Below are 55633 nucleotides of genomic sequence, written 5' to 3'. Positions count from 1 at the left end.
CCTCAGCGCCCTGCCACAGTTTGTGGCAGATAACGGCTGGTCCTCTTTTGCCGCCGGTAAGCAGCAGATCATTCTGGGCGGCGGCATTGCTAAATCGCTGAACGTGAAGCAGGGCGACTGGATCACCATCATGATCCCCAACAACGATGGTGATAACAAACTGCTTCAGCCTAAACGTATCCGGCTTCAGGTCAGCGGTATTCTGCAACTGAGCGGCATGCTCGATCACAGCCTGGCGCTGGTGCCACTCGCCGATGCACAGCACTATCTGGAGATGGGTGACAGCGTGTCCGGCATCGCCCTGAAGATGACCGACCCGTTCCAGGCGGTCAAACTGGTGCGGGATGCCGGTGAAGCGACCCGTTCCTACGTCTACATCAAGAGCTGGATTGGCACCTACGGCTATATGTACCGCGATATTCAGATGATCCGCGCCATCATGTATCTGGCGATGGTGCTGGTGATTGGCGTCGCCTGCTTTAACATTGTCTCAACGCTGGTGATGGCGGTGAAGGATAAGAGCAGTGACATTGCGGTGCTTCGTACCCTCGGTGCCAAAGACCGGCTGATCCGCGCCATCTTCATCTGGTACGGTTTGCTGGCAGGCCTGCTGGGCAGCGTCAGCGGCGTGATCGCGGGCGTGCTGGTGGCGCTGAATCTGACCTCACTGGTGCGCGGGCTGGAGTCGGTTACCGGTCATCATCTGCTGGCGGGTGATATCTACTTCATTGACTTCCTGCCGTCGGAACTGCACTGGATTGATGTGTTCTCAGTATTGATTACCGCGATTCTGCTGAGCCTGCTGGCGAGCTGGTATCCCGCCAGACGCGCCAGCCGCATTGACCCGGCTCGGGTATTAAGCGGTCAGTGAAAAAATGCGGCGCGAATCCTTTCGCGCCGCATCTGTTTAAGACCTTTGCTGTTGGGCGCTGCCCTCAGCAACCGTTACTATCGGGTGATGTTAACCCGGAATCTGTTTAGAGCGGCTCGCCGCAGCTGCTACGCCAGGAGATTTTATGCGTACACCACGTCGCCGCATACGACTTGCCCGCCTGAAGAAAACCCGGAGAAAAGTGCATCAGCGCTTTCGCCAGCGCATATTTGAGCGCGATCGTCAGGCCGAACTGGCCGCCCATCCTCAGCCGCATGTTGTTGTGCTGACCGGCGCAGGCATCTCAGCGGAGTCCGGCATCCGGACCTTCCGCGCCGCTGACGGCCTGTGGGAAGAGCACCACGTTGAAGATGTTGCGACGCCCGAAGGATTTCAGCGCGATCCCGCACTAGTGCAGCGCTTTTACAATGCGCGCCGCCAGCAATTGCAGGAGGCAGAGATTCAGCCTAATGCGGCCCATCTGGCACTGGCGGAGCTGGAACAGGTATTAGGCGATAACTTTTTGCTGGTCACGCAAAACATCGACAATCTGCATGAGCGTGCCGGAAACAGCCGGGTGCTGCATATGCACGGTGAGCTGCTAAAAGTGCGCTGTGTCACCAGCGGTCAGGTCATTGAGTGGACCGGTGATATCACGCCGGACGATCGCTGCACCTGCTGCCAGTTCCCCTCTGCGCTGCGGCCGCACGTAGTGTGGTTCGGTGAGATGCCGCTGGGCATGGAGCAGATTTATCAGGCGCTTGAACAGGCCGATTACTTTATCGCTATCGGCACCTCAGGCCATGTCTATCCGGCCGCGGGTTTTGTCCATGAAGCCAAACTGCAGGGCGCGCATACTGTTGAGCTGAACCTGGAGCCAAGCCAGGTGGGCAACGAATTTGCCGAGCGGCATTACGGCCTGGCGAGCGAAGTGGTGCCGGAGTTTGTGCATAAGCTGCTGCGCGCGCTTTATAAGTAAGCAGGGGCGGCTATGGCCGCCTCGCCGTTTTTTGCCCGTCATGCTGATTCCAGCCGCCCGGTGTTTATCAACATTGCGAGGTTTGCCGCAACAATCTCGTAATCAGCCGTTTTTTTCGGGCTTATTGCTTTCCCAAAGGTTATCGACAGCGCTAACCTGTCTGCGAATGATTTTACGCAACGTTGTAACCGGCTGGTCTGTTAATAATACCGGATGGCACTTTTAAAGGATGGGATATGGAACAGTTACTTGAGCGCTTTTTAAGTTATGTGGCCGTTGAGACACAGGCTAAGCCGCAGGCGCGCCAGGTGCCCAGCAGTGAAGGGCAGTGGACGCTGGCGCGTCAGCTGCAGGAGGAGTTGCTGGCACTGGGTTTTGTCGATGTCTCCTTAAGCGATCACTGTTGCGTCATGGGCACACTGCCTGCCAATGTTGACTGGCCGACGCCAGTCATCGGTTTCATCTCTCACATGGATACCTCGCCAGACTTTACGGCGAAACATGTGAATCCGCAGATCATTGAAAATTATCGCGGCGGAGACATTGCGCTGGGTAATGGCAACGAAATTCTCTCGCCGGTGATGTTCCCGGTGCTGCACAAGCTGATTGGGCATACGCTGATTACCACCGATGGCAAAACCCTGCTGGGCGCGGATGATAAAGCAGGTATCGCCGAGATTATGACGGCAATGGCGCAACTGGCTGCGAGCGATACGCCGCACGGTGCGATCCGTGTTGCCTTTACGCCCGATGAAGAGATTGGTCGCGGCACTTCTCACTTTGATGTGGAAGGCTTTGCCGCTGACTGGGCCTACACCATTGATGGCAGTGATCTGGGTGAGTTCGAATATGAGAACTTCAACGCTGCTTCGGCCACCGTAAAAATCGTCGGTAACAACGTGCACCCTGGCTCCGCCAAAGGGGTGATGGTCAATGCGCTGGATCTGGCAAACCAGTTTCATGCCGCGGTCCCGGCCAGCGAAAAACCGCAATATACTGACGGCTATCAGGGCTTCTATCATCTGCATCAGATCAAAGGCAGCGTTGAACACGCCGAGATGCTCTATATCATTCGTGACTTCGAAACGGAGAGTTTTGAACAGCGTAAACAGACGCTGCTGCAGATTGCCGCAGAGATCAATAAAACCCTGCACCCGGACTGTTCGGTCACCGTCGAGATCACCAACAGCTATCGCAACATGCGTGAAAAAGTGGAGCCGTTCCCGCACATCATCGAACTGGCTTTACAGGCGATGCGTGACTGCGGCATTGAGCCGGTAGTGAAACCGATTCGCGGCGGTACGGATGGATCGGCGCTGTCGTGGAAAGGGCTGCCTTGCCCGAATATCTTCACCGGTGGCTATAACTATCACGGCAAGCATGAGTTTGCTTCGCTGAATATCATGGCGAAATCGGTGGAAGTGATTGTGCGGCTGTCAGAACTGGCGGCGCAGAAGAAGAATTAACCTGCAGGCACAAAAAAGGCTCTCTGCCACAGCGGCAAGAGAGCCTGATTCAGTATCAGCTCAGATTATTCGTCGCCGAAGTACCAGTATCCGGCATTGACCAGGTCGGCGATCTGCGCCAGTACCGACGGGTCATCCAGCGCATCGCCCAGATCGTCCAGTGTGATGAGATAGTGGCGCGCCAGTACCGCCATCACATCGGGATGTGAACACTCAACCCGCTCACCGTTGACATAGACCGCATCGCCAATCGTCAGGACACGCAGGCCACCTAACCGGCTCAGGGTATCGCCCTGTTGCAGCGCATCATAAATTTCATCAGGCTGGTAAGGCGGTTCCGGTGGCGCGACATCGAGTTCGTGACGTGACTGGGAAATGAATTCGCCAAACCACTGAGCGAACTGCTCCGGCTGATTGACCACATCCAGCATCAACTGACGTACGCCTTCAATCTCCTGCGGCAGAATCTGCGACGGGCAATCACGTGCAGGCACATCCGGATCGCTGAAGCGCAGGCTGCCCAGCTCATTAGCCAGCGCGTAATCCGCAAAGCCGCTGATTAACTCGCGTCCGCTGGGGGCACGGAAACCCACGGAGTAGTTCAGGGCGTTTTCCAGCGAGTAGCCTTCATGCGGGAACCCCGGCGGAATATAGAGAATATCACCCGGCTCCATCTCTTCATCGATGATGGCGTCGAATGGCTCAACCTGCAGCAGATCCGGGTGCGGGCAGTGCTGCTTCAGCGGCACCTTTTCACCGACGCGCCAGCGACGGCGACCGGCACCCTGAATAATAAAGACATCATACTGATCAAAATGGGGACCGACGCCGCCGCCAGGGACGGCAAACGACACCATCAGGTCATCAACACGCCAGTCAGGCAGGAAACGGAAAGGGCGCATCAGTGCGGCAGAGGCTTCATGCCAGTGATTGACCGCCTGTACCAGCAGCGACCAGTTGTTTTCACCCAGATGATCATAGCTCTCGAACGGGCCGTGGCTGACCTGCCATTTGCCATCCTGATGGCTGACCAGGCGGCTATCCACCTCGTTTTCCATCGCCAGACCGGCCAGTTCATCCGGTGAAAGAGGATCGACAAAGTTTTTAAAACCACGCTTCAGCACTACCGGGCGTTTCTGCCAGTAACGCTGAATAAAATCGGGCCAGTTAATATCGAGCTGATAGTCCATAAAAGGGTTCCGCTTAGGGCTGTAAATGCCAGCAAGTATAACAGCCCTGAGGGTTTTCTACTCGCGGCGATGTTCGACTTCCTGGCGCTGAAAGACCACTTCCATGCGTGTTCCGCCGAGTGCACTGCTGGAGGCGATGACGTTGCCCTCATATTGCTCAAGAATATCGCGCACCACCGCCAGACCCAGTCCCTGACCGGGACGCAGGGTATCGGCGCGCTGACCCCGGACAAACACTAAATCGCGCTTGCTCTCGGGAATGCCCGGACCATCATCGTCAATATAGAGATGGAGTGCATTTTCGCTCTGAAATGCGCTGATTTCGATAAATTCCAGGCAATACTTGCAGGCGTTATCGAGCACGTTGCCGAGTACTTCCATAAAGTCATTCTGGTCGCCAACAAAGGTCAGCTCCGGTGAGATATCCAGCGAAATCGCCACGCCTTTACGCTGATAGACTTTATTCAGGGCTGAGCAGAGCTTGTCGAGCAGACCGGAAACGGAATGCAGATCGCGCTGCAGCGGATTGTGATCGGCCTGCATACTGGCGCGATGCAGATAATAACCGACCTGCTGCGAGATTCGACTAATCTGCTCCAGCATCACCGGCTCAGCCTGTTCCACCGTCAGTTCCTTGCCGTTGCGCAGCGAGCGCAGGGTGCTCTGCAACACGGCCAGCGGCGTTTTCAGACTGTGGGTCAGGTCTGAAAGCGTGGTGCGATAGCGGGTATAGCGTTGTCGCTCATTGGTCAGCAACAGATTGAGGTTACGCACCAGACTGCGCAGTTCCTGCGGCGGATTATCCGCCAGATTTTCGCGCTGACTGGTCTCCAGTTCGCGCACCTGCTGTGTCAGCGCGCCAATCGGCCGCAGACTCCAGTGCGCCGCCAGCCACAGCAACGGAATGATCAGTATCAGGTTGGCCGCCAGCACATAGCTGAACCACGACCAGACCACATCAGAATGCTGCAACTCCTGCGGGATAGAGTCGACCACCACAATGGTGAGTGCGGGCAGATTCGTGGTGGCATCGTAACGGTTAACGGCGACCGAATGGGTAAAGGTATCGTTGCTGTCATTGTCCCAGTCGTTGAGTCGTTGCTGAGCATTCAGGTTATTGCCCATCGCCACCATGCTGGTACGGTTACTGGTATCAATCTCGTAGAAGTCAGGCTTCAGCAGCCATTCACGGCGGATCTTCTTGCGGATCTCTGGTACGTCGCGTTGCTGCCACAACAGCTTGCCGTGCTCATCGTAAATAAACACCAGCGTCGGGAAGTTGAGCGTCATCCGTTCCGGCTGGGCGATGGTGAGTTTGTTGTCATGCCATTGCGCCAGCGTAAAGAACAGATTGCTCTCGCCGCGCATCACGCGATAGGTATTTTTATCGAAACTGACCACATAGCCAATCACCGCCACCATGCCGTAGGAGAGTGAGAGGAAGAGGACTATCGCTGCGGAGGCCAGCAGAAAGCGGGCGCGCAGCGAAATAGGGCGATAACGATTAAACCAGGACATGGTCAGAGATCAAAGCGGTAGCCCTGGCCACGCACGGTGGCGATCACGTCAGTAGGATGCAACGCCAGAATTTTTTTGCGCAGACGGCCCATAAGAACGTCGATGGTGTGGCTTTCACGCAGTTCAGCGTCAGGATAGAGCTGCAGCATCAGCGAGTCTTTGCTCACCACTTTGCCCGCGTTACGGATCAGCGTTTCGACAATGGTGTACTCAAAGGCCGTGAGCTTCACCGGCTGTTCATTGACCGTCAGTTCACGGCGGGAGAGATCAACCTGAAACGGGGCCATATCGATGATTTGCGAGGCATGTCCGCTGTTACGCCGCATCAGCGCCTGCAGGCGTGCCGCGACTTCTTCAATGTGAAACGGTTTGGTGACGTAGTCATCCGCACCGGCTTCCAGCGCCTCAACTTTGGCCTGCCAGCCTTCACGGGCGGTCAGCACCAGAATCGGCTGGCGCACGGCATCGCTGCGCCAGCGGCGAATCAGAGACATACCATCTTCATCCGGCAGGCCGAGATCCACCAGCGCGATATCGGGCAGATGTTCCCGAAGAAAATAGTCAGCTTCTTTGGCGTCTTCGGCGGCATCGACCTGATGGCCCATGTCACGTAACTGGACGGCGAGATGATGGCGCAGCAGGGCATTGTCTTCAACAACCAGAACACGCATAGAAATTCCTTACACTCTGTTTGAGTCAACCTGCAGAAAGTATACGCGAAATGTATTAAACAAGATGTTAACGCAGACCGGACTGGGCCGGTCTGCGGCGGGCATTATTTCAGATCGTCAACCATCTGGATAGCGCGACCAATATAGTTTGCAGGCGTCATCTGCTTCAGACGGACTTTTTCCTCTTCCGGCAGCGCCAGGCTGTCGATAAAGGCCTGCATGCCGGCGGCATCGACGCGTTTACCGCGCGTCAGCTCCTTCAGCTTTTCATAAGGCTTCTCAATGCCGTAACGGCGCATTACCGTCTGGATCGGTTCTGCCAGCACTTCCCAGTTGTGATCCAGTTCGTCCAGCAGACGATCGCGGTTCACTTCCAGTTTCGAGATGCCTTTCAGCGTCGCCTGATAGGCGATCAGCGCATAACCGACGCCCACGCCGAGGTTACGCAGCACGGTGGAGTCGGTCAGATCGCGCTGCCAGCGTGAGACCGGCAGCTTGCTGGCCAGATGCTGCATTACCGCGTTCGCCAGGCCCAGATTGCCTTCGGAGTTTTCGAAGTCGATCGGGTTCACTTTGTGCGGCATGGTCGACGAGCCAATCTCGCCCGCAATGGTCTTCTGTTTGAAATGGTTCAGCGCTACATAACCCCAGATATCGCGATCGAAATCGATCAGGATGGTGTTAAAGCGGGCGATGCAGTCGAACATTTCGGCAATATAGTCGTGCGGCTCAATCTGCGTGGTGTAAGGGTTCCAGGTGATCCCCAGCGAGGTGACGAAGTTCTCGCTCAGCGCATGCCAGTCCACTTCGGGATAGGCGGCAATGTGGGCGTTGTAATTCCCTACAGCGCCGTTGATTTTGCCCAGCACCTCAATCTGTTTCAGCTGACGTAACTGACGCTCCAGACGGTAAGCGACGTTCGCCATCTCTTTACCCATCGTCGACGGTGTAGCCGGCTGGCCGTGGGTGCGGGAGAGCAGCGGAATGTCACGATATTCGCTGGCAAGATCCTTCACAGCGGTAATCAGCTGCTGCCAGTAAGGCAGGATCACGTCACGACGGGCTGTTTCCAGCATCAGGGCGTGCGACAGGTTGTTGATATCTTCAGAAGTACAGGCGAAGTGGATAAATTCAGAAACAGCATGCAGGGCGGGGACGTCGGCAACTTTCTCTTTCAGGAAATACTCAACCGCTTTGACGTCGTGGTTGGTGGTGCGCTCAATGGTTTTGATGCGCGCGGCATCTTCTTCGGAAAAACCGGCGACAATCGCATCAAGGAAAGCGTTTGCGTCGGCATCAAATGCAGGAACTTCCTTGATCTCTGCGGTCGCGGCCAGTTTTTGTAACCAGCGAACTTCAACCTCAACGCGGAATTTCAGCAAACCGAATTCGCTGAAAATCGCACGCAGCGGGCTGACTTTATCGCCGTAACGACCATCGACAGGTGAGACGGCGGTCAGAGAGGATAATTCCATCAGTGCAACTCCTGAATCATTTAGCAGTGTTTTGCCGCACCGACTTAGTAAGTCAGTGGCAGCCGGGATAAGAGGGTTTTCGCTTCACGCAGCAAACGCTGACGCGAGAACATCAGTTGCAGTCGGCCACCACCGACCTGCTGCCACAATACGGCAGCACGGATACCGGCTAACAGGGTAGCGCGCACTTTACTCTGTACCTGCGTATTCTGCAGTACCGCAGGCGAACCGGTGACCTGAATACGCGGGCCAAGCGGGCTGATCACATCCACATAGATGGCAGCCATCGCGCTGAGAATGGTGTCTGATTCCAGTTCATAATGCGCCAGCTGGCGATCCAGCTGAGTGATGCGCTGGGCCAGCGTCGCCATGGCCGTTTTACTGGCGCTGAGCTTGCGCTCCAGCACCATCATGCTCAGGGTGTAACGCGTCAGCTCTGCACCTGCACCCTGACGACTGCTGCTGTTCAGCACCGCCATCAGCGTTTCAAGTCCGAGGCGCAGGTTGGCTTCATTGTTGCCAAACACCGCCAGCGTTGAGCCAGGATTAAGGTCCAGCACGCTGCGCAGCGATACGGTCAGCGCCTCCGGCTGGCAGTGACCCTGCTGAGCCAGCTGCTGCACCAGATGGGCCGACTGACAGATGCCCGCCAGCGCCAGCGTAATTTCCTGATAATTTTTCGCCACGGTTACTCCTGTTTACGCGTCATCAATGCGGGCTGAGCCCGCTTACTCCGCCACTAACGGCAGACGCTGTTCGATAATACCGCCACCGAGGCAGACCTCACCAAGGTAAAACACCGCAGACTGACCCGGCGTCACTGCTGCAACCGGCTCGTCGAAACGCACCTCAATCCGATCGTCGCCGTGTGGGATAATCTCACAGGGAATATCGGTCTGACGATAGCGGGTTTTCACGGTGCAGCGAAGCGGGGCGGTAATCGGCTGGCGATCAACCCAGTGCAGCTGCTGCGCAATCAGGCCGACGGACATCAGACGCGGATGATCGCCGCCCTGGGCAACAATCAGGCGGTTACGCGCCACATCTTTGTCGACCACATACCAGGGATCATCTTTGCTCTCTTTCAGGCCGCCAATACCCAGGCCTTTACGCTGTCCCAGAGTATGGTACATCAGCCCCTGATGTTCACCGACGATCTGGCCTTCGGTGGTTTCTATTTCGCCAGGCTGAGCCGGGAGATAGCGCGCCAGGAAGTCGCGGAATTTGCGCTCACCGATAAAGCAGATGCCGGTCGAGTCTTTCTTCTTCGCGGTGATAAGGTCGAGCTGTTCGGCAATGCGGCGCACTTCCGGTTTTTCCAGCTCGCCAACCGGGAACAGACTTTGGGCGATCTGCTGGTGGCTCAGGGTATAGAGGAAGTAGCTCTGATCTTTGTTGCCATCCAGACCGCGTAGCAGCTGGCTCTGGCCAGCCACGTCCTGACGACGCACGTAGTGACCGGTGGCGATAAAATCTGCGCCGAGATCCTCAGCCGCGAACTCCAGGAACGCTTTGAATTTGATCTCTTTGTTGCAGAGGATATCGGGGTTGGGCGTTCGGCCCGCTTTGTACTCTTCGAGGAAATGCTCAAAGACGTTATCCCAGTATTCAGCGGCAAAGTTAACTTTGTGCAGCTTCATACCCAGCTTGTCGCACACCGCTTGCGCATCCGCCAGATCGTCCGCGGCGGTACAATACTCCTCGCCATCGTCCTCCTCCCAGTTCTTCATGAACAGGCCTTCAACCTGGTAACCCTGCTGTTGCAGTAACCAGGCGGAAACGGAAGAATCGACGCCGCCGGACATACCGACGATCACTTTTTTCTGGCTGTTGTCAGACATGACACGCTCGCATTACGATAAAAAAACAGGCGGCGCATTCTATCATGCAGAAGGCAGGCGCGCACCCTCGTGAAACGGCCACCGGAACGGGCTGACCAGATGTAGCGGGTAGCGCGTGCCCTGTTGCCACAGGCGTACGCTTTCCGCGACCAGCGGCGAACGCAGGTTAGAGGCAGTGAGAATCTGCGCTGGCGGCAACCACCAGCAGCAATCGATGTCGCTGTCCTGCGGCTGGGTTGGCGCTTTTTCCGCCAGATCCACGCCAAACAGAAAACGCACAAAAGGCGTACTGTCGGGTGCGATCCACTGGTTTATCGCGATGAAATAGTGCATCGGCGTGGCGATGCCGGTCTCTTCATAGAGTTCGCGCTCTGCGGCTTCCAGCAGAGTTTCATCCGCTTCAAGATGCCCGGCGGGCTGGTTCCAGGTGGGGCGACCGTTAATCGTCTCTTCCACCACCAGTAATTCACCTTCGGCCTGAACCAGACAGGCGACAGTAACATGAGGTTTAAACATCACTTCTCCGCAATTGTTAACCTGAGGTTATAAAAAACCGGTTTTCAGAGCGCACTTTCGCTGAGTTCACGCCACGCGCCCGGAGCCAGATCGTCGAGCGAATAACTCCCCATCGCGTACCGGATCAGTCGCAAAGTGGGAAAGCCAATGTGGGCGGTCATCCGGCGAACCTGACGATTACGACCTTCATACAGCGTGATTTTCAGCCACTGCGTCGGGATGTTTTTACGTTCGCGTATAGGTGGCTGACGTGGCCAGAGCCACTCAGGCTCAGCCACTTTTTCTACGCCCGCGGGCAGCGTCAACCCATCTTTCAGATTAACCCCATCCCGTAAAGGCTGCAGATCCGTCTCCTGTGGCTCGCCTTCCACCTGCACATAATAGATCTTACCTGTGCGTTTGCCGGGCTGAGTCAGCGCAGCCTGCAGCGCGCCGTCGTTGGTCAGCACCATCAATCCTTCGCTGTCGCGATCGAGGCGACCTGCGGCATAAACCTCTGCGACGCTGACAAAATCCTTCAGGGTACGTCGGCCCGCTTCATCGGTGAACTGCGGTAACACGTCGAACGGTTTGTTAAACAGAATCACGCGGCGCGGAGCCGCAGGGCGGGCAGGGGAACGCCGCGCATCACGCGTCGGGCGGCTGAATCGTTTATCCTGGTGAATTCGTTGAGAAGTTTTTCGCATGGGCTTTGCAGTCAGAAACATTCGGCGCATTATAACGTGAAATTGCGGTGATTGGCGTGGCGGAAATATTCAAGTAGTATTGACGCGCATCTTACAAATCATTAACAAACGCCCAGGAGAGGTTAATGGAAAGCAAAGTAGTTGTTCCGGCGGAAGGTCAGAAAATCACCCTGAATCAGGGCAAGCTCACAGTGCCAAACAATCCGGTCATTCCTTACATTGAGGGTGACGGTATCGGTGTTGATGTTTCCCCGGTAATGCTGAAAGTCGTCGATGCGGCGGTGAAGAAAGCCTACAACGGCGAGCGTAAGATCTCCTGGATGGAGATTTACACCGGTGAGAAGTCAGTTGAACTCTACGGCCAGGATGTCTGGCTGCCACAGGAAACTCTCGACTTAATCAAAGAATATCGCGTAGCCATTAAAGGCCCACTGACCACCCCGGTCGGCGGCGGTATTCGTTCACTGAACGTGGCCCTGCGTCAGGAGCTTGACCTCTACGTCTGCCTGCGTCCGGTACGTTACTACAAAGGCACGCCAAGCCCGGTTAAACGTCCTGAAGAGACCGACATGGTGATCTTCCGTGAAAACTCCGAAGATATCTATGCCGGTATCGAGTGGAAAGCGGGCTCTGCCGAAGCGGACAAAGTGATCAAGTTCCTGCGCGAAGAGATGGGCGTGAAGAAAATTCGCTTCCCTGAGCAGTGCGGTATCGGCGTTAAGCCGTGTTCAGAAGCGGGCACCAAACGTCTGGTGCGCGCGGCAGTGGAATACACCATCACTAACGATCGTGATTCACTGACCTTGGTTCACAAAGGCAACATCATGAAGTTCACCGAAGGCTCTTTCAAAGACTGGGGATACCAGTTAGTGAAAGAAGAGTTCGGCGGCGAACTGATCGACGGCGGCCCGTGGATGAAATTCAAAAACCCGAACACCGGCAAAGAGATCATCGTTAAAGATGTGATTGCTGATGCGTTCCTGCAACAGATCCTGCTGCGTCCGGCTGAGTATGACGTTATCGCCTGTATGAACCTGAACGGTGACTACATCTCTGACGCTCTGGCAGCGCAGGTTGGCGGTATTGGTATCGCACCAGGCGCCAACATCGGTGACGAGTGTGCGCTGTTCGAAGCGACCCACGGTACAGCACCTAAGTATGCAGGTCAGGATAAAGTGAACCCAGGTTCAATTATTCTGTCCGCAGAAATGATGCTGCGTCACATGGAGTGGTTCGAAGCGGCTGACCTGATTGTTAAAGGTGTTGAAGGCGCTATCGCTAACAAGACCGTGACTTACGATTTCGAACGCCTGATGGATGGCGCTAAACTGCTGAAATGTTCAGAGTTTGGTGACGCGATCATCGAAAATATGTAATCGGCTTTCCGTAACATATAGCCAACACGGATGTAAAAATCGTGTTGGCTTTTTATTTCACGCTTTCTTTCCCCAAAACTCTTCATAAAATCACCTTCACGCAGCAACCAAAATCCAGGCTTTGCCGCGATCATCGTTATAGCGATTACTCATCTAAGCGCTTATTACTTTCGCACCGTGCTGTTTAAGACATTTACTCCGTGAGAGTGCTGCTAAATCATTTCCCGCTGACTGGCATTTTACTCTCTCTGCAAATTGAATTGTCTGATGCCACGGTAAAAGAGTGAGTGAACGCATATCTGTCATCCACTCTGTCACGCCTGATTTGTTAAACGACCCTCTGTTAATCTCTTTCAGTACCAGTTAAGCGCCCGGCATTAAATGTGTCGGGCCACGTTATTTGATCCTTACAGCTGATTCATTTTTGTAACCTGTACCACAAAAAATAGAGTTACGCATGATCCGGTTGCCGCAGACGTGTACGCTTCTGCCGATACAGAGGGAGAGCATTATGGATGATGAAGCGGTAAGTGATGCTATTGCGGCATGTCGCCTGCTATTTGGACAGGCGGTGATGGAAATCGTGGCTGAAAATAAGCCTGTGACTGGTGAAGCCATTTCTGAAAAAATTCATCAAATGTTTACCGGAATCAACCCGGAACCCGTGATGACGCTGGCTATCAGCCTGCTGACAACCCGCGCCGGCTGACCGATCCCGGTCATCAAGCCAGAGACCTCAGGCCGCCATGGGCGTAATGCCAGTCAGTTAAGCGACAGGTGATAACGCAGTCTGGTGCCGCTCAGGGGCTGGCGGTCCTCGCGCCGCTGCGCGGTTCCTTCACTTCATTCGCCTGCCTGACGGACCGCCGGGGATGGCACATCCTGTGCCGCCCCGCCTTTCGCCCGCGTCCTGCGGGCTCTCCTGGCAGACTCATTCTGTTCAGCGCTGCGGATTGCCTGCCCCTGAGCGACCCCGGCCTGCGCTGGCCCGCACTGCGGCTCGCTCGCCCGGAAAAAAGCTGGCACGTTTGACCGTGACAGCTTTTACAAATCTAATCTTAACTGACCAGTATTACGCCATGGGCGGCCTTTTCCTTTTCTGCATGCTGACCCGGCGGGGCCGACGCCGTAAAATAATAATCCGGTTAATAATTCAGGCCTGTCTCTGGCCTGTCGTGCTGGCCTCATATTTTAACAATATCGCAACTATGGAACCAATCTGACACTGCGCTGACTAATTTGCTGACTATACCGTTACGTTACCGTTTTCAGAACGTTAACCGGGCGAGTCTTACTTTTATTCAGCCAGAACGGCGTAGCCTTTGCGCAGAGGATGTCAGACATGCGGGTTTTAATTATTTGTCGGGATAATATTGGCGACACCTTACTGACCACGCCGCTGATCAGTGCGCTGGCGCAGTCGGGGCAGCATCAGGTCGACGTGCTGACTAACAATTACGCTGCGCCAGTGTTGCAGCATAATCCCGATATCCGGCAGCTCTTCTATTACACTAAACTGCATCACCGTGAGGCAGGGCAGGGACGACTGGCCTGTCTCTTACAGCGACTGAAGCTGATGCTGACCCTGAAAAAACAGCGTTACGATGTGGTGATTCTGGCAAAAAGCCGCTGGGATCAGCATGGCCTGAAGTGGGTTAAAACAGTGCGTCCCGCCAGAGTGATTGCCCTGGGCCATCCCCATCCGCTGATTACCGATCTGCTGCCGCCACCCAGCCAGTCGCCGTGTCATATCAGTGAAACCCTGTTTAGCCTGGGGCGGCCTTTCAATCTCAGCGCCACAGCGCCAGGCAAACTGACGCTGCTGCCGGATGCGGCAATCGCGGCCAGCCTGCGTGACAGCTGTGCGATTGATCCCGCTGTTCCGGTCTATGCATTGCAAATCAGCGCCCGCAAGCCGAGCCAGCAGTGGGAAGCCGCGCGGTTTGCCGGGCTGGCTGAAAAAATCGCGGCGCGTCATTCCTGCCAGATAATGCTGCTCTGGTCACCCGGCAGCCGTGATAATCCGCGTCATCCGGGAGATGATGAAAAAGCGCGTGAAATTATGGCGCTCTGCCCGCATCTGCCAATCAAAGCGGTGGCAACCACCAGCCTGCCGCAGTTGATTGCAGCAATGTCGTTGTGTCAGGGGCTGGTGAGCAGTGATGGCGGGGCAATGCACATTGGTGCGGCGCTGGGATTGCCGGTCGTCGCGCTGTTTGGCGACAGCGATCCGGCATGCTGGCACCCGTGGCAGGTTAACTATCAGGTGCTGCAACCGGCGTCACGTGAGGTCAATGCGCTGAGCAGCAGCGAGGTCTATGACGCGTTCGCCCATACCATTACTCAGTAAGCCTCTTCAGGCCAGCGTCCCAGTCTGGCCGCTTCATACAGCATGGCGACCGTCAGTGGACGATAAGGCTGTGCTGTGCCCGCAGTAAACCAGTTTGCCACTGCAAAACGCCGTCGGCGCGGCTCCGGAAAATAGCGGGCGTCATCATACTGTTCTGAACAGACGCCGAAAGTGATAAAAAAATCACTCATCAGAATGGCGAAATCCACCTCACTCAGCGGTAACTGCTGCAGATGAAATCCCGCCCGATCCACTTTACGGAACCAGCCCAGTGCGGTTGGCTGATTGTGGTGCTCAATCAGCGCAATGATGGATTGAGAAAGGTCGTTCATTACCCCACCAGTTTCGCCACGGCCTGCCCGACCTCATCGGCCTTGATCGTTGCCATCGGATGCTGTGAGGCGGTTTTATCCGGGCGGTGAATAATGATGTGCCGATCGCTGTCCTGGCAGGGACCGGTATAACGCGGATTGGCGGTCGAGAACAGGCTGACCGTCGGCGTTTGCGCGGCCACGGCGATGTGCAGTGGACCGGTGTCCCCGGTAACCAGCACATCCAGCGTGCGAATCAGGCTAATCAGGCCGCTGAGATTCGTTTTACCCGCCATCGGGGTCACACACTTACGGTAGTGCAGGGGCAGGCTTTCAATAAATTCCTGCTCAAGAGGCTGCTCAGCGGCGGTGCCGGTAACGATAATTTCCGTGTCAGGCCAGCGTTCAAGCAAGGCTGTCGCCAGCTGGCTGAAGGAGGCCAGCGGCCAGCGGCGAATATCTTTTGATGCCCCTAACTGAAAACCGATACGGCGATGGTCAGCCTTTGCAGTCGGACTGTTGTTCAGTGCCGGAAGGTGCATCCGGGTTTGCTCTGTCTCTGCGCCCAGGACTTCAATCAGTTTCAGCTTACGCTTGATGGTATGGTCGTCAAAATAGCCTGAATAGTGATCGAGATATTTATTTAGCAGAGGCGACTCGCGGCCGTAATGATCGCGCACAATTACCTTACTGCCGGTCAGTACCGAGCTCATAATATCGTAGGGGAAATGGGCGTGTAATATTACTGACAGGTCAGGTTTCTGACGGCGCAGTTTGAAAAAAAGCGGCAGGAAATTCGCCAGTTTGTTATCCCAGATATAGATCTTATCAAACCAGTTATAACGGCTGACGAGATCCTTATTTTTCTTGCTGGAAACCAGAATAAACTTGCTGGCGGGAAAGCGATTTTTCAGGCTCCAGATAGCCGGCGTATTCATCAGAAAGTCGCCCAGTGCCGTGGTGGAGTAAATCACCACTGTTTGTGGGGCCAGGTCGTGCAAGGCCTGTGGTTTTGTTCTGCTGGAAAATCGAGAATAGAGCGTTAAAAGTCGCTCTATCAGATAAATCTTTTTTTTCTTCACGTCTGAATTCTCTTAAACGTATCAATAATATTTAACAAAAGGTGTTGTGAGTTATTAGAGAATATTTCTGCGACTAAAGTTCATTATTAAGGTTTATTTTTTCGCTGCCGTAGAAATTTCGTTTAAATTGTTTCCACAATTTTAATGTTGTTTATTCTGGGTATATATACAGAATTGTGTAAAAGAAGTAAGAGATTATTAAAAAGAGATGGGATGATTCTTATAAAAAGGAAAGTATGGAAAATATTCTGATTCCGGCCATAACTAATAGCAGGTTAATTATTAGCGGAATTATTCTATGGTTTCTATCTATTAAAAAACATGCGATAAAACAAACCCCGGCACGTGTGCCGGGGCAGGGTATTACGACTGTGGCTGGCCCACCGGGCCTGAACCCAGCGTACCGCCCGGTGACGACTGACCGCTTGGTGCATGAGGGCGGCCATCATCTTTAATTGCGTCGCTCTTCTGCGAGCAGCCCGCCAGAGAGGTTAAGGTCGCTGCAACCAGCAGCAGGGCAGGAATTGTTTTCATAAGGTCACCTTGATGTTGTCAGAAAGAGACGAAACCAGACTAAGCATAGATACTTACCGCACTCTGGCCTGAAAAGGCTTATCTTTCAGATGTTTCTCAGCCGGCGGAAGGCGGCCTGGCAAAAAAAAACGGAAGCCAGTGGCTCCCGTTCTGTTGACGTTCAGCGCGATTACTTGCGGCCCAGCAGGAAGCCGATAAATACGCCAACGCCTGCAGCAACGGCCAGACCTGCAACAGGATTGGATTGAACCTGATCCTTGATACAGTCAGCAGCATCGCGGGCAGCATAGCTTGCCTGATTGGTGTAACGGCGTGCTGCGCCTTTAGCCTGATGCTCAGATGAACCGGTTGCTGCACCCCATTGTTCCTGAACTGCGCCAGCGGCTTCTTTTACTTTATCTTCGATTTTTCCTGACATTTATTGCTCCTTGGTTTTGAGTGAGACCCTCAAAGCGTAGCAAAGATAGTGAATTCTGCTCCTCCAGCGGAGGAAAATGGGCTAAAAAATCATTTCTGGCTGTTAATGGCGCTGCGTTTGCGGGTAAGGGATTTACTGTCTAGCCTTTGGAAAGAGAGGCGCACTCAGGCGCTGCCACAGCCATAGCCAAAGCTACAGCCGGAGGATAAGCAATGAAACGTGATGCACTGAATGATGACGACTATGACGAAGTCTGCCGGGTCATTGGCGATGCGGTCATTGTGCTTTCGGAGCGCGGCCATGACACCCGCCGTGGCGAAATCTACGACCTGCTTAAACGTATACGTCAGCAGCGGGCCCACAGTGAACGGGATGAGCAGCGGATGCTGGATCATGCTATCCGGCTGATTAAGCCTGAGGTATAGCATAGTGCGGAAAGGCTGCGCTACTGCAGCAGCACGCCCTGAATCAGACTGGCCTCAACAATCGTAACCTCATTAATTTTCAGCGCCTGCATATAACCTTCAACCAGTAAGAGATTGCTGACATCAGTGGCCCGGTAGTCGCCCGGGAGTTCACTGTCGCCTTTCCAGACCTGCTGCTGCGACAGCTGACTTAATGTCGTCAGGCTGTAGCGATGGGGTTTGCCCGGTAACTGATTGCGGATTGAAAAACCATGGACGCCGCCGATGCCAATGACCCGACGGCTCGCCAGATCCTGTTTAATCTGCGGGCTGACCTCATTAGCGGCATAAAATTGCACAAAGCGCAGTACCGACTGCCGCCAGGAGCCAATCGGATTAGGGGATTTGGCCTCCGGGCTGTTCTTCAGCACCGTCAGAATAAAGTTTTTCAGCGTCACCGAGGCCAGTTTGCCCTGATAGATATCTGCAACCGGCTGACCCGCCTGCTGTCGCCAGGCAGTCATCTGCATCGATCCCCCACCAATATCCCAGACCAGCAGTTGCTCATCACGGATCGCCGGATCGTTAAGCGCGGCTTTAGCAGAGAGGAAACCGAGTTTCGCTTCCTGCTGCTGCGAGATGATGCTGATTTGCGCACCGGTCTGGCGCTGCAACTGATCGATGACCGCCTGTCCGTTGCTGGCGTTGCGGAACACCGCGGTGGCAACGCCGCTGATCCGCTGTGGATGAAAGCGCCGTGCCTGCGTTAAAAGCTGCTGCAGGGCGGCGGCACCTTCATGAGTCATTGCCGGGCTGAGCTGATTATCTGTTGAATGCGCTAAGGCCTCGTTCCATGCCACGGCGCGCTGATCCTGATACAGCATCTTTTCGATGCGCAGCTGGCAGACATTGACACGGGCTACCGCAATTTTGGTGGTGCCGGAACCGATATCCAGACCGGCGCGAATTTGCTGGCAACGATCGGCCTGGACAGCAGCGGCAAAAAACAGTGAGCAGAACAGCGTGACAGCAGACAGCGCAGCAGAACGCATAGCGACTCCGGGTGCAATGAGGATCAGAGTGAACGGGCGGCGACGCAGGCCGGATAGACGCTCACCAGGAAGTGACGCAGATGATCAAAACACCATTCGGCGTCATCCGCCTGCGGGCAATAGAACTGAATAGTGATCTTTTCATAATCGCGCTGACGCTGGCGCAGCGGCGACCAGCTCCAGTCGAGTACCGAGCGGGCATAATTGACCAGCGTCTCCGCGGGCATCTGATGTTGCTGCTCCTGCCCGGTCAGGTAGCGATAAAAGCTCGCTTCCAGCTGCAGCGCCTCCTCAAAGCCGTGTTGCGGCAGGTCGGGACGAAAAGCCACATCGATAAAGCCACAGACCGCATCTGCCTGCTGCTGCCAGTCGCAGGCCAGGGTCATAAACAGCCCCTCCTGCAGATTGATCTCCTCGACCAGCCGCCGCAGATTCACTGAATGGTTCAGCACCGCGATCTCCTCAAGGCGACCGGTTTCCAGCGTCAGATCAAAGCCACAGGGATTCACGGAGCCATCCGCATTGCGGGTGGCGGGGAAGGGGAAGTCGATATAACCGTTGTTATCCAGACGCTTTTCCATCGGGGAGACCTGCTGCTTGACGTTTCCTGACAATAAACCATCTGGCAGCAGGATTCATCCCTTATGGACAGGTCCAGGTGATTTGGGTGTCCTGGTAAGGGTTGATCAGGCGGAACTGCTTATCTGACAGGCGCTGCGCGTAATAGCCCTCAGGCGTGACGGCGGAGGGAACATATTTAAAGCGATCCAGCGACTGCAGCGGGCCACTCTTAACGCTGACCTTATCCCGGGTCACGGTGAAGCTATTAACCAGATCAAAAATCACGCCCTGGGTATGCCCCATCGACTGACCATAAATTGTCGAGACCTCACCCGGACATTCCACCCCTTTCGGGCCAGATGAACATCCAGTCACCATCGCGATGAGGATAAAAATGCTGAGACGCATCATGATTTTCTACCTGCTTCAATCCCTGGGAGTTTCGTGGCGCAGAGTCTATCCTGCTGCGTCACTGATTACTTAATCATAGCAGTTTACGCTGCGCTTCCTGTTTGTGATTTGTTTAATCGTTAAGCAACAGGAATGTAAAAGGGTGACTTTGCTTATCAATAAACGTTATTCTTGGCTCCTTTGCGCACCACTTAGGCAAATTCAGGGATAAATGATGAACGAAGAAGAAGCAAGTCTAATGATTATTCGCCATGCGATTGACCAGTTAGAAGCCGATAAGAAGCAACAGGTGATCGCTTGTTCAGCGGATATACGTGCAGCAATGCAGGCTTATGATAGCGAGAATGCCGGGCTGGCACTGATGTTAGTGGCCGCCGAGGTAGCAGCCGAATAATCATATCCGGTCAGTGTGGCAGCCTGTTACGCTGGCCGGATTACTTTATTTTTTCTCAACTTTCAGATTTCTTCGCACGCCGATTCTATCTTTCAATGGTCTTGCTGCGGGTTGCCCCGCGTCCCTTCTCCGTCCTGTGATGTGTTAAGCTAAAAAACCTCAATAAAATCAGCGGAGATACAGCATGAAGGCAGCGTTAATTGCCCTGGGCCTGCTGGCCTGTCACATCGCACCCGCCTGGAGCGAGACGGAATTTCAGCTTAACTGTCCCGGCCGGACAACCATGACCGTTTCGCGTGCCGAATATGGGTTAACCACGTTAATGTGGCCGCCGGGGCATTTCCAGATTGCCGCCGGTCAGCAGCGTACCCGTTTAGAGGCGGGTGATAAGGTGGCGATTACCCGCTTTCGCAATGGCGATCAGCTGATTGTGAACCAGCGCAGCCAGGCGACCTTTTTTGTCTACCGCGACAGCGATAAACTGCTGCCCTGCAGCCGCAGCGAAAAACGCGATGTTGATGCGTTGAGCCTGGAGCGCTACGACGATCGTCAGCACTCCGACACTTAACCCAGGGAGCCACTATGCAACCCGAGATTACCGATAAGGTCACAACGCAGGATCTGGATGAAGTCAGGCTGGGTCTGACTGCGTTCAACAGCAAATATATTAATATTGATGAGATCAGATCGATCGGCGTGTTTATTCGTGATGACCAGGGCAGAAAGCTGGCCGGACTGACCGGATCAACCGCCGGAAACTGGCTGCGGATCGATATGCTGTGGGTGAGTGAGGCGCTACGCGGGCAGGGGGCGGGCAGTAAGATGATGCAGGCGGCAGAGCAGGAGGCGCGGGATCGCGGCTGCCGCTTTGCCCAGGTGGATACCGCCAGTTTTCAGGCGCGACCGTTTTATGAAAAGCTCGGCTATACGCTGCGCTTCAGCCTGGATAACTATCCACGGCATCATCAGCGCCACTATCTGACGAAAGCCCTGTAATCAGAATAATGGTTGCTGACGCAAATCCAGCGGATGCTGTTCTGCTTCATCAATCGCGGCCAGCCAGCTCTGCAGCGTAACTTTTTTCCAGGAGAGATGCCCGCGCGTGGTACTCATCAGCACCACGTCGGGACGCAGGGAGCGGTAAAATTCCAGCGTCTGGCTCAGCTCAGCCGGATTACTGTCCGGCACCAGCACCGTGATCCAGCGGTCATGCGAACGCGTCACGGTATCGCCAACAAACAGATAGGTCAGCCCCAGCGGCGAGGTGTAGAGATAGCTGCAACTGCCCGGTGTGTGTCCTGGCGTTGGCAGCAGATGGAAATCCCCGAAGTGCGTCTCCTGCTGCGAAAAGGTGTCATCAGGCTCAGCAAAACGGCTGATGGGGCCCAGCGATCGGCTATGGCAGTAAAGTGCGCTGCTGAAGCGCTGCTGGATCAGCGCCGCACCGGGCGCGGATTCATGCCAGTGGGTGAGGTAGTGGCGGATCACGCCGCCGGTATCGGCCATGACTTCATGATCGAGCGGATTTTCTACGCGGCCAATCAACAGATTGCCGCGAGGGTGACGCAGCATAAAGCCATGCATCATCAGGTCATTAACGGCATCTTCCACCGGAAATTCCGGGGTTGAGATCCACAAATCGTCATACAACGGCTTCAATGTCGATCTCCTGAAACAAACGCTATTCCCGCAGGACGGGATGCCCGGTCGCCTGCAAACGGGCGTGGCCCTGGCTGACCGCTAATCGTGCGCTGGCACCCAAAGGCAGTGTTACGGTGTCAGCGGCATGACCAAAATCTAATCCACAAATCAGCGGCAGACCGGTGGTGTCACGCAGTCGCTGCCAGACGGTGCTGAAGTCAAACCCGTTGTCATATTCTGTCAGGGCTGTACTGGTGAAGCTGCCGGTAACGATCGCCCGCTGTCGCGCCAGAATGCCGCTCTGCTGCAGCTGAATCAGCATGCGTTCAATGCGGAACGGATGCTCATTCACATCCTCAATCACCAGAATGCCGTTCTCAAACTGCGGCATCCACGGCGTGCCAATCAGTGAGCAGATCATCGCCAGATTCCCGCCCCACAGCGTACCCTGCCATTCACCCTCGTCAGGCGTTTCGCTTTGCCATGTCACCTCTACTGTAGGTGAAGTCAGTGCCTGCCAGAAGTGGTGAAGGGTAAATTCAGATAAGGTCGCGGCGCCGAAGTTACCGGCCAGCATCGGTGCGCTGAAGGTAATCAGGCCGACCTGCGCCAGCAGCGCCAGCTGAATCGCGGTGAAGTCGCTGTGGCCGCACAGCGCCAGCGGCTGATTCAGCAGACGGCGTTGCAGGCCGATGTAGTCGATGGACTCCAGTAACCGGCTGGCACCATAACCGCCACGCACCGCCAGCACCACATCGGGCAGCGTGCTGAGACTGGCAAGCTGGTTGATATCCGCCAGGCGCTCTGCGTCCGTACCGGCGAAGCGCTGAAAACGGCGGGTGATCACCTGCTCGTTCTCTACCTGGTGGCCGGCCGCGCGCAGTCGTGCAATGCCCTGCAGCGCCGCAGGCTGATTGTGACAGTAACCGGAGGGGGAGATAAGACGAACTGAACGTGAAATCATCATACTTTCCTGCTGTTAGCGCCTGACTGACGGCGATGATGGCGAAAAGCGCCGCTGAAGTCACGGTACGCGCCGCATTTTCATGCATTTAGGATAAACGGTAATTTTGCTCTCAGGCTGCCTGGGTATGATAGCATTCGCCACAACAGCTACGAGATGAAAAATTGCTGAAAATCCGACACCTTATACTCTCAGCGTTACTCCTGACCGGCTGTGCCAGCGAGCCACCGCACCATGCCGTTAAGCAGCGCAACACGCCATTAACTCAGGCACCGCCGTCCAGCGTCAATGGCACCTGGGCGATGTTTACCGAAGATGCCGCCAGTCATTATGGCGTTGATGAGAAGTTGATCAGCGCCATTATCAGTGTCGAGTCGGGTGGAAATCCGGGCGTGGTGAGCCGTTCAAATGCGGTGGGGCTGATGCAGATTAAAGCTTCGACCGCCGGGCGCGAAGTCTATCGCACGCTGGGCCGTCGTGGTCAGCCGTCGAATGCCGAGTTGCGCGATCCGGCCAAAAATATTGATATCGGCACCGCCTATATCCGCATTCTGCAGAACTCCGCGCTGTCGGGCATCCGCGATCCGCTGACCCTGCGCTATGCCACCATCGTCTCTTATGCCAACGGCGCAGGGGCGTTACTGCGGACTTTCTCCAGCGATCGCGATCGGGCCATTGCGATGATCAATGCGATGTCACCGGATGAGTTCTATCAGCATGTGCAGAACAAGCATCCGGCGGCGCAGGCCCCGCGCTATCTGTGGAAAGTCACCACGGCTTACCGCACTATCTGACCGGTTGTGATGAATCCTGCGGCGTGAGCAGTAGCCGCGCCGTGGGATAGTCGATGATCAGCACCTTGATGTAGCCGCCCAGCAGCGCACCGCGAATCGCCTGGGCTTTCTCTCTTCCGCCTGCCAGCCCGACCACCTGTGGACACTGTTTTACCTGCGCCAGCTCCATACCAATCACCGGATCTTCTTCTGCTTTCAGCACCGGCTGTCCGCAGGCGTCGAAATAGTGCAGACAGATATCGCCTACCGCGCCGCGCGCCGCCAGCGTTTGCAGCATCCTGCCATCGTAGTAGTTGCCCGAATTACGTAACAGCGCCGACGGCTCCAGATCGCCAATGCCGACAATCGCCAGGTCGACCTGCTCAAATTTACTCAGCACCTCGGCGACCTCTGCGTTGGCAGAGAGCCGCTGGCGATCGCTGACCGAATGCTCAATCGACTGGGACGGCAGCAGCCAGGCGGGGCAGTTCAGCAGCGCCGCCAGATTTTGCGTCAGAATCGTGGCCTGCACATTGCCGTTAGCCCCGACGCCACCCAGCAGCTGGATCACCCCTTTGCAGGCGCTGTTGAGCGGATGCAGCGCATCCACCATCGCCCGGATCGTGCCGCTCCATGACGAAATACCAATCAGCTCATCGTTTCGCAGTCGGGTCTCCAGATAGTGAGCGGCCGCTGATCCAATCGCCTGCTTAATCTGCAGCGACGACGCCTGGTCCGGCACATCCACCACAATCGCCTGCGGCAGGTTATAGGTCTGCTCAATGGCCTTTTCCAGCTCAGGGTAGACGTTGGCTGGTGGCACCACGCTGATCTTGACCACACCTTCTTTCACGCTGCGATTAAGAATGCGTGAGACAAACGACTGCGATAAGGTCAGTGACTGCGCAATCTCTGACTGCTTCAACCCTTCGACATAGTAAAGGGTGGCAATTTTCACCATCAGTCGCTGTTCATCCTGTTTTGCCATCGGTTTTTCCCTCTCTGATTCTGCCCGGTATTGTTAACCAGGATGATCAAAATCACAACGCAGGCTAATTTGTGATCGTTTTCGCTTTTTGACGATCGCGCATTGGACGGCACGTCAGCGCGGGCGCATAGTCATTATGCATATAAAATCGCGTGCGAATATATATTCAAGCGGAGAAAAATAATGACTCGTCCTCTGATCAAACTGACCCTGCTCGCATCGATGCTCGCCTTTTCAGCGACCGCGCTGGCGGCAGAGCAAGGCCTGCTGGCGATTATCACCCCATCCCATGACAACCCGTTCTTTAAAGCCGAGGCGGAAGGGGCCTTAGCGAAAGCCAAAGAGCTGGGTTACGCCACGCTGGTGGCGTCGCACGATGATGACGTAAACAAGCAAAACCAGCTGATTGAGACCGCGATTGCGCGCAAAGCCAAAGCGATCATTCTTGATAACGCTGGTGCCGACGCCACCGTCGGGCCGGTGCAGAAAGCCAAAGATGCCGGGATCCCGACCTTCCTGATTGACCGGGAGATCAACAAAACCGGCATCGCGGTAGCGCAGATCGTCTCTAACAACTATCAGGGGGCGCAGCTGGGCGCGGAGAAATTTGCGAAATTGCTGGGCGGCAAAGGGGACTATGTTGAACTGCTGGGCAAAGAGTCTGACACCAACGCGGGCGTGCGGTCGCAGGGCTATCACGATGTGCTGGATGACTACAGCGACATGAAAATGGTGGCTCAGCAGAGCGCCAACTGGAGTCAGACCGAAGCCTTCAGCCGCATGGAAACCCTGCTGCAGAAACACCCCAACATCGTTGGCGTCATCTCCGGTAACGACACCATGGCGCTGGGTGCCGAAGCCGCGCTGAAAGCCGCCGGGAAAACATCGGTGATCGTGGTGGGCTTTGATGGCAGCGACTACACCCGCGATTCGATCCTCAACAAAGGCAATATTAAAGCGACGGTGCTGCAGCCGGGCTGGGATCAGGCGCAGATGGCGGTCACGCAGGCGGATTACTACCTGAAGAACGGCAAAGCGCAGAAACAGGAGAAGCAGCTGATGGACTGCGTGCTGATTGACGACAGCAACGCCGCTAAGCTGAAAAACTTCAACCTGGCGAAATAACCATGAAACGGATGCTGGCGGTATTGACCGGTATGGCGCTGCTCAGCGCCTGCACCGTGGTGGATCTGGACGCGGACGGTAAGCCGATTCTGCCGAAGGATCCGCACGCGAAACCCAGCTATACCACCCAGACACCGCAGCAGATTGCGGAAGAGACCTGGCAGCCGCGCGTGATGACCACCGCGAACAGCCATGCGCTGAGCTGGGCCGACATGGAGGCGAAAAGTCAGACGGTCAAACCCGGCGGGCGCGAAAGCGTCTTCGTGCGAGCCGGAGGGACAGCCAGCGCCTTTGATGAGAGTAACCCGCGTGAACGCACGCTGACGCTGATGATTAACGGCAAGCCGGTGGCGGTCAGTGTCGGGCCGGTGCTGCGCAGTAACGCTATCCGGGATGCCGCAGGATTCCGTTTCGAAGAGTTTACCAATCAGGTGCAGTACGCCCAGCTGACCCGGGCGCTGAACCGTCACGCGGTGAAGCAACTGCCACCGCTGGATGCCAGCTGGGTCAACCAGCCGGTGCAGGCGCTACTGGCCGTAACCATCGGGCACAGCAGCGTTGAAGATGTGGTAGCGGTTGAGCTGAAGCGGGGGACGCCCTGATGGACGATGAGATCATTCTGCGGACCGAACAGATATCGATGCTGTTTCCCGGCACGCTGGCGCTGGATCGCGTCGACTATCGGGTCTGGCGCGGCAAAGTTAACGTGATCATCGGTGAGAATGGGGCGGGCAAATCGACCCTGATGAAAATTCTGGCCGGGGTACAGCAGCCCACGGCCGGTTCGCTGTTCCTGAATGGCGAGCCGCTGACGCTGAGCAGCACCCGCGACGCCGCCCGGCACGGCATCGGCATGGTGCACCAGGAGCTGAATCTGTTTGAGAACCTGACGGTGGCTGAAAACCTGTTTCTGGGCCGGGAGATCCAGCGCGGCCTGGCCCCGATCAACGAGGCGGAGCAGGCTCGCCGCACCGCCGCGCTGATGGCGCGCCTGGATCAGCCGATTTCACCCTATGAGCGGGTCGGTAATCTCAAAGTGGGTCAGCAGCAGCTGGTCGAGATTGCCAAAGCGCTGGCGGAAGATGCGGACATCCTGATCCTCGACGAGCCGACCTCGGCGCTGAGCAAAACCGAAGTGGAGATCCTGTTCCGGGTGATCCGCGACCTGACGCAGCAGGGCGTTACCGTGATTTACATCTCCCACCGGCTGGAAGAGCTGATGGCGATTGGCGACGTGATTACTATTCTGCGCGACGGGCGCTTTCAGGCAGAAGCGCCGGTCAGCAGCATCGATGTACCGTGGATCGTGCGTGAGATGCTGGGCAGTGAACCGGTCACCACCTTCCTGCCGGAAGCGCGTGAGTTTGGCGCGCCGGTGCTGGAGGCGCAGCACATTACCTGCGTCAGCCCCAATGGCAATACCCTGGTGGATGACGTCAGTTTTCAGGTGCGGGCCGGGGAAATTGTCGGGATTTACGGGCTGATGGGCGCAGGCCGCACCGAGCTGTTTGAGTGTCTGCTTGGCAGTCAGCGTCACTATCTGGGCAAGCTGTGGCTCGACAGCAAACCGCTGCCGACCCGTCTGGCCACCGCTGACCGTATTCGCATGGGCATGAGTCTGGTGCCGGAAGATCGCAAACGTGCCGGGATTTTCCCGGTCTCATCGGTTGCCAGTAATCTCACCATCGCCAGCCTGTGGCGGCGTCTGTCACATCGCTTTGCCATTGCCCACCAGGCGGAGCAGCAGGCGGTGAGCCAGACGGTGGGCAACCTGGCGATCAAAATCTCCTCGCCGGACGTGGCCATTAGCGCGCTGAGTGGTGGCAACCAGCAGAAAGTGGTGATTGGCCGCGCGCTGCTGACCAATCCGCGCCTGCTGCTGCTGGATGAGCCGAGTCGCGGCATTGATGTCGGTGCAAAAGCAGAGGTGTTTCGCATGATGGTGGCGCTGTCGCAGCAGGGCATTGCAGTTCTCTTCTCCACCTCGGACCTGAAAGAGATTATGGCGGTAGCCGATCGCATCCTGGTGATGTCGGGCGGCAAACTTACGGCTGATCTTCCCCGCGACCAGGCGGAAGAGGCAGCGCTGGTGAAAGCAAGTGCGCAGGGGTTCTGAGCATGAAAAGCAATGACAGCGTCGCGCTGACCACACTTCCGGCTAAGGCGTTCAGTTCACGTGAAAGCATTCTGCTGCTGCTTCTGAAGCTGCGCACTTTTATTGCGCTGATTCTGATCGTCGGCTTCTTCGCCATCACCGTGCCGGACTTTCTCGCCACCGGCAGCCTGGTGATCATGGTGAAACATATCGCCATCAACGCCTTTCTGGCGCTGGGCATTACCTTTGTCATTATCACCGCGGGAATTGACCTGTCGATTGGGGCGACGCTGGGACTGTGCGGCATGATCGCCGGCTGGCTGATTACCAAAGGCATTGTGCTGCCGATGTTTGGCATCGCTATTTTTCCCAGCGTCTGGGTGATTGTGCCGGTGGTGCTGCTGATCGGCGCGCTGATTGGCGCGGGCAACGGCTGGATCATTACCCGCTACAACGTGGCCCCCTTTATCTGCACCCTCGGCACCATGTACATCCTGCGCGGCGCGGCGATGCTTACCTCCGGCGGCGAGACCTTTCCCGGTCTGCAGGGGAATCCGCTGCTGGGCAACACCGGTTTCGATCGGATTGGTGCCGGAACCTTTCTCGGGCTGCCTTACGCCATCTGGATGATGGTGATGCTGGCGCTGGTGATCGCCTACATCGCCCGTCGCCTGCCGTTTGGCCGTCAGGTCTATGCCATCGGAGACAATGAACGTGCCGCTGAACTGTCGGGTGTGAAAACCCGGCAGGTAAAAATTCTGGTCTACACCCTGTCGGGATTCTGCGCGGCGATTGCTGGCATCGTGGTTTCATCGCAACTGGTCGCCAGCCATCCGGCTAACGGCACCGCGTTTGAGATGAATGCCATTGCCGCCGTGGTGCTGGGTGGCACGTCGCTAGCGGGCGGACGCGGCACTATCCTCGGCACGCTGATTGGTGCCTTCGTTATTGGCTTTCTGGCGGATGGCCTGATCATGATGGGTGTCAGTGAATTCTGGCAGATGGTGATCAAAGGCATCGTGATTATCATCGCGGTGATCATCGACCAGACCCAGAGCCGGATGCAGCAGAAGGCGGCCGTGGTGGCTCAGAAAGCGTTAATCGAGGAGGGGACACCGGCAAAACCCTGACGGGAAAGTGCGTTGAACCGGACAGCGGGTGCCGCTGAGTGATTCCTGGCAGTGGACGGCCTGCCCGGTTTAATGGGCAGAGTAGTGAACAAAGGGCGGTTCAGTTTATTAGCCCCCTTTTTTTCAGGCACAAAATTTTTTAACCGACGTGAATATATATTCATAACCGATTTAAAATTCAGAGGTAGTGTATGAATCCTTTCAATCTTCCGGTCGATGACCTTGAGCGCCGGGCGCGGGCAATCCGCCGCCGCATCATCCAGCTTAACGCGGGCAGCCCGGCAGGCGGTCATACCGGCGCTGACCTGTCACAGGTAGAGATCCTCACTGCGCTCTACTTCCGCATTCTGAACTGCGCCCCGGATCGCACAGACGACGATCAGCGTGACATCTATATCCAGTCCAAAGGGCATGCGGTGGGGGGCTATTACTGCGTGCTGGCGGAAGCGGGCTACTTCCCGACCGACTGGCTGGCAACCTATCAGCATGCCGACTCGCATCTGCCCGGCCATCCGGTACGGCAGAAAACGCCGGGTGTTGAGCTGAACACCGGCGCGCTGGGTCACGGCCTGCCGGTGGCGGTGGGCATCGCTATCGCGGCGAAAAAAGATAACAGCCCGCGCCGCATCTTTGTGGTGACCGGCGATGGTGAACTGGCTGAAGGCAGCAACTGGGAGGCGGCGCTGGTGGCGGCGCATTACGGCCTCGACAACCTGATCATCATCAATGACAAAAACAAGCTGCAACTGGCGGGCGCGACCCGCGACATCATGAACACCGATCCGCTGCCGGAAAAATGGCGCGCCTTCGGGCTGGAGGTCACCGAATGCAACGGCAATGATATGGCGGCGGTGGTCGACACCATTGAAAACCTGCCGAAGAACGGCAAACCGCAGGTGATTGTGGCGCATACCGAGAAGGGATTTGGCGTCTCCTTTATCCAGAGCAAGGCGGAATGGCATCACCGGGTGCCGAAAGGCGAAGAGATCGCACTGGCACTGGAGGAACTGAAAGATGAGTAATGCACAACATTTAGCAAGCGTCATGGTCACGGCCTTTATCGACGCGGTGAATCGCGGTGTGGATCTGGTGCCGGTGGTAGCGGACTCCACGTCGACGGCCAAAATCGCCCCCTTTATCAAGGCATTTCCCGACCGGCTGATTAACGTCGGCATCGCTGAGCAGACGCTGGTGGGCACGGCGGCCGGTCTGGCGCTGGGCGGCAAGGTCGCGGTGACCTGTAACGCCGCGCCATTTCTGGTGTCACGCGCCAATGAGCAGGTAAAAGTCGACGTCTGCTACAACAACACCAACGTCAAACTGTTCGGGCTGAATGCCGGGACCAGCTATGGCCCGTTAGCCAGCACGCATCACAGCATTGATGACATCGCGGTGATGCGCGGTTTCGGCAACATCGAGATCTATGCGCCTTCCTGCCCGCTGGAGTGCCGTCAGATCATCGATTACGCCCTTGAGCATGTCGGGCCGGTCTATATCCGTCTGGATGGCAAAGATCTGCCGCAGCTGCACGAAGAAAGCTACCAGTTCAGGCCGGGCGCGATCGACCTGCTGCGTGAAGGCAGCGACATCGCACTGGTGGCGATGGGCTCAACGGTTCACGAGGTAGTTCACGCTGCTGAGCAACTGGCTGAGCAGGGCATTTCAGCCGGTGTGATCGCGGTTCCATCGATTCGACCTTGTGATACCCAACAGCTGCGCAACCTGTTAAATCACTACCCAGCGGTGATTACCGTAGAGGAGCATAACGTTAATGGCGGTGTCGGCAGCCTGGTGGCCGAAGTGCTGGCGGAAGGCGGCTGCGGCATCCCGCTGTTGCGGCTCGGCATTGCAGATGGGGAATATGCAATTGCCGGCGATCGCGCCTCTACCCGTGCCCATCATGGCATTGATGCCAGTAGCGTGGTGAACAGTGCAGCGCGCATCTGCGCAGGAGCATAAACATGGTGGGACCCCTGATTCTGGCGATCGACGAAGGCACCACCAATGCCAAGGCGATTGCGGTTGATCGTGATGGCCGTGTGGTGGCACGCGGCAGCCAGAGCTTAACCCTGCAACATCCGCAGCCGGGACTGGCTGAGCAGGACCCTGTGGCGATCTGGCTGGCGGTAAAAGAGGCCATTACCCACTGCCTGGCAGCCTGTGGTGGCGCGCCTGTCGCGGCAGTGGCGATCAGTAATCAGCGCGAGTCGGTGCTGATCTGGCAGCGGCGTGACGGCAAGCCGCTGACGCCGCTGGTGAGCTGGCAGGATCGACGATCCGAGTCACTCTGTCGCGACCTGCGTCAGGCGGGCAAAGCACCTCGTATCACCGGTTTGACCGGCCTGGCCGTTGACCCGATGTTTCCGGCCGCCAAGCTGACCGGGATGCTGGCCGCCATTCCCGACGGCGCGGCGCGGGCGGCGGCGGGTGAGCTCTGTATCGGCACGGTCGACAGCTGGCTCAGCTGGCAGCTCAGCGCGGGCGAGGTATTTATTACCGATCATGCTAACGCCTCCCGTACTCAACTCTACAGCCTGCATCTTAATGACTGGGACGACGAGCTGCTGACGCTGTTTCAACTGCCGCGCGCCGCGCTGCCGCGCATCACCGCCTCAGCCAGTGAACAGGGCGTGGTCGCGGTGAGTGATATTCCCGGCTTAGCGCCAGGCACGCCGATTCTGGCGCGCATCGGCGACTCTCATGCCGCCTTACAGGCGCAGCGGCGCGGCGAGTCTGAAGTGGTGAAAGCTACCTACGGCACCGGGTCTTCCCTGATGATGTCCATGGCGACGCCGCTGTTGACGGAAAATGGCCTCAGCACCACCGTGGCCTGGCATGACGGCACGTTGCGTTATGCCTTTGAAGGCAACATTACCCACACCGGTTCCGGTGCCGCCTGGCTGGGCAGAATGCTCGGCGTGCAGGAGCCGCGCGAGCTCACCGTGATGGCGCAGCGCTGCGACGACAATCAGGGCATCTATTTTGTCCCGGCGCTCTCTGGCCTGGGCGCGCCCTGGTGGGATCTGCAGGCGCGCGGCATGGTGTGCGGATTGACGGATGCCGCCACACCCGCCGTGCTGGCGCGGGTGGCGCTGGAGTCGATCGTCTGGCAAATCGCCGACGTCTTTTTTGCCATGGAGCAGGCCAGCGGCCAGCAGCTTCCGGCGCTCTGTGTGGATGGCAGCGCCACCGAAAATAGCTGGCTGATGCAGTTACAGGCGGATGTGTTACAGCGGCCGTTGCAGCGGGTGCCTACCGCCGAGGTCTCCGCGCTGGGCGCGGCACTGCTGGCAGGCAAAGTGCTGGGATGGTGGCAGCAGGGCAGTGATATGCAGGCGCTGCAGGGCGGCAGCGTCATCATGCCGCGTGAAGAGCACGCGCAGCGTATGCAGGAAAACTATAAAGGCTGGATTGACGCCGTTGCACGCTGTCGTTATCAGCCACATTAATCCTTATCCGGAGCAGAGCCATGTCAACACTTCCTCAGCAGTTAACCTTCGGCGTCATTATTGGCAACCGGGGTTTTTTTCCCAGCTATCTGGTGGGCGAGGCGCGCCAGCAGGCGGTCGCGCTGTTTGAAAAGATGAACATTAATACGGTGATGCTGGATGAGAACCAGACCAACCTGGGCGGCGTCGAGACGCGTCAGGAGGCGAAAACCTGTGCCGCGCTGTTTCGCCAGCATCGCGAAGCGATTCACGGCATTGTGGTGCTGCTGCCTAACTTTGGTGATGAAAAAGCCATCGCGGAAGCGCTGCGTCTCGCCGGGCTGAATGTGCCGGTGCTGGTGCAGGCCGAAGAGGACAATCTGGATAAAATGGGACTGGCGACCCGCCGCGACAGCTTCTGCGGCAAAATTTCACTCTGCAACAACCTGCGGCAATATGGCATCCCGTTTACGCTGACCCGTCAGCACGTCTGCGCCCTGAGCGGCGACGTGTTTATGCAGGATCTGCAGCGGTTCAGCCAGCTCTGTCGGGTGGTGAATGCCATGCGCCGGGTACGCGTCGGGGCAATTGGTGCCCGGCCCGCCGGATTCAACACCGTGCGCTACAGCGAAAAGCTGCTGGAGAAGATGGGCATCGCGGTGGAGACCCTGGATTTATCGGAGATCTTTACCCGCACCAACCGGCTGCGCGATGACGATATCCGCGTGGCAGAGAAGCGTGAAATCCTGGAGGCCAACGCCGATGCGCGGGGGATTCCGGGTGACAAACTGGTGACCATGGCCAAACTGTTTGTGGTGATCAGCGAGTGGATCAGCGACAACGATATCGATACCACCGCCATTCAGTGCTGGACGTCGTTGCAGGAGAACCTGGGCATTAACGTCTGCTCAATCATGAGCGTGATGTCGGGCCAGCTGATGCCCAGCGCCTGCGAAGTGGATGTGATGGGGGCGCTGTCGATGTATGCGCTCGCCAGTTGCTCGCTGAACCCCGCCTCGCTGGCAGACTGGAACAACAACTTTGGCGACGAGCGGGACAAATGTGTGCTGTTTCACTGCGGTAATTTCGCCAGCGCCAGCCTGGAGTCAGCGACCATGGGCACGGCGGATATCATCGGCACCACCGTGGGCAAAGAGAACACCTGTGGCGCAGTGCATGGCCGCATGAAGCAGGGCGATCTGACCTATTTCCGCCTCTCTACCGACGACTTCAGCGGCGAAATCAAAGCCTATGTGGGAGAGGGAATGTCGGTCACCGATCCGCTGGACACGGTAGGTTGCCGTGCGGTGATCCAGGTGCCGCAGCTGGAGACACTGCTGGCATGGATCTGCCGTAACGGCTTTGAGCATCATGTGGCGATGAACCACTCTGCCACGGCTGGTGTGCTGCAGGAAGCGTTCAGTGAGTATCTCGGCGTGAGCTGCTACCGGCATCAGTAAGCGGTAAGGCGGAACGGCTGAATGCAAGGGATGAAGCAGCCGGTGCGGTCACGATTCCGCCCGCACCGGCTTGTATGCCCGCCACTTCTGAAAAGGAAAGGCGGGCACTGATTTAGCGCGCCATTCTGCGCACCTCGTCATCGTCATTCTGTACCGCAACCAGATCCACCGGTGGCAGATTGCCGCCACTGAACTCCACCTGACGAATCGGGAAGGCGAAGCGGATATTTCGCTCTTCCAGTGCCGCCATCAGCTGCAGGTTAATCTCCTGCTGTATATCCATGTACTTATTGTAATCCGCATCCAGCACAAAATAGACCACTTCGAAGGTCAGTTTTGAATCCTCAAAGGCCAGGAAGTGGGCGCGGTCAAAACGGGTGGTCTCAACGCCCTGGATAATCTCTTTCACCAGCGGGCTGATCTCCCGGACCTGCTCTGACGGCGTGGCATAGCTGATACCAAACTTAAAGACGATGCGGCGCTGCTGCATGCGCTTATAGTTGTGGATCGTCTGCTGCAACAGAATGGTATTTGAGCAGACAATCTGCTCGCCACTCAGGCTGCGCAGTCGGGTGGTTTTCAGGCCGATATGCTCGATGGAACCGGCAATGTCACCAAAGACAATAAAATCGCCATGCTCAAACGGCTTATCAAAGCCTATCGCCAGCGACGCAAACACATCGCTCAGTACGGTCTGAATCGCCAGCGCAATCGCGATACCACCAACCCCAAGGCTGGCGACCAGTGCGGTAATGTTGATGCCCATGTTCGACAGAATGGCCAGGAACATCATGATCCAGACCACCACCCGCAGCAGAATCCCCAGGATCACCGTAGTGACCGGGTTGCGTACGTGCAGCGGGTCACGCAGCAGGCTCTTCAGCCATAGCCGGATGCCACAGTCGAGCCACAGCGCGAGCTGCACAATCAACGCCAGGAACCAGCCGTGCGCGATGGTTACACTCCACGACGCGGGCAGATCGACAAACTTCAGGGCAATCAGCAGCGAAAAGATCAGCAGCAGGGTCTGGCTGGTACTGCGCAATATCTCCACCAGAATCGCAGTGGCGCGAACATGACGATGCTCGCTGTAAAGGGCAATCCGGTTGGAGATAAAGCGAATCAGAGTACGTAATATCCAGTAAATCACCAGCGTGGACACCACCACGATGGCGCTGTTTAGCCAGAGTTCCTGATTAAAAAAGAGGGTGTGAAAACGACGTGAAGAGAGCCAGTTTTCCATTGGGGAGGGTCTCCTTGCTGGGTTCCGGTTTAAAAGAAAACAAGCAAGAAGCATAGCCTGGATGCGGCCCGCCTGTGCGGCGCATCCGTAAAGCGGTTACTGGAATCGGGTCGATTTATCGCGAGCCAGGCGCTCAAGGGCAAAAATAATCTGCTGAAGCTGCCGCTCCTGCGCCGGGTTCAGCGTGGCAAAACGAAAGCTCAGTCGCGGTGTGATGCGGGTTTCATTTTTGCCGGTTACCACGCTGCGCTCGCCAATGCTCAGCAGCTTTACCGGCACGTCAAAATGGCCATACTCGCCCAGCTCGACCCGGAACGGATTGAAGCTGTCACCGTCCTGCAACCCGTCCGGCAGCGCTTCATCCACCAGCACGCCGATACCGCCCAGCGACAGATCCTGCAGACGCAGGCGCGTTTTCCTGCCATCGGGCCACACGGTATGACACCAGAACTGCGGCTCCAGCGGGGCGCAGACCCGGAAAAACTCACGTCGCTGGATCTGCCACAGCAGGTCTGGCAGCGGCGCGCTGAAAGCGGGTAACCCTTCAAACTCCACGATTTCCAGCGCGGCGAGGCTGAATTCCACCTTAGCGCCGTAGGTTTCCGCAGTGATACTGAGATCGTCGCTGGTCAGGGCATAATCGTTATCCAGATTATTACTGCCGAGGTCAAACAGCATGCGATCTTCATCGGCAGCCAGCATCCGGCTGATAAACTGCCCACGCGGAAAGCGCACCAGTAATGGCGTCTGCAATCGCAGCAGATCTTTCATAACGCCAAGAACCGCCAGCGTGCCACGTTTTAGATATTGTTCCTGGTCGGCTTCTTTCACGTCCTGCTCCACAAGGGGGGTTACTTTATTGATGCGGTTTTTTTGCCTCGTCTCGGTTATCGGCGCGGCAAAAAAAAGCTTTAGCATGCTATTCATCAATAATAACTGTGAGCAGGCAGGCATTTTTTGAAAAGCTGGTTATACTTATCGCGGTAAACCGCTTGATTAATCAGGCGTTCACGATTTAATCAAAAAAGGAAGGAGCAACAGATGGGTATTATTTCCTGGGTCGTCTTTGGCTTAATCGCGGGTATTCTGGCGAAGTGGATTATGCCGGGTAAAGACGGTGGCGGTTTCATTCTGACTATCGTTCTGGGTATTATCGGTGCAGTAGTGGGTGGCTGGATCAGTACGCTGTTTGGCTTCGGCCGCGTCGATGGGTTTAACTTCGGAAGTTTCGTGGTCGCTGTTATCGGTGCCATCGTGGTGCTGTTCATCTACCGCAAAGTACGCAGTTGACCGTAAAGGTTTAAACGAAAAAGGGGACGAAGCGATTCGTCCCCTTTTTTTATCTCTTATTTTGCAATCAGAAGTCGTAACCGACTGTCGCCATCACGCTGCGTTCTGCGCCCCAGTAGCAGAAGCCCGTACCGTAACAGCCCGCTACATAGGTGCGGTCGGTCAGATTATTGGCGTTGACCTGCACCCAGGCACCTTTCAGGCTGCTGTTCCAGACGCCGAGATCGGCCCGCACTGACGCATCAAACAGCGTCACCGACGGCACACGGGTGGTGTTTTCATTGTCCGCCCACTGTTTGCCGATGTAACGCACGCCCGCACCCGCACTCAGACCGTAATCAAACTGATAGTGACCCCAGAGTGCAGCCATGCTGTTGGGTGTGACATATGGCGTATGTCCGTCGTTGCCATCTACCGACTCTTTAAAGCGCAGATGATTCAGCGTATAGCTCGCCACGGTGCTCAGACGCGGGGTTAACTGATTATGCGCTTCCAGCTCAATGCCCTGTGAATGCACTTTGCCCGATGGCGTATAAGTCGCCGTCAGCACGTCGCGGTTCGCCACATCTTTCTGCGTCAGGTCATAGACCGCCACGCTATAGAGATCGCGCGTGCCGACCGGCTGATATTTAACCCCGGCTTCATACTGCTCGGCGGTAGTCGGCTTCAGCAGGTTGTTGTTGGGATCGGTGAGCGCGGTCGGGGTAATCGCCTGGCTCCAGCTGACGTAAGGCGAGATACCGTTGTCGAAGGCATAGAGCAGTGCTGCGCGGCCGCTGATGTGATCATCCTGACGGCGGTCGCTGCCGCTGTTATTGGCGACAATGCGGTCATAACGGCCGGAGAGATCCAGATGCCAGCGATCCAGCTTCATCTCATCCTGCAGATAGAGGCCGGTCTGATAGTAGCGACGGGTTTTATCGGCCCAGGTGTAATCAGGCATGTCGCCAACCTGTTCACCAGTCCGTGCATTAAGCTGGTTGGCAGAGCCGCCAGCAGCAGTGATCTCATTTTTATAACGATGATACTCAGCACCCAGGGTGACGCGGTGCTCCAGCTCGCCGGTATCGAACTCCGCCTGTAAGCGGTTATCGGTGGACCAGGCCGAGAGCGACGAGCGCTCGCCAGAGTAATATCGGTTCAGCAGATCGGGATTCACGCTGTCCCAGCCAATCTGATAGACCTGATCGAGATCGACATTCGAGTGGCTGTAGCTGCCGGTCGAGGAGAATGACCAGACGTCGTTGAAGCGATGGGCGAAATCGAAGCTGTAGATCTGCTCGCGACGCTTGAACTGATCGAGATCGCTGTTGCCCTCATAAAAGCCGTTGCTCAGCTTGTAGCCGTTGTGTTCGGTGAGGCTGCCGTCACCCGGTACCGAACCGTGATAGCCGCCCGACGGATCCTTCTGCAGATAGGCTTTCAGGATCAGATGCGTATCTTCATCCGGCTGCCACATCAGCTGCGGCATCAGCGCATATTTCTCTTCGCGGGTGTGATCGTACTGGGTATCGCTGTTGCGGGTCACGCCGGTCAGGCGAAACGCCCACTGATCGTTGATGGCATTGGTGTAGTCAAACATCGTGCCGGTGGTGGCGTTGCTGCCCGCCTGCAACTGGATGTGACCCTCTTCGCTGAACTGAGGACGCTTGGTCACCATGTTCACCAGTCCGCCCGGCACCGTCTGACCATAGAGCGCAGAAGAGGGGCCTTTGATCACGTCGATGCGCTCAAGGAAGGCGTTATCCACCTGCAGGCCGTTGAAACTGCCGCCGTCGCTCATCAGCCGCATGCCGTCGAGGAAGGTGTTATCGACATCGCCGCCATGGAAGCCACGCAGGGCAATGGTGTCGTAACGGGTCGCGGCGCCGCCGAAGTTGGTGAAGACGCCAGAACTATAGCCCAGCGCCTGATTCAGGGTCAGCGCGCCCTGATCCTGCATCTGCTGACGGGTGACCACGGAAATCGATTGCGGCGTGGTGATGAGCGGACGATCGCTTTTGGTTGCGCCCTGGCTGGTCGTCGCCAGATAGCCCTGGGTCGGCAAGGTCGAATCTTCCTGCGGTTGCGCGGTTACCACCATATCGGCAGCATAACTCAGAGCAGGCGCGGTCAGCGCCAGGGTGCATAGGGGAACATAACCTTTCAGCGACAATGACAGTTTCATCAAAATTCCTTTCTTGGCAAAGGTTCAGGCAGGTGAATAAAAGCTTTGATAGGCAATCTCATTATCATAATGAGAATTATTACCTTTTGTAAATTGGCTGCAATTTTGCCTGTTGATGAAAGAAGGTCAAGTAAAATTCGCGGAAATGAAGTGGGGATACCCCCGGCAAGGCCAGAGGTATCCAGAGTGGATTAAGGTTGTGAGGCAGACGCCTGCGGAATATCGTGGGCGCTGTTACAGGTTTTATCTTTCGGGCAGTACTTATCCAGCAGTTTCAGCGTGACGCCGTTGGTCCAGCCGAAGCCATCCTGCAGCGGATATTCACCGCCACCGCCGCCGCCGAGATTTTTGCCATCAACGACATATTTCTCCACCAGCTTATGCTCACGGTCATAGGTGTTCTGGACGTTTTGCAGGAAGCGTAATCCCACCTCTTTCGCCAGTTTTGGCTGGTTGTAATGCTCCAGACCTTCCACAGCAACCCACTGCAGCGGTGCCCAGCCATTGGGTGCATCCCACTGCTGACCGTTGTTCACGGTGGTGGTCACCAGACCACCAGGTTTCAGCAGCTGTTTTTCCACTGCGCTGGCGGTGCTTTCAGCCTGCTTATCGCTGGCGACCTGCAGATAGAGCGGGAACAGCGCGGCAGCAGTCAGCTGAGGATGGACCTGCTTTTTCTGCCAGTCATAATCGGCGTACCAGTTCTGTTTGCTGTCCCACAGATAGCGGTTGATCGCCGCCTGGCGCTTCTCCGCGCGATCGGCAAACTGCTTCGCCAGATCGCTCTGCTTGTTCATCTGATAGCCTTTCGACAGGGTCTGCTCCAGATGGAACAGCAGGCTGTTGAGGTCAACCGGGGCCAGCTGCGTGGTACGAATTGTCGACAGGTTATGCGCATCGGTAAACCAGCGCGAACTGAAATCCCAGCCCGACGCCGCACCGGAACGCAGCTCACGGTAGAGTTCGGCTTTATTCCTCTGCGGCGCTTTCTGGGCGGTGGCAATGTCATCCATCCAGGATTCTGTACGTGGCACGTCGCGCGCATCCCAGTAGCGGTTGAGCAGGCTGCCGTCCGCCAGCTTAATCACGCGCTTGCTGGCTGCGCCCGCCGCGACTTTATCGCTGTCTGCCATCCAGTAGTCATACTCTTTCTGCAGCTGCGGCAGATAACGGGTATAGGCTTTGCCGTTATCGTGCGTCGCCAGCAGATCGACCATCAGGCTGAAGAACGGCGGCTGTGACCGGCTCAGATAGTAGCTGCGGTTGCCGTTGGGAATGTGGCCATAGCGGTCGAGCAGCGAGGCGAAGTTATCCACCATATCCTGCACTTTATCCCAGTGTCCGCTCTCGGCCAGCCCCAGCATGGTGAAGTAGCTGTCCCAGTAATAGACTTCACGGAAGCGCCCGCCTGGCACCACATAGGGTTTGGGCAACGGCAGCAGCGAGTCATACTGACCGGCGCTGCTGGTGGTGCGCGTCAGCACCGGCCACAGGCCATCAATGTGGTCACGCAGGTTTTGTCCGGCTGGTGGCACATATTTGTCACCGGCCGCGGGCAGGGTAAAGTTGGCATCCACAAAACGCTTAAGATCGAAATTGCGCTGTTTCTTCTGCATCTGCCAGTCGGCAAGAATTGAGGCGGGATCGAATTTCGGCACCGCGTCCGCAAAGGTCTTTTGATCGGGATAGAACTTCGCCTGTTGCACGGCATTAAACAGCGGTCCTAAACGAACGTCAGGCGGCTGCGGCTGATTATTCAGCATGCGACTGTTGTCGTCGGCCTGGGCAGTGAAGGCGGGTACGCTCAGCAGCAACGTGAGCAGAAAGGGCGCATAACGCTGACGCCGTGGAGCGGCGTTTACCTCAATTTTTGTCATCGGTTTTTCTCCTTGTCCGAAACGCGGCCGCGCGTAACGCATTGACCACAGGACCAACTTTAGACCTTATCTGACCACTTCACCCTGAAGCGAGCCGGAAATGTGAAGCCACGGGAATTATTTTTATGGAAAAAACCGCTTTATTACGCTGGTTTTTTCTTGCTCTCACCTCGCTTTTCCATGACGCTGAAAGAAAAAAAGGAGAGCAGGATGGAGATCATCTGGTATCACCCGTCGCAGTCTGCAGCGGCCTGGATTAACGGTTTACAACAGCGTCTGCCCCAGGCGCGGGTGCGTGCCTGGCAGCCAGGCGATAATGGTCCGGCTGATTACGCGCTGGTCCGTTCGCCCCCCACAGAAATGCTACAGGGACGCGCCACCCTGCGCGGCGTCTTTGCGCTGGGGGCAGGCGTGGACGAGATTCTGAAACAGCTGCAGCAGAACCCTGAGATGCTGCCCGACAGCGTGCCACTGTACCGGCTGGAAGATACCGGCATGGCGCGGCAGATGCAGGAGTATGCGGTTCATAGCGTACTGAGCTGGTTCCGTCGTTTTGACGACTACCGTCTCCAGCAGCAGCAACAGTGCTGGCAGCCGCTCCCCGCTTACACGCGTGAAAACTTTACTATCGGCATCCTGGGGGCGGGCGTGCTGGGGCAGAGCGTGGCGGAAAACCTTAAACCCTGGGGATTCCCTCTGCGCGTCTGGAGCCGTTCGCCCAAAGAAATTGATGGCGTGACCAGCTTTTCCGGTCGCGATGCATTGCCTGCCTTTCTGCAGGAGACGCGGGTGGTGATCAACCTGCTGCCGAGCACGCAAGAAACCATTAATCTTATCGACCACCACTTTTTACAGCAGCTGCCGCACGGCGCTTTCTTCCTCAACATCGCGCGTGGCGCCCAGGTGGTGGAAGAGGATCTGCTGGCCGCGCTCAATAGCGGGCAGCTGAAAGCGGCGGCGCTGGATGTCTTTCAGGTTGAACCGCTGCCCGAAGCGCATCCGCTCTGGTCACATCCGCGCGTCACAATCACGCCCCATAATGCGGCGGTAACCTTGATCGACGAAGCTATCGACTACATTGCCCGCGCCATCACCCAGGATCAGGCAGGCGAGCCGCCGCAGGGCAGGGTGGATCGTCAGCGCGGCTATTAATGAACCGGCCCCGTCAGGGGCAATCAGCAGGAGAAGAGGATGTATCCGGTAGATCTGCATATGCACACCATCGCCAGCACGCATGCTTACAGCACGCTGCACGACTACGTGACTCAGGCGAAGCAAACCGGCATGAAACTGTTTGCCATTACCGATCACGGCCCTGACATGGCCGACGCGCCGCACTACTGGCACTTCATTAATATGCGCGTCTGGCCGCGCGTGATCGATGGCGTGGGTATTCTGCGCGGTATCGAAGCCAATATTAAAAATCAGCAGGGCGAAATCGACTGTTCCGGCCCGATGCTCGATGCGCTGGATTTGATCGTCGCCGGTTTTCACGAGCCGGTTTATGCGCCGCGCGACCGGAAACATCACACGGATGCGATGATCGCTGCGATGGCGGGCGGGCTGGTCCATATCATCAGTCATCCAGGCAACCCGAAATTCCCGGTCGATATCCCGGCTATCGCCGAGGCAGCCGCGCACTACGATGTGGCGCTGGAGCTGAATAACTCCTCCTTTACCCATTCGCGTCCGGGCAGTGAACCGAACTGCCGGGCTATCGCCGCCGCGGTGCGCGATGCCGGTGGACGTCTGGCATTTGGCTCCGATTCCCATACGTCGTTTACGCTGGGTCACTTCGATCACTGCCTGCGCATCGCCCGCGAGGTGGATTTTCCTGAGGATCGGGTGTTAAATGTCACGCCGCGTCGCCTGCTCGACTTTCTGGAGCTGCGCAGCGGCAAACATATTGCTGAACTGGCTGACTTTTAGCGCCAGGCCTGGTAAGCAACACGCTCACCATGATGGAAATCCCCGCTTTTATCTGCGGGGATATAATGACTGAGGCGAGTATTTTACCGTAACCTGTTCTCTTATCAGCCCGGAAAGGGCGTGTGGCAAGACCTGAAGCTTAAAGCTGAGAGAGCACTTAATAACTGAAAAATGGTCTCAATCGTTCGGGTTAGCAATGTCAACGGGGCGGTTCGTCCGGGCGGGTAATGGCGTAAACTTTAAGTTCTACTCTGCTCTTTATTGATCGCGTTAGATCAAAGCGTAGAATTACCACGCCTGGTAACGCGCTTTACTAATTTAATAGTTAACCATGCTAATAGCAAAGCTGAAATTATTATTGCTATGAATAATGCATTCGCTGTTGAAGGGAAAATTTGAAATGGATTTACGATTTCACCGAGCTTCATGTAAGCATCTTCCGAAAGGGTTCTGAAGATGATTTCCGGGATCACTATAAGATAAAATAGAGTAAATACGGTGTATAAAGCCAGCCACTTGATCCTTTTCATAAGCCATTCTCTTTGCATACCTTTCACTTCAGTATACAATCGTTGCATAAGGAATTCTACACAAAGGGATGAGTATGAGCATGTCTTATCTTAAGATTAAACTTCAGGCAGAGCGAACCATTGCGCTTAACTTTGAGAAGGCACTTGCTGAGTTACATCAAACAATGCTTGATACAGGAAGGGGGATTGTGTCTGGCGCTCAACGTGCAAGCGGCTATGGTTCATGCTTTTTTGATGACTACAAGGATGTTTGTAATCAACTTAAGCAGGAAGATTTGCGATACCTGAAGCAACTCAGAATGCTGTTTACCCGGCAGGACGTGGTTTTAGAGATGGTAGAAATATACTTCAGAAAAAAACTGAGCCGTATTGGTGATACAGGCATCCAGAACATACAGAGACTGTTAGCTGAAAAAGCGTCTGATTATGCTTCTGGTAAATTCTCTAAACTTGCTATAGCACAGTTAATCGCGCTCGTTATTACACAATCCCGGGATTTCAAACAGTCACATATTAATGTAATTAATGCTACAAGTTCGTATGCCGTAACCGCTTTTAAATTTTATGGTAAGTTTGAGATTGCCACAAAAGCAGCAAGAAAATTACGCTTCGATGATGCGGAGTATTACTTCGACTTATATAATGCTAATTTAGAAATGTTCTATTATTTGATTGAGCCGGAAATGTCTAAAATAATCTATTTGAAAAATTCAGGTTCCACTAGCGAAGAGCAGATTTTAAATCTACTAAACAAGATTTTAATAAAATGAAGGCGATCCTTCGCTGGCTATATGCCTGGGTAAGTCAATCCTTCTTTGGACTTATACCACCAGCGGCCGGTCTGGTCGGGGCCATTTTTTTTGTAAGCGTTTTTCCTACATATGGTCTGCTGTTCGCTTTTCTATGGATCCTTTTAATTATTTATTTTTGTGGAAAATATTTTCGCTATTACTAGTGGAGGTAAGCCCCCGTATGAAAAGTGCTTTTTATTTTATTCTATTTTTTTTATGAAAATTTACGAGTTTGATTAGCCTGTTATTGCATATCTTCATTCCGCCTGGCTAATAGTTCATCAGAATCAGAAGTTGCTGGATGATGTATTCTGAAGTTTTCTATGCAAAATTAACCAGTTGCTTTAAGATTTTTTCTGAAGTATGAACTCACTTTCTGGCTGAGATAGCCAGGTGTAAGGGTGGATTACTCAGAGTTCCGGTCATCGCTGTTGTTAAGACCGCCGATGCCGGTGGACGGCTGGCATTTGGCTCCGATTCCCACACCGCGTTTACGCTGGGTCACTTCGATCACTGCCTGCGCATCGCCCGCGAGGTGGATTTTCCCGAGGATCGGGTGTTAAATGTCACGCCGCGTCGCCTGCTCGACTTTCTGGAGCTGCGCAGCGGCAAACATATTGCTGAACTGGCTGACTTTTAATTTACTTGCCTCAAGGAAATCTGACTCATGAATGAGTTTTCCATTCTGTGCCGCGTGATCGGCTCACTGTTTAATCGTCAGCCGCAGGACCCGCTGCTGGTGCCGCTGTTCACGCTGCTGCGTGAAGGCAAACTGCAGTCGCAGTGGCCGCTGGAGCAGGATGAGCTGCTGACCCGTCTGCAACAGAACAGCGATCCCCAGGCGCTGGCCGCCGATTACAACGCGCTGTTTGTTGGCAGCGATTGCAACGTGCCGCCGTACGCCTCACAGTGGCCGGAAGGCAAAACGGAGCCAGAAGTGCGTGCATTCCTGACCTCACGCGGAATGCCGCTGAGCGATGCGCCTGCTGATCATTTTGGTGTGCTGATGCTGGCTGCGTCATGGCTGGAAGATCAGTCAGCGGAAGATGAGAGCGCGGCGCAGATGGCGCTGTTTGAAGAGTATCTGCTGCCGTGGTGCGGTGCTTTCCTGGGTAAAGTGGAAGCGCACGCGACCACCGCTTTTTATCGTACTCTTGCCATGCTGAGCCGCGAAGCGATCCAGGCGATGTACAACGAACTGCTGGATAGCAGCGAAGAGACGCCTGACGCCTGATTCACCACGTCGCCGGGTGCGTACCCGGCGCACAGTGCTGAATCATCTTTCTCAATGGGTTCTGGGGGAGATTCTCTGGATACGGCGTGCTTTTTTTCGGGCACCTGAACCCTCTCAATCGGCTTACAGGATTAACTGCCCGGGTCGGCAGCCATACAGTTTAGCGAGACGTTCACGCGTCTTTTTCTGCGGCTTACTTTCAATACGCTCCAGTTGAGAGATCGCACTTTGCGTGGTCCCCAACTGCTGAGCCACATCATGCTGGCTAAGCCCCCGCCAGATGCGCCAGGCCGCCTGAAGACTCACTTCCTGCTCAATCATAATCCCTGCAACGTCGTGCGGGATCGTCTCATCGTCGTGCTCGTCAGCCTCCACAGGAATAGTCTCCCATTCGCCATCGCTGGCCGAGAGCAGCCTTTCATATTCCGCCACCGGCAAGACCACAAACTGGGGTTTGCCTGCTTCATCATAGATGTACTGTTTTGACATAGTTTATCCGGGTAATTGTGTGTCGCAGCAGAGGTCGTGAGTGCGTAAGGCTATGCCGGTATCCAAAAAGCTTTAGTAAGTGACGGATGTTCTTCTTGCTACCTCTGTAATTTCCAGAATCACCGGTTCGCCCCCGGTTAACGTAAAAAGGACCCGGTAGTTGCCAACCCGCAGCCGGTAGTGATTATCTCTGCCCTGCATTTTTTTAATGTCCAGTGTGACGACCGGGAAACTGACTAACTCACCCACCTTCTGGTAAATGATTTTCTGATAACGTTTGTCGATCTTCATAAGGTGCTTCAATGCCCGCCTGGACCAGTCTACCCTGACCATTCTGCACCCCGTTTCAATGAACTTCTTCCCTGAGCCATGTGTAAATAATAAGATAGCAATCTAATGCTATCAACATTATTTTTCTTATTATCTAATGTTTTGCTTCACCACGTCGCCGGGTGCGTACCCGGCGCACAGCCTGACGTCGCACAGAGCTGTGGGGTGCCGGGCAGCCAGGCGGCCGCTCGCAGCCTCACTCCAAACCCCCACGGCGTTAATTCGTAACAGGGCAGGTTATCCTTAACCTGCGGCGCAATGCCGGAGCCTGTGCGCTGATCGGTGGGATGCTGCTGCAACAGCCACGCGGTGCGCGCCAGCGACAGCCGGACCTGGCTGCCGTGGCCCTCAGTAATGCGTCGCCGTAATCCCTCCAGTACCGCCGCCGCCAGCAGATAGCCGCTGGCATGATCCAGCGCCTGCACCGGCAGCGGGGCCGGTTTATCGCTCTGCTGCCACTGCATGCCTCTTTCAGCAATGCCGCATCCCATCTGCACCAGACTGTCAAAACCCCGGCGATTGCGCCACGGACCCTGCCAGCCCCAGGCATTCAGGCCGGCATCAACCAGACCGGGTGAGAGTGACTGAAGGGTCTCCGCGTCAAACCCGAGCCGTTCCAGCGCATCTGCCCGATAGCCATGCACCAGCACGTCTGCTTCACGCAGCAGGTGGATAAACTGCTCGCGATCGGCGGGCTGAGTCAGATCCAGCACCGCTCGTCGCTTGCCGCAGCTCATCTCTTCATCCAGCGTCGGCTCCTGCCAGCCGGGCGGATCGATGCGCAGCACGCTGGCTCCCAGGCTGGCAAGAAAACGGGTAGCGACCGGCCCGGCAATAATCCGCGTCAGATCCAGTACTTTAATGCCCATTAAAGGACGGGCTTCGGCCAGCGGCCACTCCGGCGCCGCTGCCTGTTGTGTGGTCTGCCAGCTAAACAGCGGTTCGCGCTGCACGGCCTGGCCCTGCGGATGCTGCTGCCAGGCGGCGGCACTGCGCATCTCTGCGGCACAGCCACCCGCATCAATAACGGCCTGCTCCAGTTCGCTGGCCTGCCACTGTTGCACCTGCTGCGCCAGTGCTGCGCGATCGGCGTGCGCGCCCAGCACCCGCTCCATCGCCAGCCGATGATGCGCGGCGTTGGTGTGCAGACGGATCCAGCCATCCCGGCTGCGATAGTCACCGGCAAACGCATCCCACATCGCGGGCGCCGCGCGATTCAGCGGATGGAAGCTCTGCTGAAACCAGCGTGACGCCAGCCGGACGTTAACGGTGACGGTGACGGGCGGAGAGGCGAATTCAGGGCGGGATGTGGCGATAAGCGCAGCAGCAGCCTGCGTTGCCAGACCGATGCTCGTGGCCGCCAGTTCACTGACGGCAAAGGCAGAAGAGAAGGTGGCGCGATCAACGAAGGCGGGGAGAGGCCAGGCGGCATCGCGACCTCGCAATCCCTGCTGCATCTGCTGCCAGAGAGAGGCGGCAAGCGGTGAGTCCATGTTGTGCTTCCTGAGAGAGGTGATTTCTCAAGCATAGCACGCGGGATTAACGACGCCGCAGGCGCGGGAAGCGGGCATGCATCCGCAGGCTACGCAGGTTGATTACGGCAATAGCAGTGCCAAGGATCACCAGCGACGCACCGATAATCTTGAAGCTGTTGAGGCTGTCGCCCAGCACCACAATTCCCATCAGCACGGATAATACCGGCGTCAGCAGCGAGTAGGGCATGATCAGGTTGACGTTATATTTCTTCAGCAGCATATACCACAGTGTATAGGCGACAATTGACGAGGCGATAGCGCTGTAAAGAATGGCAAACCAGCCATGCCAGCCCGCATTTTGCAGGGCGTAGAGCTGATGTGATTCCATCAACAGACTGGATGCGCCGACGACAGGAATGGCCAGAAACGCAATCCAGCCGGTCATGGTCAGCGGTTTAATCGGCGGTGACTTTTTCACAATCAGGTTGCTGACAGCCCAGCCGGTGGCGCTGCACAACAACAGACAAAGCACCCACCACGACGGAATCGTCGGGCTGCCGGAGAGCACGACGACGCCGCTCAGCGAGATCATAATGCCCATCAGCTGCACCAGCTTCAGCTTCTCTTTCAGCACCACCATCGCCAGCAGCATGGCAATGGGTGTACCGAGCTGAACCACAATCGCGCCGGTGCCGGCATCGGTATAGCGCAGGCCGACAAACAGCAGCGAGAAGTGCATAAAACCGAACGTGAAAGCCAGCAGCAACAGCCAGGGTAGCTGCTGACGGTTAATCCGGCAAAACGGTACCAGTACGATGGCGACGACCAAAAAGCGCATAAACGTCAGGAAAAGTGGTGGAAGCTCCAGCAGGCCCCATTTCACCGCAACGTTGTTGAAGGCCCAGATTGAAACCACCATCAGAATCAGAAAAAAATGCCGCACAGCCACGATAATATCCTTTCGATGTTTTTTTGCTTAGCCCGCTAATGATGGCACGAACTGCGGCATTGCAGCCAATCGCAGGGAGAAATTTTCTGCGATTGCGGCGCAGCCTGATGAGACTTTCGGGCGCGTTGCTGGCAGACTGATTTGAAACGACTTCTTAAAGGAACTGATTCGGTATGACCTACACGTCCGCCTTACCCCTTGCGTTAATTCAGCTTGAAGTCCCACCTGCTAACGTCGTCTCAGAGATTGGTGAACAGCCGCGCTGGTTTATCGACGCGTTAAACCTGCAACCCGATGAATACCTGATTGTACGGCCCCATCTGGGCGAGGCGCTACCCGCTTTCGACCAGATTTCCGGGGCGATCCTCAGCGGTTCCTGGGCGATGGTCACCGATCACGCTGACTGGAGCGAACGCAGCGCCGTATGGATTCGGGCAGCGATGGATAACGGCTTGCCGTTGCTGGGGGTCTGCTACGGTCACCAGCTGATGGCCTATGCGCTGGGTGGCGAGGTGGCGGACAATCCCAATGGATGGGAACGCGGGCTGTTACCAATCAACTGTATGCCGGAGGCGCAGCGCGATCCGCTACTGAAGAAATTGCCACAGGACTTCAGCGTCTGGCTGTCACATCGCCAGTCGGTGATCAGCGCGCCACAACAGGCGCAGGTGCTGGCCGCCTCTGCGCGCGATGGCTGTCAGATTGTCCGTTATTCGCCGCAGGCGCTATCGGTGCAGTTTCATCCTGAATTTTCACGGCACATCATGAACGTTTGTATGCCCAAAGGCTGTACAGAAGATGGGGCAAACGCGATGGAGGGGAAAGACTGGGCGCGTGAGTTGCTGGTGGCGTTCTGGCAACAAACGCGCCCTGCAAAGGCGCAAGCTCAGGGCGCGTAGTGACGCGTGCAGCGATAGACCCAGGCGGGTGGCACGTTTTTCAGCACCCGCTGGCGCTCCCAGGTGAAGTAGCGCGACAGGTCTGGCTGAGTCAGCGAGGTATACTGGAACTGTACAAAGACGCCGTTGGGCCCGAGCGCGTTATACACCGCACGCAGAATCGCCTCCCGCAATTCAGTGGGTAATGAGAGCAGCGGCAGGCCGGAGAAGATCACGTCATATTCTCCGCTCAGGTACTCCGCTGAACAGGTGCGCACCGTCATGCGCGGATCGTTCAGCGCATTAAGCTTATCGGCCAGCGTGCTGCTGATCTCAAAGGCATCCAGCGTGGCATCGGGTGACATCTGCGCCAGTATCTGCCGCGTCAGTACACCGTCGCCTGCGCCGAGTTCGGCGATACGTAACTTTTCAGGCCATTCCACCGACGTAATCATGGTGCGGCACAGCGCCTCTGACGAGGGCGTAATGCTGCCCATCTTGCGCGGGTTGCGGATAAACTGATGCACGAAATTGGCTTTAGCGCGCATCAGGGTAAAAGCTGAAGCCAGCATGCTCATCTCCAGAATGAATTCATCCTCACGTTGACCCCTTTGTGCCGCACAAGTTTCTCTCTGACCAGCCTTTTGGGTAAAAGTCGGAATTATCTAAAGACGAAGCGTAAACACCCATTCCTTCGGGGCGGTCACAGTTTCCGGTTAACAGAACTGACAGGCTCTTGATGATGCTTCATGTTAATAATAAGTTTCATCATTGTTACATCAGTCACCTGTCAGGAGAATGATCATGCGTTATGCCGCCCCCGGAGAACAGGGTTCTCTGATTACCCTACAAAAGAATTATGGCAACTTCATTAATGGTGAATTCGTCGCGCCGGTGAACGGCAACTACTTCACCAATACCTCCCCGGTGAACGGCTCTGCGGCCGGTGAGTTTCCGCGCTCAGACGTTGCCGATGTTGATAACGCTGTGGCTGCTGCGGCAGCGGCGGCGGAAGCCTGGGGCAAGACCTCGCCGCAACAACGCTCGCTGCTGTTACTGAAAATCGCCGATCGGCTGGAACAGCATCTGGAGACGATGGCGGTCTATGAAACCTGGGATAACGGTAAACCGGTTCGCGAAACCCTGGCGGCCGATATGCCGCTGGCCGTCGATCACTTCCGTTACTTTGCCGGTTGTGTCCGGGCGCAGGAGGGCAGTGCCGCCGAGATTGATGAGTTCACCGCCGCCTATCATTTCCATGAGCCGCTGGGCGTGGTAGCGCAGATCATTCCATGGAACTTTCCGCTATTAATGGCGGCGTGGAAACTGGCTCCGGCACTGGGCGCGGGTAACTGTGTGGTGCTGAAACCGGCTGAGCAGACCCCGCTGTCGATCACCGTTTTTGTCGATCTGATTAAAGATCTGCTGCCGCCGGGTGTGCTGAATGTGGTGCATGGGTTCGGCAAAGAGGCGGGTGAAGCGCTCGCCTCCCATTCCGGCATCGCCAAGGTAGCCTTCACCGGCTCTACCGCAACCGGCGGTCATATTCTGGAGCTGGCAGCAAAAAGCCTGATCCCCTCGACCGTCGAGCTGGGCGGTAAATCACCTAACATCTTCTTTGAAGACATCATGCAGGCGGAGGAGAGCTTTATAGAGAAAGCCGCCGAAGGCGTCGTGCTGGGCTTCCTGAATCAGGGCGAGGTCTGTACCTGTCCGTCGCGGGCGCTGGTACAGGAGTCGATCTACGAGCCCTTTATGGCGGCCGTGATGAAGCGAGTAAAAACCATCAAACGTGGCGATCCGCTGGATACCGATACCATGGTAGGCGCGCAGGCGTCGCAGCAGCAGTTTGATAAAATTCTCTCTTATCTTGAGGTTGCCCGACAGGAGGGCGCGGAAGTGCTGGTGGGCGGTGGTGTAGAGAAGCTGGATGACTCACTTAACAGCGGCTACTACATTCAGCCGACACTGCTGAAAGGCAACAACAGCATGCGCGTTTTCCAGGAGGAGATCTTTGGCCCGGTCATTGGCATCACCACCTTTAAAGATGAGGCAGAAGCAATCAGTATCGCCAACGACTCCATCTATGGGTTAGGTGCTGGCGTCTGGACCCGCGATATCAACCGTGCTTATCGGGTGGGCAGGGCGATTAAAGCCGGGCGCGTCTGGACCAACTGTTATCACCTCTATCCGGCGCACGCTGCCTTTGGTGGCTATAAGAAGTCGGGTATCGGGCGTGAGACTCACAAAATGATGCTGGATCACTATCAGCAGACTAAAAACCTGCTGGTCAGCTACAGTATCGAGCCGCTGGGCTTCTTCTAGTTCTGGCCCGCAACCTGCCAGGATAACCCTGCACTCTTCCCTAAGAACCACGCTACGGCGTGGTTTTTTTTGCTCAACATAGCCGGGCATGCTGAGAAGCATCAGAAGCGTGGCGATGGCTGCAATGCCGATAAAGAACAATTAATCAGTCCTTTCTTAAAGCGACGCCGGGCCGTTTTGCGCTTCGCTTATCTCGCTTCACGACCACCTCATCCTCAGCCCTTTCTGAACCGTACCGTAATGAAACAACTTGCTGATTTGTAACCATTATCTCACTTTTTCTTACGCTAAAAACTGCCACGTATTACGGTCACCTCGCCGTTAACCTTCATTCCGGCCTGGTGAAGCAGCGCCATTTTTTACATGAGTTTTTTTAATGCTGACTACAGGGGTGTCTGTTTTCTGTGTAAGAATACTTCATAGTTGCTCATCTTGTTAGGAATAATCCTAAGTGAGTGATTAAAAGTAACACATATTTGCACTAAGTAAATTACTTAAACTTTACTTAAGTAAAATCTTATGAAAGTGGCCCGTTGAAATTTTGTCAATCTTCTGTAAACTCGCAGCTTATGTTTACAAAGGGATTGTGATTTTATACCTACGGGCAGGATATACCTGGCTCGTGCGGTAGCTATGAGCTTATACACATATTGTAACTTACTGAATGTGATCGTAAAAACAGGAAAATCAGTCTATGCGCTGCGCTTTTTTCTTTTGTCAGCGAATAGCGTCTCAAGTGTAAATCTGAGTCAATATGTCAGTTTTCGGCCAGGGATGGCATAAGTAAAGCTTGGGTTTTGCCTGCCTCATCCAATCTGACGGAAAAAAATAGATCATGTTTCTGATCATTTCTTGCCAGCTCAGATTTCTCGCTGCACCCGTCCCGGTCGCCATAGTTGCTTTTTAATAGTTAACGTTAGTTGATCTTTTAACGTGCCTCGCCATGGCACTTTAACGCTATTTGCTTAAGGTTTTTCTTTTAGGCTGGCACTAAGTGGCGCTCTATCAGCACCACATCCCCGATTTTCATTACTGACAACCGGCCTCTGGCCACTCTCCAGGATATGAATGGAACACAACATGAAAAAAATGGTGAAGCTCCGTATTGCGTTAGGACTGATGTTTGTTTTTTCTGTCGCGGGTTGTAAAACGCCGCCAAAAATGACGGATGACACGCTGGTCACCAGCACCGTGGATGGCGTGGTGATCAGTCACCGTTATGCGGTTAAACCGCCTGCGCAGTTCAGCCCGGTCAATGAAACCTACCGTGCGCTCTATCCCGCTTCGGTGATGAGCCATCCGAGTTTTGGCGGCAAGGTGGTGGAGACGCTGAAAACCGGCGAAAGCTACACCGTGATTGGTCAGGTAGAGAACAACTGGCTGGCGCTGGGTGAACCCGCTCAGGCGTCAGCAGAACCTGAACCGGGTAAAGCCAGCAGTGCCGTTAAAGAGTCAACGCCCTCCGCAGCACCGCAGGCAACTGTTCAGCTGACCGGCTATGTGCCGTTTCGCGCCGTGGTGAAAAGCGAGCTTTACGATCAGACGATTAAGGCTGACCAGCCGAAGCGCCGGGTGCGCAGCAGCAAGAAGAAAACCTGTGTTGCGGTAAACGGTGACAGCACCGCCTGCCAGAACAGCACTAACGGAACCTGGATTATTAACTAATCGCACTAAGCAGGGAGGGCGGGATGATGACAACAACGCAATGGCGTGGGGCGCTGATAGTGCTGCTGACGTGGCTGATGACCGCGTGCAGCAGTACTCCACAGCCCGTTGCCTGGTACAACCTGGACGTTCAGGCGCAAAACCAGGTTAACGGCGGTGCGCCGCTGAAAGTCCGGGTGGTATTACTGACCTCCGATGCGGAGTTTATGTCGGCTGACTTCTACTCCCTGCAAAACCAGTCCGCTAATGCGCTGGGTAATGCGCAACTCAATACGCAACAGTTCTTCCTGACTTCCACTCAGCCCCATAAAACGCTGCGGATTAAGAGTCTGCCCGAGGCGCGCTTCATCGGCATCATGGCGGAATATCAGGCGCTGGATGGCAAGGTCTGGCGACTGTCGCTGCCGGTTCCCGAAGGCGAATCACCCTCATTCTGGGCGTTCTGGAAGCGTGACGATGGTGAGCTGAATGCGCGCATTGTGGCGGGGATTAACGGCCTTCGCGTGGAAAAACAGTGATGTCTATGAACAGAGCCGAAAAGGTGGTCTGGACCGAGGGGATGTTTCTGCGTCCTCACCATTTCCAGCAGTCAGAAAATTATCTTCTCAGCACCCTGCGTGAGTGGGGCCAGTCGCAGCGCGCCTATACCTGGGGTTTTTACGATCTGGAGTTCGATGAAGCGCTGCTGCGCCAGGGGAAACTGGCGCTGAGCGCCGCCAGCGGTTGTCTGCCTGACGGCACGTTTTTTGCCTTCAGCCAGCCACAGCACGGTCCGGCCCCGCTTGATCTGCCTGCCTCCGTTGACCGCAGCAAAGTGGTGCTGGCCATTCCGGCACGCCGCAATGGCCGCGAAGCGGTGGCCTTTCAGGAGTCGCAGGATTCTCTGGCGCGCTACCTCGCCTGGGAAGCGGAAGTGGAAGATGACAATGCCCAGGCCGTGGGCAGCGCCACGGTGCAGTTCGGCAAACTGCGTCTGCGGCTGATGCTGGAACAGGATCTTACCGCCGAGTGGACCGCCATGGGCGTGGCTCAGGTGATTGAAAAACGCAGCGACAACCATATCCGGCTCGACAGCGACTACATCCCGCCGATGCTGACGCTTAACAGCAGCCGTCCGCTGCAAAACATGTTTAACGATCTGCACGGGCTGATCCAGCAACGTAGCCAGCAGCTGAGTCAGCGTGCGCCGGGCACCGGCCGTTTCAACAGCGCGGATATGGTCGATTTTATGCTGCTGGCGCTGCTCAATCGTCAGCTTGGCCTGCACACTCATCTGCAACATCTGCCGCTGCTGCATCCTGAAACGCTCTACAGCCACTGGCTGCAACTGGCGGCGGAGCTCAGTACCTGGACGCCAGCCCGCGCGCCCGATGGCCTGCCGCTCTACGATCATGACGATCTGCACAGCTGTTTTAGCCGCCTGTCACTGCTGCTGCGTCAGGGGCTGTCCCAGGTGATGGAAGAGAGCGCGATTCAGCTGCCGCTGATTCAGCGCTCGCACGGTCTTAACGTCGCGACCGTGCCGGAGAGCAGTATGGTGCATGAGTTTGGCTTTGTGCTGGCGGTGAAAGCCAGCGTACCAGCCGACACCCTCAAAACCCACTTCCCGGCGCAGATGAAAGTCGCCCCGGTCAGCAAAATTCGCGATCTGGTGCAGTTGCAATTGCCCGGTCTGGCACTTCGGGCGATGCCCGGCGCGCCGCCGCAGATCCCGTGGCATGCCGGATACAGCTATTTCGAACTGGATAAGAACAGCGAGCTATGGAAAGAGATGGAGCGCTCGGGCGCTTTTGCGCTGCATCTTGCCGGTGAGTTTCCAGGTCTGAACATGGAGTTCTGGGCCATTCGTAGTCAGTCAGAATCATAAACTGAGCACGCAGCATGATGCAGGAACAACAAAAATCACACAGCGATCTTGCGCCGGAGGCCAGCCATCAGAATGTGCTGGTCGCGGCGGCCAACCCCCTGATTAACGCCATTCCTCAGATCCGTCACTCGGTATCACATGAAGACCCGGCGCAGCTGCGTCAGCAGCTGATCGATCAGATTCGGCGCTTCGAGCTGAGCTGCCAGCAGTCAGGCCTGGGCTATGAAGTGATCATCGGCGCGCGATACTGTCTCTGTACCGCGCTGGATGAGGCGGCGGCGCTGACGCCGTGGGGCAGCCGCGGCGTCTGGACCAGCAATGGTCTGCTGGTCACCTTTCACAATGAAACCTGGGGCGGCGAAAAGTTTTTTCAGCTGCTGGCTAAGCTGTCGCAGAACCCAAGACGCCACATTCTGATGCTGGAGTTGATCTACTTCTGCCTGCTGCTGGGGTTCGAAGGACGCTACCGGGTGCTGGACAACGGTCGCTCGCAGCTGGAGACCATCAAACAGCGCCTGCTGCAGATGATCAAAAGCGTGCGTGGCAATTATGCAGCAGCGCTGTCTCCGCATCCCACCGATCAGCCGGTCCTGCGCAAATTGTGGCGGCCAATGATCCCGCTGTGGGCCTGTGCGGCGGTGGCGGGGCTGGCGGCCTGCCTGTTCTATATCGTGCTCAACTGGCGTCTCGGCGATTACACCTCGCCGGTACTGGCCCGTATCTATCAGACGGCGCTGCCGGAAGTGAAGATCGGCAACCCTGCGCCACCACCACCCGCCACGCTGAATCTGCGCGCTTTCCTGAAACCGGAAATTGATGCCGGGCTGGTAGCGGTGCGTGACGAAGCGGACCGCAGCGTGGTGACGCTGAAAGGGGACGGACTG

57 protein-coding genes and 1 pseudogene (2 of these 58 only partly in view) are annotated in these 55633 nt (G+C 56.0%); 31 read left to right on the top strand and 27 right to left on the bottom strand.

The features are described from left to right. The 3 genes from lolE to pepT all read left to right on the top strand — a co-directional run. Window positions 1-871 carry the 3' portion of a lipoprotein-releasing ABC transporter permease subunit LolE gene (gene lolE, locus ACVKSX_RS05525; RefSeq protein WP_022625849.1) on the top strand. The gene continues 374 nt to the left of window position 1, outside the view, so only the last 871 of its 1245 coding nucleotides appear in the window; its start codon lies off the left edge, out of view; it ends in the stop codon at window positions 869-871. A 145-nt stretch (window positions 872-1016) separates the two neighbouring features. Next, window positions 1017-1850, top strand: a complete 834-nt coding sequence (gene cobB / locus ACVKSX_RS05520; protein WP_010246278.1) for a Sir2 family NAD+-dependent deacetylase — start codon at window positions 1017-1019, stop codon at window positions 1848-1850. A gap of 236 nt (window positions 1851-2086) precedes the next feature. Continuing rightward, window positions 2087-3316 carry a peptidase T gene (pepT, locus tag ACVKSX_RS05515; RefSeq protein WP_010246276.1) on the top strand — a complete coding sequence of 410 codons (1230 nt, stop codon included), beginning with the start codon at window positions 2087-2089 and terminating at the stop codon, window positions 3314-3316. 65 nt (window positions 3317-3381) lie between these two features. Here the strand turns inward: pepT and ACVKSX_RS05510 are convergent, their stop codons facing one another. The 8 genes from ACVKSX_RS05510 to rluE form a co-directional block, all read right to left on the bottom strand. Next, the gene (locus tag ACVKSX_RS05510) at window positions 3382-4506 is read right to left on the bottom strand and encodes a ribosomal protein uL16 3-hydroxylase (RefSeq protein WP_354438473.1); all 1125 of its coding nucleotides are present in this window, start codon (window positions 4504-4506) and stop codon (window positions 3382-3384) included. A gap of 57 nt (window positions 4507-4563) precedes the next feature. Continuing rightward, window positions 4564-6024, bottom strand: a complete 1461-nt coding sequence (gene phoQ, locus ACVKSX_RS05505) for a two-component system sensor histidine kinase PhoQ (RefSeq protein ID WP_010669868.1) — start codon at window positions 6022-6024, stop codon at window positions 4564-4566. Between the two features lie 2 nt (window positions 6025-6026). Further along, window positions 6027-6695, bottom strand: coding sequence for a two-component system response regulator PhoP (gene phoP, locus ACVKSX_RS05500; RefSeq protein ID WP_010246270.1), 669 nt, complete (start codon window positions 6693-6695; stop codon window positions 6027-6029). 104 nt (window positions 6696-6799) lie between these two features. Further along, window positions 6800-8170: an adenylosuccinate lyase gene (gene purB / locus ACVKSX_RS05495; protein WP_010246268.1), complete on the bottom strand. Its 1371-nt coding sequence runs from the start codon at window positions 8168-8170 to the stop codon at window positions 6800-6802. Between the two features lie 44 nt (window positions 8171-8214). Further along, complete coding sequence (gene hflD, locus ACVKSX_RS05490) at window positions 8215-8856, bottom strand: high frequency lysogenization protein HflD (protein ID WP_010246266.1); 642 nt, start codon at window positions 8854-8856, stop codon at window positions 8215-8217. A gap of 42 nt (window positions 8857-8898) precedes the next feature. Then, window positions 8899-10011 carry a tRNA 2-thiouridine(34) synthase MnmA gene (mnmA, locus tag ACVKSX_RS05485; protein ID WP_010669869.1) on the bottom strand — a complete coding sequence of 371 codons (1113 nt, stop codon included), beginning with the start codon at window positions 10009-10011 and terminating at the stop codon, window positions 8899-8901. 42 nt (window positions 10012-10053) lie between these two features. Continuing rightward, a complete protein-coding gene (locus tag ACVKSX_RS05480) occupies window positions 10054-10527 on the bottom strand; it encodes an NUDIX domain-containing protein (RefSeq protein WP_010246262.1) in 474 nt (157 codons plus the stop codon). 44 nt (window positions 10528-10571) lie between these two features. Further along, window positions 10572-11234 (bottom strand): 23S rRNA pseudouridine(2457) synthase RluE, encoded by a 663-nt coding sequence (rluE, locus tag ACVKSX_RS05475; protein ID WP_031293006.1) that lies wholly within the window; start codon window positions 11232-11234, stop codon window positions 10572-10574. Window positions 11235-11338: 104 nt separating this feature from the next. Between rluE and icd the strand changes: the two genes are divergently transcribed. From icd to ACVKSX_RS05460, 3 genes are all read left to right on the top strand, one after another. Next, window positions 11339-12589: an NADP-dependent isocitrate dehydrogenase gene (icd, locus tag ACVKSX_RS05470; protein WP_010246256.1), complete on the top strand. Its 1251-nt coding sequence runs from the start codon at window positions 11339-11341 to the stop codon at window positions 12587-12589. A gap of 511 nt (window positions 12590-13100) precedes the next feature. Then, window positions 13101-13298: a hypothetical protein gene (locus tag ACVKSX_RS05465; RefSeq protein WP_064691162.1), complete on the top strand. Its 198-nt coding sequence runs from the start codon at window positions 13101-13103 to the stop codon at window positions 13296-13298. 633 nt (window positions 13299-13931) lie between these two features. Beyond that, window positions 13932-14939, top strand: coding sequence for a glycosyltransferase family 9 protein (locus tag ACVKSX_RS05460; protein ID WP_010246246.1), 1008 nt, complete (start codon window positions 13932-13934; stop codon window positions 14937-14939). On the opposite strand, the gene ACVKSX_RS05455 is transcribed toward ACVKSX_RS05460, so the two are convergent. The 4 genes from ACVKSX_RS05455 to ACVKSX_RS05440 all read right to left on the bottom strand — a co-directional run bounded on the left by ACVKSX_RS05455 (window position 14933) and on the right by ACVKSX_RS05440 (window position 17284). Then, window positions 14933-15271 carry a DUF1493 family protein gene (locus ACVKSX_RS05455; protein WP_061704069.1) on the bottom strand — a complete coding sequence of 113 codons (339 nt, stop codon included), beginning with the start codon at window positions 15269-15271 and terminating at the stop codon, window positions 14933-14935. The genes ACVKSX_RS05460 and ACVKSX_RS05455 overlap by 7 nt on opposite strands. Beyond that, a complete protein-coding gene (locus ACVKSX_RS05450) occupies window positions 15271-16332 on the bottom strand; it encodes a glycosyltransferase family 9 protein (RefSeq protein WP_354438472.1) in 1062 nt (353 codons plus the stop codon). Before ACVKSX_RS05450 ends, ACVKSX_RS05455 begins: the two co-directional genes overlap by 1 nt. A 363-nt stretch (window positions 16333-16695) precedes the next feature. Continuing rightward, window positions 16696-16866, bottom strand: a complete 171-nt coding sequence (locus ACVKSX_RS05445) for a hypothetical protein (protein ID WP_010246238.1) — start codon at window positions 16864-16866, stop codon at window positions 16696-16698. A 169-nt stretch (window positions 16867-17035) separates the two neighbouring features. Further along, window positions 17036-17284, bottom strand: coding sequence for a DUF883 family protein (locus ACVKSX_RS05440; RefSeq protein WP_010246235.1), 249 nt, complete (start codon window positions 17282-17284; stop codon window positions 17036-17038). Between the two features lie 212 nt (window positions 17285-17496). Here ACVKSX_RS05440 and ACVKSX_RS05435 point away from each other — a divergent pair, with 212 nt between their 5' ends. Next, on the top strand, window positions 17497-17709 hold the full coding sequence (locus tag ACVKSX_RS05435; protein WP_010246232.1) for a DUF2767 family protein: 213 nt from the start codon (window positions 17497-17499) through the stop codon (window positions 17707-17709). A 20-nt stretch (window positions 17710-17729) separates the two neighbouring features. Here ACVKSX_RS05435 and ACVKSX_RS05430 read toward each other — a convergent pair whose 3' ends face one another. The 3 genes from ACVKSX_RS05430 to ACVKSX_RS05420 all read right to left on the bottom strand — a co-directional run bounded on the left by ACVKSX_RS05430 (window position 17730) and on the right by ACVKSX_RS05420 (window position 19712). Continuing rightward, the gene (locus ACVKSX_RS05430; protein WP_033766963.1) at window positions 17730-18740 is read right to left on the bottom strand and encodes a Ppx/GppA phosphatase family protein; all 1011 of its coding nucleotides are present in this window, start codon (window positions 18738-18740) and stop codon (window positions 17730-17732) included. A gap of 23 nt (window positions 18741-18763) precedes the next feature. After that, on the bottom strand, window positions 18764-19321 hold the full coding sequence (locus ACVKSX_RS05425) for a hypothetical protein (protein WP_158131792.1): 558 nt from the start codon (window positions 19319-19321) through the stop codon (window positions 18764-18766). Window positions 19322-19382: 61 nt separating this feature from the next. Next, window positions 19383-19712, bottom strand: coding sequence for a hypothetical protein (locus ACVKSX_RS05420; RefSeq protein WP_010246223.1), 330 nt, complete (start codon window positions 19710-19712; stop codon window positions 19383-19385). 214 nt (window positions 19713-19926) lie between these two features. Here ACVKSX_RS05420 and ACVKSX_RS05415 point away from each other — a divergent pair, with 214 nt between their 5' ends. The 3 genes from ACVKSX_RS05415 to ACVKSX_RS05405 all read left to right on the top strand — a co-directional run bounded on the left by ACVKSX_RS05415 (window position 19927) and on the right by ACVKSX_RS05405 (window position 21102). Continuing rightward, window positions 19927-20106, top strand: coding sequence for a hypothetical protein (locus ACVKSX_RS05415; RefSeq protein ID WP_010246220.1), 180 nt, complete (start codon window positions 19927-19929; stop codon window positions 20104-20106). 184 nt (window positions 20107-20290) lie between these two features. After that, window positions 20291-20674: a hypothetical protein gene (locus ACVKSX_RS05410; RefSeq protein WP_010246217.1), complete on the top strand. Its 384-nt coding sequence runs from the start codon at window positions 20291-20293 to the stop codon at window positions 20672-20674. A gap of 14 nt (window positions 20675-20688) precedes the next feature. Beyond that, window positions 20689-21102: a GNAT family N-acetyltransferase gene (locus ACVKSX_RS05405; protein ID WP_207253970.1), complete on the top strand. Its 414-nt coding sequence runs from the start codon at window positions 20689-20691 to the stop codon at window positions 21100-21102. On the opposite strand, the gene ACVKSX_RS05400 is transcribed toward ACVKSX_RS05405, so the two are convergent. Beyond that, window positions 21103-21765: an MBL fold metallo-hydrolase gene (locus ACVKSX_RS05400; RefSeq protein WP_010246210.1), complete on the bottom strand. Its 663-nt coding sequence runs from the start codon at window positions 21763-21765 to the stop codon at window positions 21103-21105. Window positions 21766-21787: 22 nt separating this feature from the next. Next, window positions 21788-22711, bottom strand: coding sequence for a muramoyltetrapeptide carboxypeptidase (gene ldcA / locus ACVKSX_RS05395; RefSeq protein WP_010669878.1), 924 nt, complete (start codon window positions 22709-22711; stop codon window positions 21788-21790). Window positions 22712-22875: 164 nt separating this feature from the next. Between ldcA and emtA the strand changes: the two genes are divergently transcribed. Beyond that, a complete protein-coding gene (emtA, locus tag ACVKSX_RS05390; protein ID WP_010246204.1) occupies window positions 22876-23505 on the top strand; it encodes a membrane-bound lytic murein transglycosylase EmtA in 630 nt (209 codons plus the stop codon). Here the strand turns inward: emtA and ACVKSX_RS05385 are convergent. Beyond that, on the bottom strand, window positions 23498-24472 hold the full coding sequence (locus ACVKSX_RS05385; protein WP_010246202.1) for a sugar-binding transcriptional regulator: 975 nt from the start codon (window positions 24470-24472) through the stop codon (window positions 23498-23500). The genes emtA and ACVKSX_RS05385 overlap by 8 nt on opposite strands. A gap of 183 nt (window positions 24473-24655) precedes the next feature. Here ACVKSX_RS05385 and ACVKSX_RS05380 point away from each other — a divergent pair, with 183 nt between their 5' ends. The 8 genes from ACVKSX_RS05380 (at window position 24656) to ACVKSX_RS05345 (ending at window position 33710) form a co-directional block, all read left to right on the top strand. Further along, window positions 24656-25597 (top strand): D-ribose ABC transporter substrate-binding protein, encoded by a 942-nt coding sequence (locus tag ACVKSX_RS05380; protein WP_010246199.1) that lies wholly within the window; start codon window positions 24656-24658, stop codon window positions 25595-25597. 2 nt (window positions 25598-25599) lie between these two features. Further along, entirely contained in the window at window positions 25600-26199 is a 600-nt protein-coding gene (locus ACVKSX_RS05375; protein WP_010246195.1) for a DUF2291 family protein, read from the top strand. Beyond that, a complete protein-coding gene (locus tag ACVKSX_RS05370) occupies window positions 26199-27713 on the top strand; it encodes a sugar ABC transporter ATP-binding protein (protein WP_354438471.1) in 1515 nt (504 codons plus the stop codon). Before ACVKSX_RS05375 ends, ACVKSX_RS05370 begins: the two co-directional genes overlap by 1 nt. 2 nt (window positions 27714-27715) lie before the next feature. Continuing rightward, window positions 27716-28822: an ABC transporter permease gene (locus ACVKSX_RS05365; RefSeq protein ID WP_249654499.1), complete on the top strand. Its 1107-nt coding sequence runs from the start codon at window positions 27716-27718 to the stop codon at window positions 28820-28822. Between the two features lie 191 nt (window positions 28823-29013). Next, complete coding sequence (locus ACVKSX_RS05360) at window positions 29014-29844, top strand: transketolase (RefSeq protein WP_010246187.1); 831 nt, start codon at window positions 29014-29016, stop codon at window positions 29842-29844. Continuing rightward, complete coding sequence (locus ACVKSX_RS05355; RefSeq protein ID WP_010669881.1) at window positions 29837-30781, top strand: transketolase family protein; 945 nt, start codon at window positions 29837-29839, stop codon at window positions 30779-30781. Before ACVKSX_RS05360 ends, ACVKSX_RS05355 begins: the two co-directional genes overlap by 8 nt. Window positions 30782-30783: 2 nt before the next feature. Further along, window positions 30784-32271 carry an FGGY family carbohydrate kinase gene (locus tag ACVKSX_RS05350; protein WP_354438470.1) on the top strand — a complete coding sequence of 496 codons (1488 nt, stop codon included), beginning with the start codon at window positions 30784-30786 and terminating at the stop codon, window positions 32269-32271. A 20-nt stretch (window positions 32272-32291) separates the two neighbouring features. After that, on the top strand, window positions 32292-33710 hold the full coding sequence (locus tag ACVKSX_RS05345) for an L-fucose/L-arabinose isomerase family protein (RefSeq protein WP_050680012.1): 1419 nt from the start codon (window positions 32292-32294) through the stop codon (window positions 33708-33710). 112 nt (window positions 33711-33822) lie between these two features. Here the strand turns inward: ACVKSX_RS05345 and ACVKSX_RS05340 are convergent, their stop codons facing one another. Both ACVKSX_RS05340 and ACVKSX_RS05335 read right to left on the bottom strand, forming a co-directional pair. Beyond that, complete coding sequence (locus tag ACVKSX_RS05340) at window positions 33823-34953, bottom strand: mechanosensitive ion channel family protein (RefSeq protein ID WP_354438469.1); 1131 nt, start codon at window positions 34951-34953, stop codon at window positions 33823-33825. A gap of 96 nt (window positions 34954-35049) precedes the next feature. Next, window positions 35050-35784, bottom strand: a complete 735-nt coding sequence (locus ACVKSX_RS05335) for a flagellar brake protein (RefSeq protein ID WP_010246170.1) — start codon at window positions 35782-35784, stop codon at window positions 35050-35052. A 210-nt stretch (window positions 35785-35994) separates the two neighbouring features. On the opposite strand from ACVKSX_RS05335, the gene ACVKSX_RS05330 reads away from it, so the two are divergent. Next, on the top strand, window positions 35995-36243 hold the full coding sequence (locus ACVKSX_RS05330) for a GlsB/YeaQ/YmgE family stress response membrane protein (RefSeq protein ID WP_010246168.1): 249 nt from the start codon (window positions 35995-35997) through the stop codon (window positions 36241-36243). 67 nt (window positions 36244-36310) lie between these two features. Here the strand turns inward: ACVKSX_RS05330 and ACVKSX_RS05325 are convergent, their stop codons facing one another. Further along, window positions 36311-38410 carry a TonB-dependent siderophore receptor gene (locus ACVKSX_RS05325; RefSeq protein ID WP_354438468.1) on the bottom strand — a complete coding sequence of 700 codons (2100 nt, stop codon included), beginning with the start codon at window positions 38408-38410 and terminating at the stop codon, window positions 36311-36313. Window positions 38411-38601: 191 nt separating this feature from the next. Beyond that, complete coding sequence (treA, locus tag ACVKSX_RS05320) at window positions 38602-40287, bottom strand: alpha,alpha-trehalase TreA (RefSeq protein WP_010669886.1); 1686 nt, start codon at window positions 40285-40287, stop codon at window positions 38602-38604. A gap of 210 nt (window positions 40288-40497) precedes the next feature. On the opposite strand from treA, the gene ghrA reads away from it, so the two are divergent. From ghrA to ACVKSX_RS05295, 5 genes and pseudogenes are all read left to right on the top strand, one after another. Next, window positions 40498-41439, top strand: coding sequence for a glyoxylate/hydroxypyruvate reductase GhrA (gene ghrA, locus ACVKSX_RS05315; protein WP_187499940.1), 942 nt, complete (start codon window positions 40498-40500; stop codon window positions 41437-41439). A gap of 39 nt (window positions 41440-41478) precedes the next feature. Further along, a complete protein-coding gene (locus ACVKSX_RS05310) occupies window positions 41479-42216 on the top strand; it encodes a phosphatase (protein ID WP_354438467.1) in 738 nt (245 codons plus the stop codon). Between the two features lie 604 nt (window positions 42217-42820). Then, window positions 42821-43516, top strand: a complete 696-nt coding sequence (locus ACVKSX_RS05305; protein WP_064691199.1) for a hypothetical protein — start codon at window positions 42821-42823, stop codon at window positions 43514-43516. A 469-nt stretch (window positions 43517-43985) separates the two neighbouring features. Beyond that, a pseudogene (locus ACVKSX_RS05300) lies at window positions 43986-44177 on the top strand (phosphatase); the annotation flags it as partial. A gap of 27 nt (window positions 44178-44204) precedes the next feature. After that, entirely contained in the window at window positions 44205-44771 is a 567-nt protein-coding gene (locus tag ACVKSX_RS05295) for a TorD/DmsD family molecular chaperone (RefSeq protein ID WP_010246159.1), read from the top strand. A gap of 123 nt (window positions 44772-44894) precedes the next feature. On the opposite strand, the gene ACVKSX_RS05290 is transcribed toward ACVKSX_RS05295, so the two are convergent. The 4 genes from ACVKSX_RS05290 to ACVKSX_RS05275 form a co-directional block, all read right to left on the bottom strand. Continuing rightward, window positions 44895-45260, bottom strand: coding sequence for a helix-turn-helix domain-containing protein (locus tag ACVKSX_RS05290; RefSeq protein ID WP_010246157.1), 366 nt, complete (start codon window positions 45258-45260; stop codon window positions 44895-44897). Window positions 45261-45332: 72 nt separating this feature from the next. Then, complete coding sequence (locus ACVKSX_RS05285) at window positions 45333-45593, bottom strand: type II toxin-antitoxin system RelE family toxin (RefSeq protein ID WP_061901548.1); 261 nt, start codon at window positions 45591-45593, stop codon at window positions 45333-45335. A gap of 104 nt (window positions 45594-45697) precedes the next feature. Beyond that, window positions 45698-47083 (bottom strand): CoA transferase, encoded by a 1386-nt coding sequence (locus ACVKSX_RS05280; protein ID WP_354438466.1) that lies wholly within the window; start codon window positions 47081-47083, stop codon window positions 45698-45700. A gap of 46 nt (window positions 47084-47129) precedes the next feature. Next, window positions 47130-48014, bottom strand: coding sequence for a DMT family transporter (locus tag ACVKSX_RS05275; RefSeq protein ID WP_354438465.1), 885 nt, complete (start codon window positions 48012-48014; stop codon window positions 47130-47132). A gap of 173 nt (window positions 48015-48187) precedes the next feature. Here ACVKSX_RS05275 and ACVKSX_RS05270 point away from each other — a divergent pair, with 173 nt between their 5' ends. After that, window positions 48188-48913 carry a glutamine amidotransferase gene (locus ACVKSX_RS05270; protein WP_354438464.1) on the top strand — a complete coding sequence of 242 codons (726 nt, stop codon included), beginning with the start codon at window positions 48188-48190 and terminating at the stop codon, window positions 48911-48913. Here ACVKSX_RS05270 and ACVKSX_RS05265 read toward each other — a convergent pair. Further along, a complete protein-coding gene (locus ACVKSX_RS05265) occupies window positions 48901-49464 on the bottom strand; it encodes a class I SAM-dependent methyltransferase (protein WP_010246144.1) in 564 nt (187 codons plus the stop codon). The two genes, ACVKSX_RS05270 and ACVKSX_RS05265, sit on opposite strands and share 13 nt — an antisense overlap. Window positions 49465-49696: 232 nt before the next feature. Between ACVKSX_RS05265 and exaC the strand changes: the two genes are divergently transcribed. From exaC to ACVKSX_RS05240, 5 genes are all read left to right on the top strand, one after another. Beyond that, window positions 49697-51217: an acetaldehyde dehydrogenase ExaC gene (gene exaC / locus ACVKSX_RS05260; RefSeq protein ID WP_010246141.1), complete on the top strand. Its 1521-nt coding sequence runs from the start codon at window positions 49697-49699 to the stop codon at window positions 51215-51217. 1068 nt (window positions 51218-52285) lie between these two features. Then, a complete protein-coding gene (locus tag ACVKSX_RS05255) occupies window positions 52286-52882 on the top strand; it encodes a hypothetical protein (protein WP_010246138.1) in 597 nt (198 codons plus the stop codon). 23 nt (window positions 52883-52905) lie between these two features. Continuing rightward, on the top strand, window positions 52906-53400 hold the full coding sequence (gene tssJ, locus ACVKSX_RS05250) for a type VI secretion system lipoprotein TssJ (protein ID WP_010246135.1): 495 nt from the start codon (window positions 52906-52908) through the stop codon (window positions 53398-53400). A gap of 5 nt (window positions 53401-53405) precedes the next feature. Next, window positions 53406-54749, top strand: coding sequence for a type VI secretion system baseplate subunit TssK (tssK, locus tag ACVKSX_RS05245; RefSeq protein WP_010246132.1), 1344 nt, complete (start codon window positions 53406-53408; stop codon window positions 54747-54749). Between the two features lie 14 nt (window positions 54750-54763). Next, window positions 54764-55633: the 5' portion of a DotU family type VI secretion system protein gene (locus ACVKSX_RS05240; protein ID WP_010246128.1), read on the top strand. It continues 369 nt past the right edge of the window; 870 of the gene's 1239 nt are visible here — the first part of the coding sequence; it begins with the start codon at window positions 54764-54766; its stop codon lies off the right edge, out of view.

It is taken from the genome of Pantoea sp. PvP021, from assembly GCF_054056055.1.
The sequence above is the reverse complement of the archived record's forward strand: the minus strand, read 5'-3'. Positions and strand labels throughout refer to the sequence as shown.

What these genes read in the sequence shown, in the direction of transcription:
- cobB (WP_010246278.1), top strand. Translation starts at nt 1,017, where the DNA reads ATGCGTACACCACGTCGCCGCATACGACTTGCCCGCCTGAAGAAAACC.
- pepT (WP_010246276.1), top strand. Translation starts at nt 2,087, where the DNA reads ATGGAACAGTTACTTGAGCGCTTTTTAAGTTATGTGGCCGTTGAGACA.
- ACVKSX_RS05510 (WP_354438473.1), bottom strand. Translation starts at nt 4,506, where the DNA reads ATGGACTATCAGCTCGATATTAACTGGCCCGATTTTATTCAGCGTTAC.
- phoQ (WP_010669868.1), bottom strand. Translation starts at nt 6,024, where the DNA reads ATGTCCTGGTTTAATCGTTATCGCCCTATTTCGCTGCGCGCCCGCTTT.
- phoP (WP_010246270.1), bottom strand. Translation starts at nt 6,695, where the DNA reads ATGCGTGTTCTGGTTGTTGAAGACAATGCCCTGCTGCGCCATCATCTC.
- purB (WP_010246268.1), bottom strand. Translation starts at nt 8,170, where the DNA reads ATGGAATTATCCTCTCTGACCGCCGTCTCACCTGTCGATGGTCGTTAC.
- mnmA (WP_010669869.1), bottom strand. Translation starts at nt 10,011, where the DNA reads ATGTCTGACAACAGCCAGAAAAAAGTGATCGTCGGTATGTCCGGCGGC.
- ACVKSX_RS05480 (WP_010246262.1), bottom strand. Translation starts at nt 10,527, where the DNA reads ATGTTTAAACCTCATGTTACTGTCGCCTGTCTGGTTCAGGCCGAAGGT.
- rluE (WP_031293006.1), bottom strand. Translation starts at nt 11,234, where the DNA reads ATGTTTCTGACTGCAAAGCCCATGCGAAAAACTTCTCAACGAATTCAC.
- icd (WP_010246256.1), top strand. Translation starts at nt 11,339, where the DNA reads ATGGAAAGCAAAGTAGTTGTTCCGGCGGAAGGTCAGAAAATCACCCTG.
- ACVKSX_RS05465 (WP_064691162.1), top strand. Translation starts at nt 13,101, where the DNA reads ATGGATGATGAAGCGGTAAGTGATGCTATTGCGGCATGTCGCCTGCTA.
- ACVKSX_RS05460 (WP_010246246.1), top strand. Translation starts at nt 13,932, where the DNA reads ATGCGGGTTTTAATTATTTGTCGGGATAATATTGGCGACACCTTACTG.
- ACVKSX_RS05455 (WP_061704069.1), bottom strand. Translation starts at nt 15,271, where the DNA reads ATGAACGACCTTTCTCAATCCATCATTGCGCTGATTGAGCACCACAAT.
- ACVKSX_RS05445 (WP_010246238.1), bottom strand. Translation starts at nt 16,866, where the DNA reads ATGAAAACAATTCCTGCCCTGCTGCTGGTTGCAGCGACCTTAACCTCT.
- ACVKSX_RS05440 (WP_010246235.1), bottom strand. Translation starts at nt 17,284, where the DNA reads ATGTCAGGAAAAATCGAAGATAAAGTAAAAGAAGCCGCTGGCGCAGTT.
- ACVKSX_RS05435 (WP_010246232.1), top strand. Translation starts at nt 17,497, where the DNA reads ATGAAACGTGATGCACTGAATGATGACGACTATGACGAAGTCTGCCGG.
- ACVKSX_RS05430 (WP_033766963.1), bottom strand. Translation starts at nt 18,740, where the DNA reads ATGCGTTCTGCTGCGCTGTCTGCTGTCACGCTGTTCTGCTCACTGTTT.
- ACVKSX_RS05425 (WP_158131792.1), bottom strand. Translation starts at nt 19,321, where the DNA reads ATGGAAAAGCGTCTGGATAACAACGGTTATATCGACTTCCCCTTCCCC.
- ACVKSX_RS05420 (WP_010246223.1), bottom strand. Translation starts at nt 19,712, where the DNA reads ATGATGCGTCTCAGCATTTTTATCCTCATCGCGATGGTGACTGGATGT.
- ACVKSX_RS05415 (WP_010246220.1), top strand. Translation starts at nt 19,927, where the DNA reads ATGAACGAAGAAGAAGCAAGTCTAATGATTATTCGCCATGCGATTGAC.
- ACVKSX_RS05410 (WP_010246217.1), top strand. Translation starts at nt 20,291, where the DNA reads ATGAAGGCAGCGTTAATTGCCCTGGGCCTGCTGGCCTGTCACATCGCA.
- ACVKSX_RS05405 (WP_207253970.1), top strand. Translation starts at nt 20,689, where the DNA reads ATGCAACCCGAGATTACCGATAAGGTCACAACGCAGGATCTGGATGAA.
- ldcA (WP_010669878.1), bottom strand. Translation starts at nt 22,711, where the DNA reads ATGATTTCACGTTCAGTTCGTCTTATCTCCCCCTCCGGTTACTGTCAC.
- ACVKSX_RS05385 (WP_010246202.1), bottom strand. Translation starts at nt 24,472, where the DNA reads ATGGCAAAACAGGATGAACAGCGACTGATGGTGAAAATTGCCACCCTT.
- ACVKSX_RS05380 (WP_010246199.1), top strand. Translation starts at nt 24,656, where the DNA reads ATGACTCGTCCTCTGATCAAACTGACCCTGCTCGCATCGATGCTCGCC.
- ACVKSX_RS05375 (WP_010246195.1), top strand. Translation starts at nt 25,600, where the DNA reads ATGAAACGGATGCTGGCGGTATTGACCGGTATGGCGCTGCTCAGCGCC.
- ACVKSX_RS05370 (WP_354438471.1), top strand. Translation starts at nt 26,199, where the DNA reads ATGGACGATGAGATCATTCTGCGGACCGAACAGATATCGATGCTGTTT.
- ACVKSX_RS05365 (WP_249654499.1), top strand. Translation starts at nt 27,716, where the DNA reads ATGAAAAGCAATGACAGCGTCGCGCTGACCACACTTCCGGCTAAGGCG.
- ACVKSX_RS05360 (WP_010246187.1), top strand. Translation starts at nt 29,014, where the DNA reads ATGAATCCTTTCAATCTTCCGGTCGATGACCTTGAGCGCCGGGCGCGG.
- ACVKSX_RS05355 (WP_010669881.1), top strand. Translation starts at nt 29,837, where the DNA reads ATGAGTAATGCACAACATTTAGCAAGCGTCATGGTCACGGCCTTTATC.
- ACVKSX_RS05350 (WP_354438470.1), top strand. Translation starts at nt 30,784, where the DNA reads ATGGTGGGACCCCTGATTCTGGCGATCGACGAAGGCACCACCAATGCC.
- ACVKSX_RS05345 (WP_050680012.1), top strand. Translation starts at nt 32,292, where the DNA reads ATGTCAACACTTCCTCAGCAGTTAACCTTCGGCGTCATTATTGGCAAC.
- ACVKSX_RS05340 (WP_354438469.1), bottom strand. Translation starts at nt 34,953, where the DNA reads ATGGAAAACTGGCTCTCTTCACGTCGTTTTCACACCCTCTTTTTTAAT.
- ACVKSX_RS05330 (WP_010246168.1), top strand. Translation starts at nt 35,995, where the DNA reads ATGGGTATTATTTCCTGGGTCGTCTTTGGCTTAATCGCGGGTATTCTG.
- ACVKSX_RS05325 (WP_354438468.1), bottom strand. Translation starts at nt 38,410, where the DNA reads ATGAAACTGTCATTGTCGCTGAAAGGTTATGTTCCCCTATGCACCCTG.
- treA (WP_010669886.1), bottom strand. Translation starts at nt 40,287, where the DNA reads ATGACAAAAATTGAGGTAAACGCCGCTCCACGGCGTCAGCGTTATGCG.
- ghrA (WP_187499940.1), top strand. Translation starts at nt 40,498, where the DNA reads ATGGAGATCATCTGGTATCACCCGTCGCAGTCTGCAGCGGCCTGGATT.
- ACVKSX_RS05310 (WP_354438467.1), top strand. Translation starts at nt 41,479, where the DNA reads ATGTATCCGGTAGATCTGCATATGCACACCATCGCCAGCACGCATGCT.
- ACVKSX_RS05305 (WP_064691199.1), top strand. Translation starts at nt 42,821, where the DNA reads ATGAGCATGTCTTATCTTAAGATTAAACTTCAGGCAGAGCGAACCATT.
- ACVKSX_RS05295 (WP_010246159.1), top strand. Translation starts at nt 44,205, where the DNA reads ATGAATGAGTTTTCCATTCTGTGCCGCGTGATCGGCTCACTGTTTAAT.
- ACVKSX_RS05290 (WP_010246157.1), bottom strand. Translation starts at nt 45,260, where the DNA reads ATGTCAAAACAGTACATCTATGATGAAGCAGGCAAACCCCAGTTTGTG.
- ACVKSX_RS05285 (WP_061901548.1), bottom strand. Translation starts at nt 45,593, where the DNA reads ATGGTCAGGGTAGACTGGTCCAGGCGGGCATTGAAGCACCTTATGAAG.
- ACVKSX_RS05280 (WP_354438466.1), bottom strand. Translation starts at nt 47,083, where the DNA reads ATGGACTCACCGCTTGCCGCCTCTCTCTGGCAGCAGATGCAGCAGGGA.
- ACVKSX_RS05270 (WP_354438464.1), top strand. Translation starts at nt 48,188, where the DNA reads ATGACCTACACGTCCGCCTTACCCCTTGCGTTAATTCAGCTTGAAGTC.
- ACVKSX_RS05265 (WP_010246144.1), bottom strand. Translation starts at nt 49,464, where the DNA reads ATGCTGGCTTCAGCTTTTACCCTGATGCGCGCTAAAGCCAATTTCGTG.
- exaC (WP_010246141.1), top strand. Translation starts at nt 49,697, where the DNA reads ATGCGTTATGCCGCCCCCGGAGAACAGGGTTCTCTGATTACCCTACAA.
- ACVKSX_RS05255 (WP_010246138.1), top strand. Translation starts at nt 52,286, where the DNA reads ATGGAACACAACATGAAAAAAATGGTGAAGCTCCGTATTGCGTTAGGA.
- tssJ (WP_010246135.1), top strand. Translation starts at nt 52,906, where the DNA reads ATGATGACAACAACGCAATGGCGTGGGGCGCTGATAGTGCTGCTGACG.
- tssK (WP_010246132.1), top strand. Translation starts at nt 53,406, where the DNA reads ATGAACAGAGCCGAAAAGGTGGTCTGGACCGAGGGGATGTTTCTGCGT.